Genomic DNA, 55,337 nt, shown 5'->3' with positions numbered 1-55,337 from the left:
CGACTCCGGCCATCGTCGGGCAACGACACCAGCCCGACCGGTCCCGGACCGGTGTCGCCCGGGGATTCCTGGGAGGCCGCTGAGAGGGGCCTGGGAGCAGGCTGAATTGATGGATCGTCAAGTCATCCGAAAGGAACCGGCAGTTCACTGACGAGGTCTTGTCGGGGCTTTTTCTACGCGCGTATCTTGAGGGGCGCCGCGGGGGGCGGGTGTCCGTCCCCTGCTTCCTCTATGCGAGTAGCGCGCGCTTCGAGTGCGCCTCCGCCCGGACCGCCGCGCCAGCACCCGTGCCGCACGGCGGAGCTAGGAGTCCTGCCCCGGTGACCACCGCCCCCGCCTCCCGCCCGCACCGAAGCCTGCTGCGCGCCGCCCTGATCCCGGTCTCGCTGGCCGCCTCGCTGGTGCTCGTCCCGCTGCCGGTGGCCGGCGCCGCCGCTCCCGCGACCCCTGCCCCGACCGAGGCGGGCCCGCTGCGGATCCACGACGTCCAGGGCACCACCCGGATATCCCCGCAGGCCGGCAAGCCCGTCACCGGCGTGCCCGGCGTCGTCACCGGTGTGCGCGCGTACGGCAGTTCCAAGGGCTTCTGGATCCAGGACCCGAACCCGGACGCGGACCCGGCCACCAGCGACGGCGTCTTCGTCTACACCGGCGGCAACCCGACCGTGAAGGTCGGCGACTCGGTGCTGGTGAGCGGCAAGGTCACCGAGTACTACCCGAACTACTCCGGCGGCTCGCAGTCCGTCACCGAGATCTCCGCCCCGGGCATCACGGTCGTCTCCTCCGGCAACCCGCTGCCCGCCCCGGTGGTCGTCGACACCCGCGACATCCCCGGCACCTACAGCCCGGCGGCCGGCGCGGACGGCACCATCGACGGCGCGAAGCTCGATCCGGAGAAGTACGCCCTGGACTTCTACGAGTCCCTGGAGGGCATGCTCGTCGAGGTCAAGGACGTCCGCGTGGTCCAGGCGACCGACCAGTACGGCGAGTTGTGGGTCGCCGCCGACCGCCAGGACCAGCGCAGCAGGCGCGGCGGCGTGCTGTACGAGTCCTACGGCGAGCCCAACGTCGGCCGCCTGATGGTCCAGCAGCAGGCGCCCACCTCGCAGCGGGCCTTCCCGGTGGCCAACGTCGGCGACGAGCTGACCGGCGCGACCACCGGCCCGCTGGACTACAACCAGTTCGGCGGCTACACCCTCGTCGCCGGCACCATGGGCACGCTGAAGGACAACCACCTCCAGCGCGAGGTCACCGCCCAGGCGGGCGACCGCGAACTCACCCTCGCCACCTACAACGTGGAGAACCTGGCCCCGACCAACCCGGACGCCAAGTTCGCCCAGCTCGCCCAGGGCGTCGTCACCAACCTGCGCTCGCCCGACATCGTCGCCCTGGAGGAGATCCAGGACGACAACGGCTCCAAGAACGACGGCACGGTCGACGCGAGCCAGACGGTCGCCAAGTTCATCGCCGCGATCAAGGCGGCCGGCGGCCCGGCGTACGACTGGCGCTCGATCGACCCGCAGGACGGCAAGGACGGCGGCGAGCCCGGCGGCAACATCCGCCAGGTCTTCCTGTTCAACCCGCAGCGGGTCTCCTTCACCGACATCGCGGGCGGCAACGCCACCACCGCCGTCGGCGTGACCGGCACCGGCGCCGCCACCGCGCTGACCGCCTCGCCCGGCCGGATCGAGCCGAACGACGAGGCGTGGACCAGCAGCCGCAAGCCCCTGGTCGGCCAGTTCGTCTTCCGCGGTCAGAAGGTCTTCGTGATCGCCAACCACTTCAACAGCAAGGGAGGCGACCAGGGCATCGACAGCCGCTTCCAGCAGCCGACCCGCAGCTCCGAGGTGCAGCGGGTGAAGCAGGCCGGCATCGAGCAGGCCTTCGTCGCGCAGCTGCTGGCCGCCGACCAGGAGGCCGAGGTCGTCTCCCTCGGCGACTTCAACGACTACCAGTTCTCGCCCGCCCTGGCCGCGCTCACCAAGGGCGGCGTGCTGCGCGACCTGGTGAACGAATTGCCGGAGACCGAGCAGTACTCCTACGTCTACCAGGGCAACTCGCAGGTGCTGGACCACATCCTGGTCAGCCCCGAGGTCGGCTACGCCAAGTACGACGTGGTGCACATCAACTCCGAGTTCGCCCAGCAGGCGAGCGACCACGACCCGCAGGTGGTCCGCATCAAGCCGTGACCCGGGCCGTGACCCCAGCCGAGCCACGGCCTGCGAGGGCGCCGCCCTGGTGGCCGGCCGCGCCGAAGCCGGTGATGGCCAGGGCCGTGGTGACGGTTGCGTCCTCATGGTGCGTCGGTGTCGGAAGCCGGGCGATGCGGTCGGTCCGGGCCGACCGTCGCCGGCGCGTCGCGCTTCGCCCGGTCCTCGTGCGGTCGGGGGGAGCCGTCCATCGAGGGCAGGGGACGGCCGTGGTCCGTGTGCTCGTGCCCGTGCCGGCCGCGCATCGCGACGGCCCAGCGCTTCCGTCTGGCGCTCACCACTGCCTCCGTAGGTCGGGGCGGACGCCCGGGGCCCGCCGTCCCGCGCGGGTACCCGCATCGGGTGGGGGCGATCCGGCCGGGCTGCCCGTGTGTCCGGGAGGGGCGGGCGGCCGTGATCAGCCTTCGGAGGGGGCCGGCGTGGCGGAAGCGGGTCCCCGCCGTCCGTCGGCGGGCGAGTGGAGGAGGGTGGCGAGGAGTTCGGCGACGGTGGGGCCGGCGTCGGCGGGGTGGCGCAGCTGTTTGGTGACGATGACGCTGTAGTGGTTGGTGCGGCCGCGGCGTTCGTGGCTGAGGTAGCCGGCCTGTTCGAGGTCGGTGATGATGCGCTGGACGGCGCGTTCGGTGAGCAGGCAGCGGGTGGCGATGTCGCGTACGCGGATGCCGGGGTCGCGGGCGATCTGGACCAGGACGCGGGCGTGGTTGGTCAGGAAGGTCCAGTGCCGCTCGGTGACCGCGTCGTTGTCCATGCCTCCACCATAGGACGTGTGTTTCACGGCTGCCGAAGCACGACAGGGAATTCGTGCATTGGTTGACAGGCCGGGCAATCGGGCGAACAGTGGAGGAACAGCTGCCGTACCGCTTCGTGGCGGATCCGTGCGGCGTCTCCCGAGGAGAGGATCCGTGCTGCCCTGCCTGAAATCGGAGACCGTCCGGATCGGTGACGCGCTGGTGTGCTCCTTCGCCGGGGACATGATCCTGGACGGCGACCAGGTCGCCGCCCGGGTCCTGGACGCCGCGTTCGACGAGCGCCCGGCCCTGGTCGCCGTCGACCTCGCCGGCGTGGAGCTGTTCACCTCCACCGGCCTCAACCTGCTCCTGATCGCCCGCCGGCGCGCCGTGGCGGAGCACGTCCCCTTCGTGCTGGTCGCCCCTTCCGAGCGGACGCTGCGGGTGCTGGAACTCACCGACACCACGGGCCTGTTCTCCGTCTACGCCACCGCGGAGGACGCCCTGCGGCACCATCCGAGGCACGTGCCGCCCATGTGAGCGCGTGGTCCCGGCCTCATCGGGTAGCAGTCCGGGTTCGGGAGGAGACCACCGAAGCCACCTGGGCCCGACACGCGCAGTACAACCGCTCCCGTGCCCGTCCGCCTGGCCGGGCCGGTGGAGTCCCGGCCAGGGGCGACGCGCTCGTGGTGGTGGTGGGCGGCATCGCCGAGGACGTCGGGGACGTCGGGATCGAGTCAGGGGAGCGACAGCGGATCGGCGATCAGCGGCTCGTGGCCGGGGTCGACGCCGACCACGCGGCCGGTCAGCAGCCAGGGCCCCCGCTCCGGGTGGCGGCAGCCCCGGGTGGGTGCACCACACCCACGCCCCGACCCACGGGGTGGGTCTAGCGTGGCGGCCATGGAGAGCAACAACGAGCTCGGTGAATACCTGCGTGCTCGCCGCGCGACGATCACGCCGCGGGACGTCGGGGTGTTCGACGGCGGGGGCCGGCGGGTGCCGGGGCTGCGGCGGGACGAGGTGGCGCTGCTGGCCGGGGTGAGCACGGACTACTACATCCGCCTGGAGCAGGGGCGTGAGCGGAACCCGTCCGAGCAGGTGCTCCGGGCCATCGCTGCGGCACTGCGGCTGGACGGTGCCGCGACGGGCCACCTGTTCCGGCTCGGCCTGCCCGTCTTCGCCACGGCGGCCGCGGCACCCACCGTCGCCCCGGAACTGGTGCGGCTGATGGACGGTCTGCGCGACGTGCCGGCCTTCGTGGTCGGCGCGGCGCAGGACGTACTGGCCGCCAATGCGATGGCGTCCGAGCTGTACCGCGGGTTCGCCCGGTACGACAACCTGCTGCGAATGATCTTCCTCGATCCGTTCGCGCGGGAGTTCTACGTCGACTGGGACAAGGCGGCGCGCATCGCGGTGGGCAACTTGCGGGCGTCCTCCTCGCAGTTCCCCGACGACGAGCGGATCGAACGGATCGTCGGCGAGCTCGGCGTGCGCAGTCCCGCCTTCACCGGGCTGTGGGCACGTTACGAGGTCCGTCCCCGCACGCAGGAGGACAAGCGCTTCCGGCACTCCCGCGTGGGTGAGGTGCGGCTGCACTTCGAGTCGCTGGCCGTCACCAGCGCCCCGGGGCAGCACCTGTCCGTCTACAGCGCGGAACCCGGCAGCGCCGACGCCGATGCCCTGGTCCTGCTCCGGCGACTGGCAGAACAGGGCTCGGCTCCCGCCGTTCAGGACACCACCGCCGAAAAGGAGGGCGTCCGGTCATGACCGCCGCCCTGTCCGGTACCACCGGCACCTTCAAGATCGCCGGCAAGGAAGTCAGCCGTCTCGGCTTCGGCGCCATGCGGCTGACCGGGCTCGGTGTGTGGGGCGAGCCCGACGACCGCGACGAATGCGTCCGCGTGGTGCGCCGGGCCGTCGAACTCGGCGTGCAGCTGATCGACACCGCGGACTCCTACGGTCCCCACGTCAGCGAGGAGATCATCCGGGAGGCGATCCACCCCTACCCCGACGACGTGCTCATCGCGACGAAGGCCGGACTGACCCGCAACGGCCCGGACACGATCAGGACCGGCGACGGGCTGGTGCGCGTGGGCCCCGCGGCGTGGCCACCGGTCGGCCGCCCCGAGTACCTGCGCCAGCAGGCCCTGATGAGCCTTCGTCGGCTCGGCCTGGACCACATCGACCTGTTCCAGCTGCACCGCGTCGATCCCCGTGTCCCGCTGGAGGACCAGGTCGGCGAGCTGAAGAGGCTCCAGGACGAGGGCAAGATCGTCGCGATCGGCCTGTCCCAGGTCACCGTCGACCAGATCGAGCACGCGCGCACGATCGCGGAGATCGCCACCGTCCAGAACCGCTACAACCTGACCGACCGCAGCTCTGCCGACGTCCTGGACCACTGCACCCGCCACAGCATCGGCTTCATCCCCTGGGCGCCGGTGGCCGCAGGTGAGCTCGCCCGCCCCGGCGGCCCCCTCGACCGGATCGCGACCGCCCACGGCGCCCGCCCGTCCCAGGTGGCACTGGCCTGGCTGCTCGCCCGCTCCGAGGTCGTGCTGCCCATCCCCGGCACCTCGAAGGTCGCGCACCTGGAGGAGAACCTGGCCGCGGCAGCGCTGCGCCTGGGCGGCACGGAACTCGACGAACTCACCGACACCGCGTGACCCGCACCCCCGCGGGACCGACCGCTGCTCCTCACGCGGGCCGGCCCCGCCCCATCCACTCACCGAAGAAGGCACCTCAACCCATGCTGCTCCCGTTCACCGAGGCAGGCCGGGGACGGCCCGTCGTCCTGCTGCACGCCCGGCCCACCGACCGCACCATGTGGGGCGCCCACCTCCCGCTGCTCGCCGAGGCGGGCGTGCGGGCCATCGCCCCCGACCTGCCCGGCCACGGCGACGCGACCGTGCCCGACCGCCGCGAGGTGGCCCCCTGGTCGGACGTGCTCGACACGCTCGACCACCTCGGCGTCGACCGCTTCGTGCTCGCCGGGAACTCACTGGGCGCCCTGGTGGCACTCCAGGCCGCCGTGACGGCACCCGCGCGGGTGGCGGGCCTGGTACTGGTCGGGTACCGGCCCCACGACCAGCCCGCCTCCTCACGTCTGGACGCCGCCTGGGAGGCCGAACGGACGGCACTGGCTGCCGGAGACCTGGACGCCGCAGTGAAGGCCGGCGTCGAGGCATGGACCTCGGCCGGGGCCACCGAGGAGGTACGCACCCACGCCGCCCGCATGCTCCACCGCCGGCTGACCGAACAACTCGCCCACGGCGAACCGCCGCAGGCGGCAGATCCCCTCGGCACGGGCCGGGCGGCGCTGCGCCCGCTCAGGGGTGTGCCCGCTCTGGTCGGCGTTGGCGAGCACGACATGCCCGACTTCCACGAGGGCGGCGAGGGCCTGGCCCGCGACCTCTGTGCGGGTCGGACCGTCGTCATCCCCGGTGCCGGACATCTCGCGCCGCTGGAACAGCCCGCGGCGTTCTGCGCCCTGCTGCTGGACTTCGTCCGCGGTCTCCCGCAGCAGGCGTCGCCCGCGGGCAGGTAGGACCCGGCGCCGGCCGTCGATGTCACCTGCCGGCTCCGACCGGATGCCCGCATCGGCGCCGCGACCGCAGCAGCCCCTCGTCAGTCGGCCACACCTGATCGACCGGGTGTTCCCGGCGGTGAGAGGTCGGTTTCGGGCCGACAGTTCCGGGCAGCCGCTCGCTACTGCGCCGCCATCCGGTGGGCGGGAAGCCGCTAGAGGAGGACTGTGATGGGACACGGAGGAAACGTCATCGCGGAGCTGATGACCGATCACCGGGAAGTCGAGGAGATGTTCGACAAGATCCAGGCGCTCCCGCCGGGGGACGAGCGGCGCCGGGCGGTCGTGGACGAGTTCACCATCGAGCTCGTGCGGCACTCGGTGGCCGAGGAGGAGTACCTGTACCCGGCGGTGCGCGAACACGTGCCCGGCGGCGACGCCCTGGCGGACAAGGAGCTCGCCGACCACGCCGCCGTCGAGCGGATGCTGAAGGAACTGGAGGGCATGGAGCCCACGGATCCCCGGTTCGACGCCCTGGTCGACCGGGTCGTCTCCGAGGTGAAGCAGCACGTGGCCGACGAGGAGCGGAACCTCTTCCCCGCGCTCGGCGACGTCTGCTCGCCGGACGAGCTCGACGCCCTCGGCGACCGGATCCGGCGGGCGAAGAAACTCGCCCCGACCCGGCCGCACCCCTCCGCCCCGGACACCCCGCCCGGCAACAAGCTGCTCGCACCCGGCGCCGGCCTCGTCGACCGCGCCCGGGACCTCGTCAGCGGCCGCGGCCGGTCCTGAACCACCCCGGCGGGCCCGCGCGCCGCGGGCCCGCCGACCCGGCCGACCGGAGCGGGCGGAGGACGACCTCGGGTCGGCCCCCGGTCGCGGTCGTCGACGTGCCGGTACGCCTCGGGCCCCTGTCGAGGGGCAGTTGGCGGGGGAGAGGATGGGGGCGCGAGCCCTTCAGCCCGTGGAGGCGTGCAGCAGGACGCCGGCGGCGTAGGTGATCGCCATGGCCAGCGCGCCGCCGGCGACGTTGCGCACGACGGCCGGGCGGACGGGCGCGTTTCCCAGCCGGGCGGAGCCCCAGCCGCACGCCGCGAGCGCGGTCAGCACGGCGACGACCGTCACGAGGACCCGCAGGTCGGCCGGCGGAAGCACGATGGCCAGCAGCGGCAGCACCGCGCCGACCGTGAAGGCCGTGAAGCTGGCCCAGGCGGCGTGCCAGGGGTTGGTGAGCTCCTCCGGGTCGATGCCCAGTTCGGCTTCGGCGTGTGCGGCCAGCGGGTCGTGCGCCGTGAGCTCCACGGCGACCTGGCGTGCCAGCCGCGGCGTCAGTCCCTTGGCGACGTACAGGTCCGTCAGCTCGTCGAGCTCCGCCTCGGGCGTCGCGGCCAGCTCGCGGCGCTCCACCGCGAGCGCCGCCCGCTCGGAATCGCGCTGCGTGCTGACGGACACGTACTCCCCGGTGGCCATCGACAGGGACCCGGCGAGCAGACCGGCCAGTCCGGCGGTGAGCAGCTCCGTGGAGGTGGCGTTCGCACCCGCCACCCCCACGACGAGACCGGCGGTCGACACCACCCCGTCGTTGGCTCCCAGGACACCGGCGCGGAGCCAGTTCAGCCTGCTGCCCAGGCCACCCGCCGCGTGCGGCTCGTCGGGATGACCTCCGGAGCCCTGACGGTCCTGCCGAGCGTCGCCGGCACTGCTCATGCCCACCTGCCTTCCCAGCCGGTTCCGCGCGGATCAGCGGCCGAGCGCGTTGGCCAGCTCCTTCTTGTTCATGGTCGAACGGCCGTGGATGTTGCGCTTCTTGGCCTCGTTGTACAGCTGCTCCTTGGTCGGACCCTGGGAGCCTGAGTGCGATCGCTGGCCGCCGCGCCGGGAGGAGGACATGTCGTGGGTGGAGGAGCGGCTGGCCGTCTTCGACTCGCCGTGCCGGGCCCGTTCCTTGTTCACGGTCCGCGCGGCGATCTCCTTGGCCCGCTTCTCGCTCTCGCCCCGGTCCAGGGCGCTGTCCTTGATGTGCTCGTACTGGCGTTCACGCTTCTTGCTCGAACCGGCGGGCATGACGTTCCTCCTTCATGGTGGGGACGTATGGGCGTCTACCCCGAACTTAGGGCTCAATCCGCGGGGGTGCCCGGGCGGACTGAGCCGCTCGGAGGGTCCGGCTCCACGCCGGCCCTGGCGCGCGTGGCTGCGGCCCGGATGATGACCGGTGGGCCGACTTCGGCGCCTCGGCCCGCCCCCGCCCTGCGCGGGCCCTGCCGGCGGGGCTCAGCGGTCGTCGTCAGCCAGGTAGGTGCGGTAGGCGGCCGCCCACCTTCTCCAGGTACCGCAGCGCCCCGGCGCGTTCCTGTGCGTCCGGGGCCTGGGCCGCGTGGTGCAGCAGACCGAGCAGGGGTGCCAGTTCGGCCATCACGTGGTCGAAGCCGCCGGGCGTGACGTCGAGGACCTGCCGGCGGCCGTCGCGGGGGCCGGGGTGGCAAGTGGCGGCCGGGGCCCGCCTGGTGGCGGGCCCCGGCCTGGTGACGCCGGGCGTGGGTCAGGAGGCGGGCATCAGGACGGTATCGACGATGTAGACGGTGGCGTTGGCGGTCCGGACATTGCCGCACAGCACCTTGGCGGTGCCGTCGACGGTGAAGCCGGGGGTGGCGCCCGTGACTGTGAGGTTGCCGGTCTCCAGGGTCTTGTGGGCGCCGGTGAGGGCGGTGGGGGTCAGCCGCTGGGGGACGACGTGGTACGTGAGGATCTTGGTGAGCTTGTCCTTGTCGGCGAGGACGGCGTCCAGGGTGGACTTGGGGATCTTGCTGAAGGCGTCGTCGGTGGGCGCGAACACGGTGATGTTCCGAGCCGAGTTGAGGGTGTCGACGAGGCCGGCCCGCTTGACGGCGGTGACGAGGGTGGACAGCAGCGGGTTGTTGGAGGCGGCGGTGGCGACCGGGTCCTTGGCCATGCCCGCGAAGGAGCCGGCGCCGTCCTCGGGCACGGCCGCGCAGGCGGTGCCGAACGGCTGGTCGTCCCCGGCAGGGCCGGACGCGGCACTGCCGGCGGTCGTGCTGCCGGGAGCCGTGGACGGCACCGCGGCGGGGGCCTTGGAGGCGGCCGAGGAGCCGGATCCGCCGCTGCTGCAGGCACCGAGACTCACGGCGAGTGCGGTGGCGGTCAGGACGGCGGCGACGGTGTTGCGGCGGCGGGTGGCGGCGGACATGGGTCGGATCTCCTTGTGAGGTGGTGACGGCCGGGCCGGCGGCCCGGTCGCGGTGGGTGCGGAATGGCTTTTCAGGTGACCGTGACGACGGTGCTGTGCCAGCCGGTGGCGCCGGCGGGGTAGGGGGCAGCACGGTTCTCGGTCTGGACGGTGCCGGCGGCGTCGGTGGCCCGGACCTCGATCCGGTGAGTGCCGGGGGTGGCGCTGGTCCAGGTGTGGGTCCACTGCCGCCACAGGTCGGGCCCGGGGTCGGCGGTGAGCAGGGCTTCCTGCCAGGGGCCGCCGTCGACGCGGACCTCGACGGCGGCGATGCCGCGGTGGGTCGCCCATGCGGTGCCGGCCACGGTCACCTCCCCGGCGGGGACCCGGGCGAACGGAGCCGGGACCTCGATGCGCGAGGCGGTGCGGACCGTGCCGGTGCGGTCCCAGCCGCGGCGCACCCAGTACGGGTCGAACGCGGCGAACGTGGTGACGTCCAGGTCGACGAGCCACTTGGTGGCGGAGGTGTAGCCGTAGAAGCCGGGGACGACGCTGCGGCAGGGGAAGCCGTGGGCGACGGGCAGGGCCTCGCCGTTCATGGCGACGGCCAGCAGCGCGCGGCGTCCGTCGAGCACGGCTTCCAGTGGGGTGCCGAGGGTCATGCCGTCCTGCGACCGGCCGACGAGTTGGTCCGCCCCGGGGCGCACGCCCGCCCGGCGCAGCAGGGCGGGGAGGGAGGCGCCGAGCCAGCGGGTGGTGCCGACGTAGGGGCCGCCGACCTCGTCGGAGACGCAGGACAGGGTGTGGTCGAGCTCCTCCAGCGGTTCGCGCAGCAGATCGTCGAACGTGATGAGGAGGGGGTGGTCGACCATGCCGCGGATGCGCAGGCTCCAGCGCCGCGGGTCGATGCGGGGCAGGGAGAGGGCGGTGTCCACGCGGTAGAAGTCGGCGGCTGGGGTGACGAACGGGGACAGGCCCGGGACGTCGGGGTGCAGGGCGGCGGCCAGGGGCGGCAGTGGCCGGGCGGCCGGGGGAAGGCGGACGGCGTCGCGGGCGGCGCCGACGTCGTAGAGGCGGTCCGACAACGTGCGGCCGCTGATGCCGGCGAGCGCACCGACGGCGATCGTCCCGCCGGTGGCGGCGAGGACGGCCCGGCGGGAGGGACCGCCGTCGCGTCCGGCGGGGTGCTCGCCTGGCTCGTCCCCGCTCACCGGGTGTTCCGGCGTCACATCGGGGGACGCGATCGTGGGGGAAGCCGCCGGTGTGGCGGCGCGCAGGACCCGGGCGAGGACGAGGACGGTCGCCGTGGCGGCCAGGCCGGAGGCCAGCGCGGGTGCGGCGTCCGCGGCAGCGGCTCCGGGCCGGGACAGCGCGGCCCAGGCGGCGAGCAGCCCGAAGGCCGCGAAGACGCCCGCACCGAGCATGGGGCGGCGCGCGGCCAGCACTCCGGCGAACGCGGCGAGCAGCGCCGTCGTCAGGTAGATGCCGCCGAGCAGCGCCGGCTTGTCTTCGGTGCCGAACGTGCGGACGGCGTACTCCTTCAACGGTGTGGGCGTCAGGTCGATCGCCGCCGCGCCGACCACGACGACCGGCGTGGTGCCGGGGCCGGTGAAGGCGGCGACCAGTTCACCGGTTCCGAGCGCGGCCGCCGCTGCGGCCCACCCGATCACCGCCGCCGCGCCCGCCCGAAGGAGCCGTCCGTTGCGTTGCCCGGTACGGGGTGGGGGAGGGATCGCGTCGTTGCTCACGTCCCGGATTCGGCGCATCCGGTGGGCCGGATGGGTGCGAGTTCTTCTTTCGCCCTCCGGACCGTGTCCGGTGCGGTCACTGGTCACAGGCCCCTCTCAGCAGAGGTGACGGAGCGTTCGAGCGGAGCAGGCCGCTCGGTGGTCCCCCGGCGGACCGGTACCGGAGTGGTCGTACCGTGCCCGGTCGTGGTCCGCGTCGCGGAGCCGGAACTCCGCTGGTCGGTTCGGGCGCGGTCCCGGGGTGGGCGGACAAGGCGGGGGCCCCGCAGAATCGTCTGCGGGGCCCCGGGGACGGGTGACCAGGGGTCAGCCGAGGTTGAGCGGGACGGAGAGCGCACTGTGGGCCGTCCATGGGGCGGCGTGCAGCATGGCGTCCTCGTACCGGCCGAAGTCGGCGAGGCGGTGGGCGACGACGTGGGCGAGCGCCCGTTCGGCCTCGGGGCGGGTTGCGGCGAAGCGCCGCGGGCCGCCCCGGCCGACGAAGGCTGCGTCCCCGTCGCATTCCCAGCGCGGTGCCGCAGCGTCCGAGCGCCGACCGCCGGCACGCCGGCGTGCGGGCCCCGGTGAAAACGCTGCACGAACGGTTCGACTGAGCTTCCGGCGCGCCTCGCCCCACCATGGAGACATGGCTCCCCGGAGCCCGGCTCCGGTCCGTGCCCAGGAACTTCCCAACCGCGGGAGGACATCATGACCATCGACCAGCGGATCCCCGCCCACGAGCGCCCCGTGCCCACGAGCCCCCCAACCGAGACACCCGAGTGCGAGGCGTCGACGTGCTCGGGCATCTCGACCCCTGAGTCGGTCGAACTGCACACGGCCTGGCCCGGTTGGATCCCCCTGCTGGTGATCGCCGTCATGGTGGTGTGCTGCGTGGGGTTCGCCGTCGGGCGGATCGCCGGGTGGTGACCGCCTGGGACGGCTCCGCCACCGGGCCCGAGGACGCCCCTGGCCGGCAGCTCACTGGCGTTCACCGAGGGCCGGACGGGCGTCGACCAGATCCTCGCGCGGCGCCCCGGCGGCCCGGCACCCGCCGCGGATCCGGGCCGGCCGCCCATGGGGCGGTGAAGGATCACGGGCGAACGGCGTAAAAGCCGGGATGCCCGACATGGCCGGGGCGGTGCGGGGCAGGAGCCGGGTGAACGCGAGGCCTGTTCCGCTGATCCGGAGGCGTGGATGACCGTGTCGATGGTGCTGATGCTGGTTCCGCTCGTGCTCGCGGTGGTGCTGAGCGCGAGGACGCCGTCCGCCCGCCGCGGCCGCCGCGCGCGGGCGACCGGGGCGCGCGCCGAGGGTGTGCAACGGCGGCGCCACGCCCGGGTCTGACCCCGGGCGCGGACAGCGCGCATGGGACGTCGCCCGTCGGGCAGGCGGGACGAACACGTGGTGCGATCGCACCGCCACGACGGGCGGAGGAAGAGATGGCCCACCTGTCGCACTAGGCGCAGGAGTTCGCGGGCAAGGCGAAGGAGAAGACCGGCGACCTGACCGGCGATCAGGAACGCAAGGGCGAAGGTCGGGCCGACCAGGCCGAGTCCAAGGTCAAGCAGGCCGAGGGCGACGTCCAGGACGCGGTCCACGGCGCCGCCGACCGCCTGAAGGGCGCGCTGAAGCGCGACGACTGAGCACGGCGGCGCCTGAGGACCGTCGTCCGCGGCGACCTCGGGCGCCGGGGCCGCTCGGGCGGGCTCAGGTGAGCTCGACGACGAGCGAGCCGTAGGAGGGGATCATCACCTTCCGGGCGTAGCTGCGCGAGACGATCCGGTACGGGCGCCCCGTCGCGCGGACCGCCTCGACCATGCGGGCGATCTCGGCGCGGGCGACGGGCGCGCCCAGGCACAGGTGGCGGCCGGCGCCGAACCAGAGCTGGCGCGAGCGCGGGTCGTAGGGGCGGGCCAGGTCGAAGCCGCCGGCCAGGTTGTCGGCCGCGTAGGTGACGAGGAGGATCCGCTCGTCCTTGCGCAGCCGGCGGCCGGCCACGGTGACGTCCGCGCTGACGTGTCGTCCGATCACCGGCGCGGGCGTGGTCACCCGGAGCCCCTCGCGGACCGCGTCGGGGACCAGCCCGGCGTCGGCGAGCAGTGCTTCCTGCTGCCCGGTGTCGTGGATCAGTGCGAGGGTGCGGGCCATCGCGCTGGCGGCGGTCTCGGTGCCCGCGACGAGCAGCAGTGAGGCGAGCCCGCCGGCTTCCTCCAGCGTGATCCCGGCCTCGCGGCAGCGGCCGAGCAGGGTGTCGGGGTCGGCACTCGCGTACGCCTCCGGGACGCCACTGGTCAGGGACGTGACGATCTCCTTGGCCGCTGCGATCCGCTCCGGCGCCAGCTCGGTCGAGGCGGCCGTGTCGAGCGCCAGGGAGGCCAGCCGCTCGCCGGCGGCGAAGGTGTCCAGGTACGTCGAGTCGGGGCTGTCCGGCGGGAGTCGCAGACCGAGCAGGTCGGCCATCAGCCGGCCGACGACGAGCCGGGCGGCTGCCGCCACGTCGACCCGCTCCCCGGCGGCGAGGCGCGCCGTGACGTCGGCGTAGACCGGTCCGGCGGCCCGTTCGACCAGGGCGGCGGAGTTGTCCTCGGTGAACAGGTCCCGGGCGCGGCGGCGCAGGTCCGCGTGGCCGGCGCCGTCGAAGAGCCGGGTGACGTACGGTCCGAGGATCTGCTCCCACAGGTGGCCCACGCCGCCCTCGCCGAGCAGGGTGAAGTGTTCGTGGTCGTTGAGCACGGCCCGGATCAGGGTGGGTTCGCTCGCCACCCAGCCCAGCCGGGGCAGCCGTCGGATCGGTCCGAAGGGCCGGGCCATGGTGATCCGGGTCAGCGTCCACAGGGCGGGCCGGCTGGCCCACAGCAGTCTGCTCTCGTGCCGTTCCGCCGTCGTCGCGCCCATCGTCGCCCCGCCCCCTGCTGCCTCGATCGTCCGTGCGGGGAACCGTACCGCGACGGGCGGCGTCGGGGTTCATCGTATGATCGGGCGGCTCGGGGGAGGCTTGAGCACCGTGTCGGAGGGCAGAGGGCAGTTGGTCGGGCAAGGCGGCGGGGCGCGCGCGGTGATCGCCGCGGTGGCGGTGCACCTGCCGGAGGAATCGCTCACCTCGCGCGAGGTGGAGCGGAAGATCGCCGACAGTGGCCCCTACCGGCCGCGTCCCGGGCTGATCGAGGCGGTCACCGGAATCGCCGCGCGGCACGTCGCCCCCGAGGACTGGCAGGCCTCCGACCTGGCCGCGGCGGCCGCCCGGAAGCTGCTGGCCAACGCCGGCCTCGCCGCGTGCGACGTCGACCTGCTGATCTTCGCCAGCGCCTCGCAGGACATGGTCGAGCCCGCCACCGCGCACATCCTGGCGGCGAAGATCGGGGCGCGCTGCCCGGTGTTCGACGTGAAGAACGCCTGCAACAGCGTGCTCAACGGGATCCAGGTCGCCGAGGCGCTGATCGCCGCCGGGCAGTACCGCAGGATCCTGGTCTGCACCGGCGAGCTGCCGTCGCGCGCGATCCGCTGGTCGGTGCGGGACCGGACCCAGTTCGCCGAGTCGTTCCCCGGCTACACCCTGTCCGACAGCGGCGCGGCCGTGCTGCTGGAGGCGGGGCAGGCGCCGGCCGGGATCTTCCACCGGGCCTTCACCGCGGACTCCACGGCCTGGGAGGTCGGCACCCTGCCCGGCGGCGGCACCGCGCACCCGCGGGACCCGGACGCCGGCTACTTCCGGATGGACGGCGCACGGCTGCACGCGGCCTTCGAGGCGCTCGGCCCCGAGCTCATCCACCGCGCGCTGGCCGAACACGGCCTGACCTGGGCGGACTTCGCGATGGTGGCGGTGCACCAGGTGACCGTGCCGCTGCTGGACGCGTTCCTGCGCCGCACCGGCCTGACCGCCGGGGCGCTGGTGCCGGTGCTGCCCGGGCACGGCAACCTCGCCTCGGCCTCGCTGCCGTTCCAGCTCGCCCGGGCGCTGGAGCAGGGCCGCTGCGGGCCCGGCGACCGGGTGGCGCTGATCGGACTGGCCGGCGGGGTCTCGCTCGGCGTCGTCCTCGCGCAGCTGTGAGCCCGGTGGTGGCGGTCAACGGCTCGATCGTGGGCTCGGTCGCGGGCTCGATTGTGAGGGAACACCAGTGACCGACCTGTGGGTGGTCGTCCCGGCCTACAACGAGGAGGTCTCGCTGCCGGCCACGCTGCGCGCGCTGGCGCAGCAGACCGACGCGGACTTCGAGTGCGTGGTGGTGGACAACGCCTCGACCGACCGGACCGCCGACGTGGTCCGGGAGTTCGCGGCCACCGCGGGCTTCCCCCTGCACCTGATCACCGAGGCGCGCAAGGGCACCGGCGCCGCGGCCGACACCGGCATGCGGTTCGCGATCGACGCCGGCGCCCGGTACCTGGCCCGCACCGACGCCGACTGCCTCCCGGTGCCCGGCTGGACGGCCGCCGCGCGCCGCGGCCTGACCGGCGGGCTGGAACTGGTCACCGGTCAACTGCTGCCCCGCACCGACGAGTTCCGGCTCAAGCTGTGGGAGAGCCGGCTGCTGCCGGCGGTGGTCGCGCTGGCGGCCTGGTTCGGCAGGTTCCGGCCCGGCAACCGCGACCCGCAGTACCTCGGCCCGTACCTGATGTGCCCCGGCTGCAACCTGGCCATCACCGCCGACCTCTACCGGCGCAGCGGGGGCTTCCCGCGCACCGCGATCGAGGAGCTGCACGAGGACCGCGCCCTGGTGAACCAGGTGCGCAGGCTCACCGCCGCCTACGGGCAGGTCCCGGGGATGCGGGTGCACGGCTCGGTCCGGCGGCTGCGCGCGTTCGGGCTGCGCAACACGCTCGCCTGGTACGCGGACCACCGGTACCGGCCCGAGGTGGTCGACATCCGTTGAAGCGCCGGGAACACGTCTGGGAGCGACGGGTGCAGCTGGCCGCCCACCCGTTCGCGTACCCGTTCATCGCGGCCGTGGCCAGGCGCGGACCCGCCGTGCGGGTGCCCGGGGTCGGGATCGTGGTCGGCGATCCGGAGCTGGCCCGGCAGGTGCTCCTCGACCACGAGGGGTTCCGCAAGGACGGCCCCGGGTCCTCGGGCGCGCTGTGGACGCCGGTGCTGGGGCCGTCCGTGCTGCTGAACATGGAGGGCGAGGAGCACCGGAGCCTGCGGACCGCGCTGACCGGCCTCTTCACCCGGGCCCAGGCCACGGAGCTGTGCACCCGCGTGCTCGGACCGGTGCTGGACGAGGCCACCGACCGGCTGGACGCGGGCGAGGCCGTCGACCTGGTCGCTCTGACCAGGACCGCGGCCGGCACGGTCATCGGCGAGCTGCTGGGGGTGACCGACGCCGCGGGCGCGGAGGTGTTCGAGCGGGGCGAGCGGATCGTGCGGATGGTCGGACTGCGGACCAGGGAACTGACCCCGCGGCAGGTCGCCAGGGCGAAGGCGGTGCTGGCCGGCCTGGTGACGGCGGCGGGCGAGGCGTACGACCGCGCGGAGCCGGGCTCGATGATGGCCCGGCTGCGCGGCCACGGGCTCGACCGCGAGCAGGCGCTCGGGCTGGCGGCGGCGTTCCTGCTCACCGGGACGGAGACGGTCGCGACGACCGTGCCGCGGATCTTCGCGATCTGGCACGACGCCGGGCTGCTGCCCACGCTGCGGGCGGACCTGGAGGAGGACGGCGCGGCCTTCGACGCGGCGATCGACGAGGCGATGCGGGTGATCACCCCGAGCCCGGCGATGCTGCGCCGGGCGGCGCGGCCGGGCCGGCTCGGCGCGACGCGGGTGCGGGAGGGGGACCGCGTGGTCATCGCCACCGCGCGGTGCGACGCGGCCGCGGGGCCGTTCGACCCGGGGGCGGCCTCGGGCCGGTGCCCGGCGCACGATCCCAAGCGCCTGTGGTTCGGGGCCGGGCCGCACTACTGCATCGGTGCGCCGCTCGCGCTGGCCGAGATCAGGGTTCTCCTGCAGGCGCTGCTGACGGCAGGGGCGGATCGCGTCGTGCGGCGACGGGTCAAACGGCGGGTGCTGATCCCGACGTACGCGCGCCTGGAGGTGGCGGCTCACCGGGAGCCTTCGAACCACGCAACGCTGGAGGTGGCCGCCTCATGAGCGGCACGTCGAACCCCGCAGGCGCCGGACTGGCCGGACGGATCGCGGACCACGCCCGCCGGACGCCCGACGCCGTCGCCCTGCTCGACACGCACGGCGCGCTCACCTACGCCGAGCTCGCCCGGCGCATCGCCGCCACCGCGAGCGGGCTGCGGGCCGTCGGCATGTCCGCCGGTGACACGGTGCTCTTCGCCGTCCGCCCCGGCCGGGACGCCCTGGTGCTCGGCCTGGCCGTCATGACGGTGGGCGCCGCCGTGGTGGTGGCCGACCCGGGTGCGGGCGCCGAACTCGACGCCGCGCGCGGACGCCTCGTCACCGAGCGCCTCGCCGCACCGCGCTGGCTGGCCGCCGAATCCTGGCTCTGCGCGCTCTCCGCCCGCCCAGCGGGCCGCGCACTGCTGCGTCGCGTCGGGCTGAACCTGCCGGCGCTCTTCGACCCGACCCTGCGGCTGCTCCACACCGGCCCGCGCCTGCCGGGCCTGCCCCAGGACGCGCTCCGCGCCGCCACCCTCGCGCGCACCGCGTCGGAGCCGACGGGTTCGGAGCCGACGGGTTCGGTGCCGACGGGTCAGGCCGGCCCGGACCGCCCGGCCCTCGTCGTGTTCACCTCCGGCACCACCGCCCGCCCCCGCGCGGTGGTGCACAGCCAGGCCACGCTGCTCGCCGGCGCCGACCTGCTCGGCGAGAGCCTGGGCCTGCTCACCGCCCCCGGTCCGGTCGTCGTGCACTCCGAGCAGCTGATGATCGCCTTCGCCTTCCTCGCCGCCGGTGCCACCTGGTCGGCGGCACCACTCCCCGTCCGTCCGAAGCGCTTCCTGCGCGACCTGCGCCGCCGCCGGGCCACCCACACCTTCGGCACCCCGGCCTCCCTGGCCCGCCTGCTCGCGGCCGGCCGACTGCCCGACACCCTCGGCACCGTGCTGCTCGGAGCCGCGCCGGTACCACCCCCGATCCTGCGCCGCCTGCGGACCGCGCTCCCCCTGGCCCGGATCGCCGTGATCTACGGCGCGACCGAGATGCTGCCGATCGCCGTGACCGAGGCCGAGGCGAAGCTCGACCACGCACCCCACGGCGACCTGGCCGGCCACCCCCTGCCCGGCGTCACGGCACGCCTCAACGACGAGGGCGAACTCCTGGTGCGCAGCCCCCACCTGGCGATCGGCTACCTCGGTGACGGACCGATCGGCGAGCTCAACACCGGCGACCGGGCCCGGATCGACGCCGAGGGCCGGATCGTCCTGCTCGGCCGGACCAAGGACATGCTGATCCGTGGCTCCTTCAACCTCTACCCGGGCCTGTACGAACCGGCGATCGCCGCCCTCCCCGGCATCGCCGAGGCCGTCATCGTCGGCGTCCCCGACCCGCTGACCGCCGACGAGAGGGTGGTGCTGGCCGTGTGCCCGGACGGCTCGCTCCCGGAACCGGAGCTGCTCCGCTCGCTGCACCGCGCGCTGCCCCGCACGATCGACCACGCGGCACTGCCGGACCGGATCCACTGCCTCCCGGCGATCCCCCGCCGGGGACGGACCGAGAAGCCCGACCGGGACCGACTCCGCGCGCTGGTCGCGAAGGAGGCGCCGTGATCATCGTCGTCACCGGCGCCAGCGGCTTCGTCGGCAGCGCCGTGTGCCGCGCGGCGCGGGCCGCCGGGCACCAGGTGCTGGCCCTGGGCCGGCGCCGAACCGTCCCCGCCGACCTGATCGCCGGCGCGCCCTACCTCTCCTGGGACCTGGCGGACCCCGAGGCCCGGCCGGCGCTTCCCGCGCCGTTCACGCACCCCGACGCGGTGATCCACTGCGCGGGCCTGGCCACCGACTGGGCCCGTCCCGAGGCGTTCCACCGCGGCAACGTCCTGGCCACCAGGGGCGCGCTGGCCGCGTTCCCCGAGACGGCGCGCTTCGTGCACCTGTCGACCGCGAGCGTCTACGACCCGCGCCGCCCGACCGTCATGGCCCGGGAGGACGAGGCCGACGCGGTCCGCCACACCGACGCCTACGGGCGCTCCAAGGCACTGGCGGAGGCGTCGGTGCGCCAGGCCCGCCCCGACGCGGTGATCCTGCGACCGCACGCCGTCTACGGCCCCGGGGACACCACGCTCCTGCCGCGCGTCCTCCAGGCGGTGCGCCGAACCCCTTGCGGGCCAAGGCTGTTCGCGATCGGCGACGGCAGGCAGCGGCTGAGCCTGACCAGCGTGGCGAACCTGGTCGACGCCTGCCTGCTCGCCGCCGGCGGCCGCGCCTGCGGCACCTTCAACATCACCGACCGGGAACCGGTCGTCCTGGACGACGTGCTCCGCCAGGTCATGGCCGCCCACGGCCTCCCGCCCACACCCGTCTACCTGCCGCTCGCCGTCGCCCTCCCCGCGGCCCGCACCGCCGAACTCCTGGCCCGGACCACCCTCCCCCCGCCTCCGGCCGGGGGGACCTCCATCACCCGCCGTCCCCGCCTGACCGTCTACGCCGTCCGCCACCTGGCCCACGAACGCACCCTGGACCTCACGGCCGCCCGCACCCACCTGGCCTACCAGCCGCAGCCGACGGACCTGGAGCCCGCCCTGAGGCGGAACTGACGGCGCGATGCGCGGGGCCCCGGGACTCGGCGCCGGAGCACCTGCGCCGCGCCAAAGCCACGGTTGCGGAACGACCGCCCGCAGCCGAACGGGCCGACCGCCCGGACGTCCGGGCGATGCTCCCGTCGCGTGAAGCTGTCGTCGCGTCGGTCCTTGGCTGTGGGGTGGGCTGACGGTGCGTCTCCACAATGGGCCCTTCGGGCCGGACCTCGGCGTCCACGGCACAACGGAGACCAGGGCGGATGACATGACGCGACTCAGTTCACCGAAACACCGGCGGGGCGGGAGAGAGGGGAGGCGGAGGGCGCTGCTCCGGCTGAAGCCGGGGGCGGCGGCCGCGGCGGGGTTGTTGCTGCTCGGCTTCGCGACGCCGGCGCAGGCCGTCGAGTCCACGGTGTCGGCCAACAACAAGCGCACCGGGTGGGACGCGAACGAGCCCAACCTGTCGCCCGCCAAGGTGTCGGCGTCCACCTTCGGGCAGCGCTGGTCCGCCGCGGTGAGCGGTGCGGTGCTGGCACAGCCGCTGGTCACCGGTACGAACGTGATCGCCGCGACCGAGAACAACTACGTCTACGGCCTCGACCCCGCCACCGGGAAGGCCAACTGGACCCGCCAGCTCGGCGCGGCCTGGCCCACCTCGACCGTCAGCTGCAACGACCCGGCGGCGCACACCGGGATCACGGCCACGCCGGTGTACGACTCGACGTCCAACACCGTCTACCTCACCAGCAAGGTCAACGACGGCCCGGACGCCCAGCACCCGCACTGGTACGTCCACGCGCTGAACGCCTCCACCGGCGCCGAGCGCGCGGGCTGGCCGGTGACCATCCAGGGCTCGCCGACCAACAGCCCCGGCCACCCCTTCAACCCCATGACCGCGGCGCAGCGCCCAGGCCTGCTGCTGATGAACGGCTACGTGTACGCGGCCTTCGCGTCGTACTGCGACAACGGCCCCTACGTCGGCCAGGTGGTCGGCGTCAACGTCGCCAGCCGGGCGCTCACCATGTGGTCCACCGAGGCCGGCTCCGACACCATGGAGGGCGGCATCTGGCAGAGCGGCGGCGGACTGGTCTCGGACGGCGCGGGCCGGATCTTCCTCACCACCGGCAACGGCAGCGGCAACGGCTCGCCGCGACCCGGCCCCGGCAACCGGCCGCCCGGCACGCTCGGCGAGTCGGTGGTCCGGCTCGGGGTGAACACCAACGGCAGCCTCAGTGCCAAGGACTTCTTCAGCCCGGCCAACAACCAGACGCTGGACAAGAACGACACCGACCTCGGCTCGGGCGGGCCGATGGCCATGCCGGACGCCTTCGGCACCCCCGCGCACCCGCGCCTGCTGGTCCAGGTCGGCAAGGACGGCCGGGTCTTCCTGCTGGACCGGGACAACCTCGGCGGCATGGGCCAGGGCCCGAACGGCACCGACAACCCGGTCAGCATGGCCGGCCCGTTCGAGGGCGTCTGGGGCCACCCCGCCGCCTTCGGCGGTGCCGGCGGCTACGTCTACACGGTGGCCACCGACACCGGCAACGGGAAGTCCCCGCTGCGCGCGCTCAAGTACGGTGTGAACAGCGCCGGTGTGCCGGTCCTGACCAGCGCGGGCACCAGCAACGAGGGCTTCGGCTACGGCTCAGGCTCGCCGGTGGTCACCTCCAACGCGGCGAGCCCCTCGTCCGCGCTGGTGTGGGCGGTGTGGTCCGGCTCCGGCGCGGGCGGCGTCGGCGGCGAGCTGCGGGTCTACGACGCGGTGCCCGTCAACGGCGTCATGCACCTGCGCCGCTCCTTCCCGATCGGCACGGCGGCCAAGTTCGTCGTGCCCGCGACCGACGGCGGACGGGTCTTCGTCGGGACCAGGGACGGCCACATCGTGGCCTTCGGCAGCCAGTAGAGCAGTCCCGGTGGTGTGCCCGGCCGCCGAGCGGCCGGGCACACCCGTGTGTCGTCGCCTCAGAGTTCGTGGAGCGTGCCGTCCTCGGCGATCGCGGCGCCGGCCGCCGCGAGGTCCGCCGTTCCGGGCGGGCTGTGCCCGGCGAGCGGGTTGGTGTTGTTGAGGTGGGTGTAGAGGTAGCGGGGGCCGGGGCGGCGGGCGAGGTGGGGAAGTGAGTCGCGCACGGCGAGGTGGCCCATGCCGGGGGAGCGGCGGGCGCCGCCGGTTCTCTTGGCGAGTTCGTCGGCCGTGGCGAAGGTGCCGTCCAGCAGGACCAGGTCGGCCCCGGCCACGGCGCGGTCCACGGCCGGCGTCCAGTCGGCCAGGCCCGGGGCGTACACCGCGCGGGCGCAGCCGCCGTCCTCGGTGAAACGGTAGCCGGTCACCCAGTCGGCATGGTCCGGCAGGCCGGCCGCGTAGCGGGGGCGTTTGCCACCGAGCGCGAAGGGCTCGGCGCGTAGCCCGCCCGCGAGCTCCACGGGCTCACCCGGGGTGACGGTGTGCCAGTCGGCCCGGGTGTAGGCGGCGAGCAGGGGGCCCACCGGAAAGGCCTCGTGGAGCGCGCGGCGCACCGGCGCGGTGGCGTGCACGGTCAGGCCGGCGGCCTCGCGCAGGGTCAACAGGCCCAGGGTGTGGTCGAGTTCGCCGCTGGTCAGCAGGACGCCGCGCAGCGGGGTGTCCCGGGTGCCCGGGACGGGGGCGAGTTCGGGAGCGGCGAGGAGCTGGGTCCGCAGGTCGGGCGAGGCGTTGACCAGGTACCAGGCGCGGCCGTCGCCGCTGACGGCCAGGCAGTCCTGGCTGCGGGCGTGGCCGGTGCGCCGGGCGGCGGCGCACTCGGCGCAGCCGCAGTTCCACTGCGGCAGGCCCCCGCCCGCGGCCGTCCCGAGGACCCTGATCCTCACCTCGTCCTCCTGCCCGTGGACGTCAGCGCAAGCGCCGGGGCTCCGGGGCCGCCGTCCCGGCCGGGACCGGGGCGGTGACCAGGTGGTGGTGCGGGGACAGCCGGCACGCCGGGTCAGTCGCCGCAGGGTCGCCGGTGAGCTGGTGGGCCTGGCAGCGGCAGCCGCCGTGGTCGAGCTCGCGCAGGGCGCAGCTGCGGCACGGCTCCGGCATCCAGTCGGTGCCCCGGAACCGGTTGAACGCGGGAGAGTCGTGCCAGCTCGCCGCCAGGCCGTCGGTGACCGCGTTGGGCGCCGTCAGGCCGGGCAGCTGTGCGGCGGCGAGGCAGGGCAGGACGTCGCCGTTGGGGGCGACCGCCAGCTGTTCGCGGCCCCAGCCGTTCATGCACGGCTTGACGGTGCCGCCGTGCAGGTCGGCGGAGACGTACACGATCTCGATCCGTCCGGCGTGGCGCTCCCGGGCGGCGGCGACGTCCCGTTCGGCCTGCCGGACCTGCTCCTCGGTGGGGGCGAGGTGGGCGCGGTTGCGCCAGGCCCAGCCGTAGTACTGGACATGGGCGAGCTCGACCCTGTCGGCGCCGAGCGCGACGGCCCGGTCGGCGAGGGCGCCGAGCCGGGCCAGGTTGCCGCGGTGCAGCACGGCGTTGACGGTCAGCGGCAGACCGGCGGCGGTGAAGTGCCGGGCGGCGGCGAGCTTGCGGTCGTGGGCGGCGGTCCCGGTGACGGCGTCGGCACGGCGCGGGTCGGTGTCCTGGACCGAGAGCTGGACGTGGTCGAGGCCCGCCCCGGCGAGTTCGTCGGCGCGGCCGTCGGCCAGCGGGACGCCGCTCGTGATCAGGTTGGTGTAGAGGCCCAGCGTGCGTGCGTGGGCGATGAGTCGTGTCAGATCGCGGCGCAGCAGGGGTTCGCCGCCGGTGAGGTGGAGCTGGAGCACGCCGAGTTCGCGGGCCTGGTCGAGGACGCGCAGCCACTGGCCGGTGTCCAGCTCGGCGCGGTAGCGGGAGAGCTCGACGGGGTTGGCGCAGTAGGTGCACTGGAGCGGGCAGCGGTAGGTGAGTTCGGCGATGAGGCCGAGCGGGGCGGGGGCGCGGACGGTGCCGTCGGGTGGTGCGGCGGCCGACGCGACGTGGACGGGGGCACCGGTCCCGTCGAGGGCGAGCAGGCGCCGTTCGGCGAGGTCGGCGAGCAGGGCGTCCACCTGGGCGCCGTCCACGCCGTCGTACTCCTCGGTGAGCGCGGCGGTGACCGCTCGCTCGTCGCGGCGCCCGTCGCAGTGCCGCAGGACGGCGGCGGCGGTGTCGTTGAGGAGCAGCACGCCCTCGGGGTGGAGCAGCGCGGACCGGCCGCGCGCCGGGTCGTGCACCAGCCGGACACCGGCGCGCAGGCCGGGGACGGCGTGGAGCGGGCGCGTGTTCATCGGCCGGGTCCGTAGTCGACGGCGTCCAGCATGGCCCGAAGCACCTCGCACTTGAAGGCCAGCGCGGACACGGCGGCCTGCTGCTGGGCCTCGGTGACGCAGTGGTCCAGGACGAGGTCCAGGGTGCGGGCGCTGTCCGCGCGGGCGACCGGGATGCGGTGCTCGAAGTAGGCGTACCCGGCGGGGTCGATCCACCGGTAGTGCTCGCGCCAGGCGACGACCCGGGCGGCCATGTGGTCGGGCGAGAACATCTCGGTGAGCGCCGCCGCGACGCCCTCGATCCACGGCCGGGTCTGGCAGAAGTGCAGGTAGCCGTCGACGGCGAAGCGCACCCCGCGGGCGACGTGCCGCTCGTCGAGGACCTCGGCGCGGTCCAGGCCGACCGCGTCGGCGAGCACCAGCCAGTCGGCGAGGCCGCCCTCGGCGCCGGCGGGCCCGTCGCGGCCGGGACCGTCCGGGCCGGTGCCGTCGTGGTGGAGGCCGTCCTGCTGGGCGAGGCGGCCGGCCCAGGACCGGCGGACCTCCGGGAGCGGGCAGTTGGCGATGATCGCGGCGTTCTTGCGGGTGAGGCAGAGCTGGTAGTACCAGCGGTTGGCGACCCAGCGCCGCAACTCCGGTGGTGTGCAGCCACCGGAGTGCAGGCGCAGGTGGAACGGGTGGGTGTCCCAGTACCGTCCGCGCAGCTCGTGCAGCCTGGCCGCGAACTGCTCGCGGGTCAGCGGTCGCGCCACTGGGCGTCCCGTCCGGCGTACGCGGTGACCTCGGCGCCGGTGGGGTGGCACTCCACCGCGGGCGCGGACCAGGCGGGCCTGGCGTCCACGGGCGGGGCCGCGGGCGCGGTGGCGGCTCCCGGTGGGGGCGGCGGGGTACGGGTGGCATTCATGGCTGCCTCCTCGGTTCGGGGATCCGGCTCCGGCCTCCGGTGCGGGGGTCGCATCGGGGCCGCGGAGGGCGCGCGGGCCCTCTGCCGGGACGCTACGAGCCCGCGCGGCCGGGCGCCGGTCGAGAAAGCGGCGGAGGCGATGCCGGACGGCCCTGGACGGGCCTCCGGCGGCCTGCCGGTCCGCCCGGGGCGGTACTGCGCAGGGACCGGCAGGCACTCACCCGCTCGGGTGAAGCCGGGGGCGGGTCAGCCGCGGCCGGCCGCCGGACCACCTTCGTGCCGGCCGCGCCGTCGGCCCGGTTCGCGGGCGGTGAGGTGCGGAGGACCAGCGAAGGCACGTTGCCGCCGCCGGGGGTGCAGAGCCGCGCGGGGTCGAACTGGTCCCGGTGGTCCAGGCCGCCGGATCGATCCGCTGGTCGCTCCGTTCGCCGGGCATCCGGCCGCCGAAGTGTCCACCCTGAGCGGCGAGGCCTGGTACGTCCCGCCCCGCCACCGGGCCGGCGCCCTCCACGGCGACCACGCGCGGCACGTCGTCCTCGTCGTCACGGATCCCGGGAAAGCCCAAGCGGCGTAGAGGAGTTGTGAATGTCCCGGTTCTCCCGGCTGCCCGGCGGCCGGCCGGGTAGGCGCCTTGACATGTGCGCCGACCCGTCCGGGGGGCGGCGCGTCGCGATCGGAGGAGGCCGATCCCGATGCGGATGACCACGGTCCGCCCGGTGCCCGTCACGTTCCCCGGGAGCGCGTGGCCCGACGCCCCGGTCGACGCGGAGCTCCGCTTCGACGCCTGGCTCCCGTACGCGGCCTGCCTGGCCTTCCCCCTGACGCCGTGCTCGTGCACGGGCAGCGGCGCCCAGGTGTGTTGGTACTTCAGTCGCGAGCTGCTGGACGAGGGCCGCCGCGGCCCGGCCGGCGCCGGTGACGTGAAGATCCGTCCGGGGGCGGCGGGCGAGGTCCTGTTCACCCTGCGCGGCCCCACGGGCGAGGCCGTGGTCAGCGCACCCGAGGAGGCCGTCACCGGCTTCCTGGCGGACACCTTCACACTGGTCCCCGCCGGTTCGGAGCCGGACCACCTCGACCTCGACGCCGCCGTGGCCCGCCTGCTGTCCACCGGCTGACGGGACGTCTTACCCGTCCCCACCTGCGGGCTTCCGTATAATTCGCGGGCGTCCATCCGGCCGCACCCGCCCGCCCGCAGGAGGCAGCCTTGACGTCCGACCCGCGGCCCGGCGTGCTCGCCCGCCTGGACGGCCTGCTCGACCAGGCCCCCGCCGACCGCAGCGGCGCCCTGTGGCGGCTCGCGGAGGAGGGCCGCCAGCTGGACGCGAACGTCATCCGCCTGCTCCCGCACGCCGGGGTCGCCGCCCACGTCGAGCCGGACCTCGACGTCCTCGTCCAGGTCCTGGAGGGCAGCGGCCGCCTGGAGACGGCCGACGGCCGGCAGGAGCTGGCGCCCGGCTGCACGGCCTGGCTGCCCCACGGCGCCCGCCGCGCCGTCTCGGCGGGCGCGGACGGCCTGGTCTACCTCACCGTCCACCGCCGCCGCCCCGGCCTCTCCGTCCGCCCGGCGCCGGCGGACGGCCGGTGAGCGGCGTCCGGTGAGCGGCTGGCGGGCCCGTGCGCGATCGGGCGGACGGATTCCGGCCCGAGGCGCAGGAAACGCCCTGAACCGGGCAGACGCCCCGATGGCCCCGAAGGCCGTCAGGAGCGCCCGTCATGATCAGCACGGTCGTCGTCCCTCCGGGCCCGACCCGGACCCTCGCCCGGCCCTGCCCGGCTTGTGGCCACCCCGTCGCCGGGTTCTCGTGGAGACGGACGTCCGAGCCGGCCGCCGCAACCGCGTCCGGCGGGCCGAGCCGTGTCCCGACCGGCACTGCCGCGGGCAGCGGCCGCCCGGTGTCCCCCGCCGCCCCGTGGAGCGGCGGGAGCCCACTCGCCGGTCCGACGCCGGACCGGCGGCCTGAGCCCGGGAGGGTCCCGTCATGGCCGCACGAGTCGCCTACCGGCGGATCTACGAGGAGTCCTCGCCCCAGGACGGCCGGCGGGTGCTCGTCGACCGGGTCTGGCCGCGCGGGGTGAAGAAGGAGGACGCCCACCTCGACGAGTGGCTGCGCGACGTCGCCCCGTCGACCGAGCTGCGCCGCTGGTACGGGCACGAGCCGAGCCGCTTCACCGAGTTCCGCCGCCGCTACCTGGCCGAGCTGCGCGACGCGGAGCACCGGGAGGCGGCCGGGCACCTGCGGGACCTCGCCGCCGGGGGCGGTCTCACGCTCCTGACCGCCACCAAGGACGTCGACCACAGCCAGGCCGCCGTCCTCGCGGAGTGGCTCGGCGACTCGAAGCGGTGAACGAGGTGATGGCCGTCAAGCGCGCGTCCTCGCCTCCACTCGTGCGGATGAAACGACGGGCCGTTCGGGGCGTTGAACCGAGCCGCGGCCGCGCCCGTACCGAAGGGCAGGGGAAAGCGGTCCGGCATCCGGCCGGGTCGCCGGACCGAGACGGGACATGATGGCCGACGAGCGCATCGACACCCGACTGCTGGAAGAACTCACCGAGCAGTCACAGGACTTGAACAGCGACGCCATGCGGATCACCCACGGCGCGCTGACCGGCTTCGCGGAGGCCGCCGGGCCGGCGCGCGCCGGGTGGCGCCGGGGCGGCCTGCTCACCGCCCTGGTGGGCGGGGCCGGCCTGCTGGGCGCGGCCCGGGCGGCGGCGGACTCGCCCTCGCCCTCGCCCTCGCTCTCGGTCTCGCCCTCGCCCTCGGCGTCCGCCTCCGGCGCCGTGACGGCGGACGACATCCGCGCGCTCCAGACCGCCGCGTCGCTGGAGAACCTGGCGGTGAGCGTCTACCGGACGGCCGCCGGGCTGCCGTTCATCAAGGACGGCAACACGACGGTGGCCGCGTTCATCGCCAAGACCACCGAGCAGCACCAGGCGCACGCCCAGGCCTTCAACGCCGCCGCGACCGCCGGCGGCGGTATGGCGCAGACCGGCCCGGACCCGACGTACAAGGCGGTCGTCGACCAGACGCTGCCCACCATCAAGACGCCGGCCGACGTGGTGAAGCTCGCCATCAGCCTGGAGGACGTCGCCGCCCAGACGTACACCAGGAACGTCGGCCAGGTCTCCAGCGCCGACCTGCGCAAGCTGTTCGCCTCCGTCGCCCCGGTGGAGGCGCAGCACCGGGCCGTGCTGCTCGCCGTGCAGGCGCTGCTCGCGGGCAACGCCGCCGACCTGATCACGATCCCGGTGGACCCGGCGAAGCTGCCCGCCGCGGCCGGCAGCGTGGGCTTCCCCGACGCCTTCTACAAGACCGACAACGCCTCCCCGATCACCGAAGGGGCCGTCCAGTGACCACCGACCGCACCTGGGAGCCCGCCCTCGGCGAGGCCGAACTCGCCCGTCTGACCCGGGAGATGGACGAGGCCCACCGGGCCACGCTGCCGCTGATGCGGGCCGCCGCGCGCGACCTCGGGGAAGAGCTCCGCGCGTCGGGCGGGGCAGACCCGGGCCGGCGCCGGTTCCTGCTCGGGGCGGGCGGCGTGGCCGCGGCCCTCACGCTGGCGGCGTGCTCCGGGAGCAAGGACGTCAAGGACCCCGCGCCGACCAGCCCCGCCGGTTCGGCCGGTTCGATGCCCGGTTCGCCCTCCGCGTCCGGCGGCTACACGGGGGACCTGCGGGTCGTCGCGCTGGCCGCCGCGCTGGAGAACCAGGCGGTCGGCGTCTACAAGGGCGCGCTGGACGCCGCGAACACGGGCAAACTCGGCACGGTGCCGCCGGCGGTCGCGACCTTCGTGACCACCGCGATGGCCCAGCACGCCGACCACGCCAAGGCCTGGAACTCCGCCCTCACCGCAGCGGGGCTGCCCGCGGTCACCGACGTGCCGCTGTCCGACCAGGCGGACACGATGGCGGCCCTCGGCAAGGCGGCCTCCGTCGGGGACGTGGCGAAGCTCGCGCTCGGACTGGAGGACCAGGCCGCCCAGACCTATCTCGTCGCGACGTACAACGTGACGGGGCAGGCGGGCATCGCGACGGCCGCGAGCATCGCCCCCGTCGAGGCCATGCACGCGGCGATCCTGAACTACGTGCTCGGCCAGTACCCCGTGCCCGACGACTTCCTGCCCACCGACAAGGCCGCCAGCCCGGACCTGCTGACGGTCTGACGACACCCCGAGCCGGCGCGCGCCCGTCCGACACCCAGGGCGCGCGCCCCACACCCCGACCCGAACGGAGTCCGTACGTGACCAGAACCCGGCCCCTCCCGGCTGCCGCCGCCGCCCTGCTGCTCGCCGCCGTCCTCGCGGCCTGCTCCAGCTCCGCCAAGCCCGCCAACACCACCACCAGTGCGGCGAGTTCTCCGGCGGCCAGTGCTAGTGCCAGTGCCAGTGCCAGCGCTAGCGCCAGCGCCAGTGCGAGCGCCCCCAGCAGCACCGGCGCGCTCCAGGTCACGATCAAGAACTTCGCCTTCGAGCCCGCCTCCCTCACGGTGAAGCCCGGCCAGACCGTCACGGTCGTCAACCAGGACTCCACCACCCACACGGTCACCGCCTCCGACAAGTCCTTCGACACCGGGAACATCGCCCCGGGGGCCTCCGCGACCTTCACCGCGCCGCAGCAGACGGGTGACCACCCGTACATCTGCACCATTCACCCGTTCATGCACGGCACCCTCACCGTTAGCTGATGCACCATGGCCATCCCCGCACCCGGCCGCCGCCGCGGCCGCAGCCCCACCCACCTCGTCCTGCGACTCGCAGCGGCGGCCGGACTCGCGATCGACGCGGCCGTCCACGCCCGGCTGGCCGAGCAGTACGACGCCGTCGGCGACACGATCAGCCAGGGCACCCTGTTCCGCCTGGAGGCCGGCGCGGCGAGCCTCGCCGTGCTGCTCGTGCTCCTGTGGCGGCACCGCGCGGGCGACCTCTTCGCGTGGGCCGTCGCCGCCTCCGGGCTCGGCGCGCTGCTGCTCTACCGCTACGTTGACGTCGGCGCCATCGGTCCGCTGCCGAACATGTACGAGCCCGTGTGGTTCTCCGACAAGATGCTTGCGGCCTGGGCGGAGGGGGTCGCCACGGCGGCCCTCACGGTCCTGCTGCTGGGCGACCGGCGACGCTTGCTCCGACCTTCCCGGTTGTGAGGGCCGCACCTCACGCCGCCGCACGCTTCGTGGGCGCCCCACCGCGCCTCAGTGCGCCGTGCCCGCCTCCGCACGCCGTTGTGGGCCGTGCCGACCGCGATGAGGCTTCTTGTCCGTACGTGCTGTCTGTACATGTTCATGAAATCCGATCGCGGAGGTGCACGTGATCAGTTCCCGGTCGATCCGAGCCCGGCGCCCGGTCCGCACGCGTCACTAGCCCGGAACCGCCGACCAGTGGCCCGCCCCACCTCCCCGGGGGCGGGCCCTTCCACGTCCGCTGGGCGGCACCGGGGGCGGCGACGGCGGCGGTTCGGGTGAACGGGCGGCGCGGCGGCGGGCGACCGGCCGGGGGTCGCCGGGGGCGGGGCGATGATCGCCGGGTTCCCGGACGCCCACCCCACCGGAGGCGGAGATGCGGATCCTGCTCCTTGCCAGCGCGTTCAACAGCCTCAGTCAGCGGCTCCACGCCGAGCTGCGCGACCGCCGCCACACCGTGGACGTCCACCTCGCCGGGGACGACGACGACCTGCGCGCCGCCGTGCGCCGTCTGCGGCCGGACCTGGTCCTCGCGCCCATGCTGCGCACCGCCGTCCCGCCGGACGTCTGGTCGGGGACCACCTGCCTGATCGTGCACCCCGGCCCGCCGGGCGACCGCGGCCCGTCCTCGCTCGACCGGGCGGTCCAGGAGGGCGCCGCCGAGTGGGGCGTCACGGTGCTCCAGGCCGAGGCCGAGATGGACGCCGGGCCGGTCTGGGCCTGGGTCCCGTGCCGCCTGCCCGCGCGCGGCAAGAGCGACCTGTACCGCAACGAGGTCGCCGACGCGGCCGTGGCCGCCGCACTGCTCGCCGTCGAGCGCGTCGCCACGGGCACGTTCGCGCCCCAGCCGCAGCACGGGCCCGGCTGGCGCGCGACCGTCCGCACCCGGCCCCTCCTGCGCCAAGAGGAGCGCCGCATCGACTGGGCGGGCGACTCCACCGAGGAGGTACTGCGCAGGCTCCGCGCGGCGGACTCCCAGCCCGGCGTGCTCGACGGGCTGTGCGGCGGCGAGTGGTACCTGCACGGCGGGCACCCCGAGCCGGAGCTGCGCGGCCGGCCCGGCGACCTGCTCGCCACCCGGGCCGGGGCGGTGTGCCGGGCTACCCCGGACGGCGCAGTGTGGATCCCCGAACTCCGCCGGCGGCGCACGCCCGGCGGGCCCGCGACCTTCAAGCTCCCGGCGGTGACGGCCCTCGGCGCCCTGCTGCCCCCGCTGCCCGAGGTGCCTGCGCCGCTGATGCCCGGCGAGGGCGACGGCGAGCCCGCCTGGTCGGACATCGGCTACCGCGAGGACGGCCCGGTGGGCTTCCTGCGCTTCTCCTTCCCAGGCGGCGCGATGTCCACCGACCACTGCCGCCGCCTGCGGGAGGCCTACCGCTTCGCCCTCGGACGGCCGACGTCCGTGTTGGTGCTGGGCGGCGGCCGGGACTTCTTCTCCAACGGCATCCACCTCAACGTCATCGAGGCCGCCCCGGACCCGGCCGCCGAGTCCTGGGCGAACATCACCGCGATGGACGACCTCGTCGCCGAGGTCCTCACCACCACCGACCGCCTGGTGGTCGCCGCCGTCGCCGGCAACGCGGCGGCCGGAGGCCTGATGCTGGCCCTCGCGGCGGACGAGGTGTGGTGCCGCGGCGGCTCCGTCCTCAACCCGCACTACCGGCTGATGGGCCTGTACGGGTCGGAGTACTGGACGTACACCCTGCCCCGGCGGGTGGGCGCACCCGAGGCCGAGCGGCTGACCCGCCAGGCGCTCCCGCTGTCCGCGGCGATGGCCGAACGGGTCGGCCTGGTCGACCGCGTGCTCGCCTGCGGTCCGCAGGAGTTCGGACCGACCGCCGCCCACCTGGCCGGGCTGCTCGCCGCCTCACCGGGCACGCAGCGCCGGATCGCCGAGAAGAAGGCCGCGCGCGAGGCCGACGAGCGGACGAAGCCGCTGGCCGCCTACCGGGAGGAGGAGCTCGCGGTGATGCACCGGCAGTTCTTCACACCCGAATCGCCGTACCACGCGCTGCGCTCCGCGTTCGTCCGCAAGCGCCCGGCACCTGCGGGCCTCCTCGCCCGGACGTGACTCGAACGGCTCAGCCGGCTTGCGTCCACCGGGCGACCCGCGCGGGCTTCCGGACCGGCATCCCATCCGAAGCGCTGATATGACTGCCTTTGAGCCATTTCGTCCGGCTCCCATCCCCGAGGAGGCATCCTCATGGGTGCTGCAACAACTGCACCGACCGACACCGACGTGGTGCACATTCTCTGGATCAACGCGGGACTCAGCTGCGACGGCGACTCCGTCTCGCTGACCGCCGCGATGCAGCCGAGCATCGAGGAGATCGTCACCGGCGCGCTGCCCGGCCTGCCCAAGGTCGCGGTGCACTGGCCGCTGATCGACTTCGAGTGCGGCCCGGTCCAGGGCGCGGACAACTTCGTCGAGTGGTTCTTCAAGGCCGAGCGCGGCGAGATCGAGCCGTTCGTGCTGGTCGTCGAGGGGTCCATCCCGAACGAGAAGATCAAGAAGGAGGGCTACTGGTGCGGGTTCGGCGACGACCCCGCGACCGGCCAGCCCATCACCACCAGTGAGTGGCTGGACCGGCTCGCCCCCAAGGCGACCGCGGTGGTGGCGATCGGCACGTGCGCCACGTACGGCGGCATCCACGCGATGGCCGGCAACCCGACCGGCGCCATGGGCGTGCCGGACTACCTCGGCTGGGACTGGAAGTCCAAGGCCGGGCTGCCGATCGTCTGCGTGCCGGGCTGCCCGATCCAGCCCGACAACTTCGCCGAGACCCTCACCTACCTGCTGTACCAGCTGGCCGGCTCCGCGCCGATGATCCCGCTCGACGACAAGCTGCGGCCCGCCTGGCTGTTCGGCGCCACCGTGCACGAGGGCTGCGACCGCGGCGGCTACTACGAACAGGGCCAGTTCGCCACCGACTACGGCACGCCCGAGTGCCTGGTGCGGCTCGGCTGCTGGGGCCCGGTCGTCAAGTGCAACGTCGCCAAGCGCGGCTGGATCAACGGCGTCGGCGGCTGTCCGAACGTCGGCGGCATCTGCATCGCCTGCACGATGCCGGGCTTCCCGGACAAGTTCATGCCCTTCATGGACCCGCCGCCCGGCTCCCGCGTCTCCAGCGGCGTCAGCAACGCCTACGGGTCGCTGATCCGCCGGCTGCGCTCGATCACGCTCAACACCGTCGACAAGGAACCGAAGTGGCGCCACGCGGGGCGCCACCTGACCACCGGCTACCGCCCGCCCTGGTGACGCCGGAGGGCCGCGCACCCCACCCGGGGTGCGCGGCCCGTCGCCGTCCCGCCCACCTCCCACCCGAGCAGTCCACGACAGAAGGGCACGACACACACGATGGCAACACCGACGACCAGGGCCTCCGGCGACGGCAGCGGCCTGACCGAGATGTCCTGGGACCCGATCACCCGGATCGTGGGCAGCCTGGGCATCCACACGAAGATCGACTTCAAGCAGAAGAAGGTCGCGGAGTGCTACAGCACCTCCTCCGTCTTCCGCGGCTACAGCGTCTTCATGCGCGGCAAGGACCCGCGCGACGCGCACTTCATCACCAGCCGGATCTGCGGGATCTGCGGCGACAACCACGCCACCTGTTCGGTCTACGCGCAGAACATGGCCTACGGGGTGAAGCCGCCGCACCTGGGCGAGTGGATCATCAACCTCGGCGAGGCCGCCGAGTACATGTTCGACCACAACATCTTCCAGGAGAACCTGGTCGGGGTCGACTACTGCGAGAAGATGGTCAAGGAGACCAACCCGGGCGTCCTGGAACTGGCCGAGCGCACCGAGGCCCCGCACGCCGGTGACCACGGCTACAAGACGATCGCCGACATCATGCGGTCGCTCAACCCGATCGAGGGCGAGTTCTACCGCGAGGCGCTGCAGGTCAGCCGCTACACCCGGGAGATGTTCTGCCTCATGGAGGGCCGCCACGTGCACCCCTCCACGCTCTACCCGGGCGGCGTCGGCACCGTCGCGACGGTGCAGTTGTTCACCGACTACCTGACCCGGCTGATGCGCTACGTCGAGTTCATGAAGAAGGTCGTGCCGCTGCACGACGACCTCTTCGACTTCTTCTACCAGGCGCTGCCCGGCTACGAGGAGGTCGGCCGGCGCCGCGTCCTGCTCGGCTGCTGGGGCAGCCTCAACGACCCGGACCACTGCGACTTCACGTACCGCAACATGACGGACTGGGGCCGCAGGATGTTCGTCACCCCCGGCGTCGTCGTGGACGGCAAGCTCGTCACCAACGACCTCACCCAGATCAACCTCGGCATCCGCATCCTGCTCGGCAGCTCCTACTACGAGGACTGGCAGGGCAAGGAGCTGTTCGTCACCCACGACCCCCTCGGCAACCCCGTCGACCCGCGCCACCCCTGGAACCAGCACACCATCCCGCAGCCGCAGAAGCGCAACTTCGACGACAAGTACAGCTGGGTGATGTCCCCGCGCTGGTTCGACGGCAAGGACCACCTCGCCCTCGACACCGGCGGCGGCCCGATCGCCCGCCTGTGGTCCACCGCGCTGTCCGGCCTCGTCGACATCGGCTACATCAAGGCCACCGGACACAGCGTCAAGATCAACCTGCCCCGCTCGATGACCAAGCCCGAGGTCACCTTCGAGTGGAAGATCCCGCAGTGGAGCAACGCCATCGAGCGCAACCGCGCCCGCACCTACTTCCAGGCGTACGCGGCCGCCGCCGCCCTGCACTTCGCCGAGAAGGCGCTCGCCGAGGTCCGCGCCGGGCGCAGCCAGACCTGGGAGCGCTTCGAGGTGCCGGACGAGTCGATCGGCTGCGGCTTCACCGAGGCCGTGCGCGGCGTGCTCTCGCACCACATGGTCATTCGCGACGGCAAGATCGCCAACTACCACCCGTACCCGCCGACCCCGTGGAACGCGAGCGTGCGCGACAGCTACGGCACGCCCGGCCCGTACGAGGACGCGGTGCAGAACACGCCGATCTTCGAGGAGAACTCCCCGGAGAACTTCAAGGGCATCGACATCATGCGCGCCGTGCGCAGCTTCGACCCCTGCCTGCCCTGCGGCGTGCACATGTACGTCGGCGGCGGGCGCACCGTCCAGACCATGCACGTGCCCACCGGCCTGAGCGGGCTCACCGCATGACGGCCGAGCAGACCGGCCTGCGGATCCAGGAGGCCCTGGACGCCCTGGCCGGCAGCGGAGTCGAGCAGGCGGGCGAGCAACTCGTGCGCGACCTCATGGAGTTCTACGGCGAGGGCCTGGCCAGGCTCGTCCCGGCGCTCTCCCCGCCCGCCCTGGAGCGGATGCTGGACGACCCCGCAGTCGCGGGGCTGCTTCTCCTGCACGACCTCCACCCCGAGAACGTGACCGCCCGGATCGACCGGGCGCTCGCGGCCCTGCCCGAGCGGGTCGAGGTGCTCGGCTTCGACCCGGGCACCGGTACCCTGCGGCTGCGCCGGACGGCCTCCGGCTGCGGCTGCCAGGAGCAGGACGTCGAGGCCGTCCTCGCCTGTCACGCCCCCGAGGTGACGGCCGTCGAGCTGGAGCGCGCCCCGCAGCTCCTCCAGATCGGCGCCCGCCCGCAGCAGCCCGCGGAGGCCAGATGAACACCCGAAGGGTCTCCCGGGACGGGACCGCCCTGCTGCGCCGGCTGCGCGAGCCCGCGCCGCCGCGCCCCGAGCAGTGCGGCTTCTGCGGCCGCGACCTGCCGCCCGGCCACCGCCACCTCGTGGACGTCGAGGAACGCGCCCTGGCCTGCACCTGCACCGCGTGCGGCCTGCTGTTCCAGCGGCCCGGCGCGGCCGGCGGCCGCTTCCGCACCGTGCCCGACCGCTACCTCGCCGACCCGGACGGCGCCGTCGACGAGCGGCTGTGGTCGGTGCTCGGCATCCCCGTCGGCACCGCGTTCCTGTTCCGAAACGCCGTCCTCGACCAGTTCCTCGCCTTCTACCCCGGCCCGGCCGGCGCCACCGAGAGCGAAGTGGACGAGGAGGCCTGGGAGCGCGCCCTCGGCGGCAACCGACTGGCCGCCGCCCTCGAACCGGACGTCGAGGCGCTGCTGATGCGCCGCACCGACGGCCGCGTCGAGTGCTACCTGGTGCCGATCGACGTCTGCTACGAGCTGGTCGGGCGGCTGCGGCGGTGCTGGCACGGCTTCGACGGCGGCGCCGAGGCGAGGGCCGAACTCGACGCGTTCTTCGGCCGGCTGGCCGACCGGGCCCGTCCGCTGCCCGCGGAGGTGACGGCATGACGACCCTCGGCTTCACCTGCACGGGCGTGCGCTCCGACCCGTACGCGGCCGCGCCGACGCTGGTCTTCCGGCTGCGCATCACCGCGCCGGCCGACACCCGGGTGCACGCCCTCGCCCTCCAGTGCCAGCTGCGGATCGAACCGGGCCGCCGGTCGTACGCCGAGGCCGAGGGCGGGCGGCTGGGCGACCTGTTCGGCGAGCGGGAACGCTGGGCGACCACGCTCAACCCGATCCAGCTCGCCACCGTGCCGCTGCTCGTGCCCGGCTTCACCGGCGAGACCGAGACCGACCTCGCCGTGCCGTGCAGCTACGACCTGGAAGTGGCCTCCGCGCGCTACTTCCGGGCGCTGGACGGCGGCGAGGTGCCGCTCCTGCTCCTCTTCTCCGGCACCGCCTTCGCCGGCCCCGGCGGCTTCCAGGTCACCCCCGTGCCCTGGGACAAGGAGGCCCGGGTGCGGATGCCGGTCCGGGTCTGGCGCGAGGCGATCTCCCAGCACTTCCCCGGCTGCGCCTGGCTGCGCCTGCCCGACGACGTGATGGACCAACTGCTCGCCTACCGCTCCCGGCGGGCCCTGCCCTCGTGGGAGGCGACGGTGCGCGAGCTGCTCGCGGCAGCGGCGGTCGAGGAGGCGGTCCGGTGATCGAGCGAAGCGAGATCGTTTCGCAGGGTGGGCGGATGACCGAGTTCCCGGAGGGGATCGAGAGCGGTTTCGCCGCCGCCCGGCAGATCGCCGACGCCGTGCTCCTGGAGGGCTACGTCCTCTACCCGTACCGCGCATCGGCGGCCAAGAACCGGCTGCGCTGGCAGTTCGGCGTCCTGGTGCCGCCCGAGTACACCGCGCAGGGCGGCGAGCACTCCCACCAGCGCACCGAGTGCGTCATGGAGGCGCGGCAGGACGACCGGCTCGCGGTCGAGCTGCGCTTCCTGCGCGTCCAGCGGCGGACCGTCGAACGGGCCACCGCCACCGGCGGGTTCGAGCCGGTGGAGCGGCTGGAGCTGGCCGACCGGGTGCTCGTCGAGTGGGACGAGGCCGTCGAGGAGCGGATCGAAATCCTCGTGCCCGTCGAGGAGTTGATGGGCGAAGGGGTGCAGCAGGGGTTCCGCCTGCCGGGCGTCGGCGAGACGGAGCTGCTGCGTGAGGACGGCACCGCCGTCGGACGGCTCGTGCGGCGGCGCGAACAGGTCGACGGCGTCGTCCGGTTGAAGGCCGAGGAGCTGCCGGGCCCGTACCGCGCGCAGCGCCTCACGGCCGTCGTGGAGAACGCGTCCACCTGGATTCCGCGCCGACGCACGCCGCGCGAGGAGGCGCTGCCGCGCGCCCTGGTCTCCGCCCACCTGCTGCTCGGGCTGGAGCACGGCCGGTTCCTGTCGGTCACCGATCCGCCCGAGTGGGCGCGCCCGGCCGTCGAGCGGTGCCGCAACGAGCAGACGTGGCCCGTCCTCGCCGGCCCGGACGACGGCTGCAAGGTGATCCTCTCGTCGCCGATCATCCTGGAGGACCACCCGAAGGTGGCGCCCGAGAGCCTCGGCACGCTGTACGACGCGACCGAGATCGACGAGATCCTCGCGCTGCGGACGGCGGCGCTGACGGACGAGGAGAAGCGGGAGGCCCGCGGCACCGACGCGCGGGCCGGCGCCGTGATCGACCTCGCCGAGTCGATGCCGCCCGAGGTGCTGGAGCGCCTGCACGGCGCGATCCGCGGGCTGCGCGAGATCTCGGCCGGCACCCCGGACGGCGAGCAGCCCTGGTGGGATCCGGGCAACGATCCGGCGGTCGACCCCGAGCGGGACGAGGTGCTGGTCGACGGCCACGCCGTCGCCGCCGGCAGCCGGGTGCTGCTGCGGCCGGGGCGGCGGCGCACCGACGCCCAGGACCTCTTCCTGGCCGGGCGGACGGGCGTCGTCGAGGCCGTGCTGCACGACGTGGACGGCTCGGTGCACCTGGCCGTCACGGTCGAGGACGACCCGGGCGCCGACCTGTGGCGGGCGCAGGGACGCTTCCGCTACTTCCAGCCCGACGAAGTCACCCCGCTGGAGGAGTCGTGAGCGGGCCGGAGGTGCTGGTGGCCGGGGTCGGCAACATCTTCCTCGGCGACGACGGCTTCGGGGTCGAGACCGTCCGGCGGCTCGCCGCCCACCCGGTGCCGGACGGCGTGGAGGTGGTCGACGTCGGCGTGCGCGGCGTGGACCTCGCCTACCGGCTGCTCGACGGCTACCGGACCGCCGTGCTGGTGGACGCCACCTGCCGCGGTGGGGCGCCCGGCACCGTCTACCTCATCGAGGCGGCCGCCGAGCCGCTGGAGGCGCCCGTGCTGGACGGGCACCGGATGGGGCCCGATGCCGTGCTCGGCCTGCTCGCCACGCTCGCGGCGGGCACCGGCGGCCAGCCGCCCGCACGGGTGCTGGTGGTCGGCTGCGAGCCGGCGTCGCTGGAAGAGGGCATCGGGCTGAGCGCCCCGGTCGCCGCCGCCGTGGAAGAGGCGGTCCAAGTGGTCCTGCGGGTCGTGGACGAGGCCACGCAGCCGGAGAAGGAGACGACACCATGCTGAGGAAACTGTTCTGCGCCGCCCTGCTGGCGGGGTTCGGCGCGCTGGTCTGGCAGAGCCTGCCCGACCTCAAGCGGTACGTGAGGATCTCGCGCATGTGACGCGCCCGCGAGGGGCGCACGGGGCGCGGATTGCTGCGAACGGTGCAGCCCCGGACGCGGTGGCGGCGCGGCTACGGGTCGGCGCCGCCACCGCGTCCTGTAATGGGGCGCGTTGCCGCCGGGCGTGGGAAGGGACCGATGCACGAGATGTCGATCGCCGTCGCCGTCGTCGAGCAGGTGGACGCGGCCGCGCGCGAACACGGCGCCCCCGGGGTGGCCCGGGTGCGGCTGCAGGTGGGCGAACTGGCCGGCGTGGTGCCCGAGGCGCTCGACTTCTGCTTCGAACTCGCCTGCGCCGGAACGCTGGTGGCGGGCGCGGTGCTGGACACCGAGGCCGTCGCGGCGCGGGCCCGCTGCGCGCCCTGCGACGTCGAGTGGGCCGTCGGCATGCCGCCGGACCTCGGCTGCCCGAGCTGCTCCGGCGGCGGTGTCGAGCTGCTGTGCGGGCGCGAGCTCCAGATCCTCGGCGTCGAGTGGGCCGAGCGCCCCGGCGTCCGGGCCGAACAGAAAGGCTGACGCCGATGTGCCAGACGGTCGACCTCCGCCGGGCGGTCCTCGCCCGCAACGACGACAGCGCCCGCGAACTGCGCGCCGCCCTGGGTGCGCGCGGCACGGTCGTGGTGAACATGCTCTCCAGCCCCGGCAGCGGCAAGACCGCCCTGCTGGAGGCCGAGTTGGGGCTCGCGCGGCGCCGCGGGGTCGCCGTCGCCGCGCTCACCGCCGACCTCGCCACGGAGAACGACGCGCTGCGGCTGGCCCGTTCGGGCGCGCCCGTCAAGCAGGTGCTCACCGACGGGCTCTGCCACCTGGAGGCGCGGATGCTCGCCGGGCACCTGGACGGCTGGCTGCCGCGGGACTGCCGGCTGCTGTTCGTCGAGAACGTCGGCAACCTCGTCTGCCCGGCCTCCTACGACCTCGGCGAGTCGCTGCGGGTGGTGCTCGCCTCGGTCACCGAGGGCGAGGACAAGCCGCTCAAGTACCCGACGGCGTTCGGCCTCGCCAACCTCGTGCTGGTGACCAAAGCGGACCTCGCGGCGGCGGCGGAGTTCGACGAGGCGGCGTTCGTGGCGAACGTCCGGCGCGTCAACCCCGGCGTGGAGGTCGTGCACACCTCGGCCCGTACCGGGGAGGGCGTCGGGGCGCTGCTGGACCGGGCGCTGGGCGTGCTGGACGGGGCGGCGGTGCACCGGCCGGTGATGGCCTCGGGGGATGCGCACGGCGGGCCCGTGCTCGGAGGGCACGCGCACGGCGGGCACGCGCACGACGAGCACGCGCACGCGGTGCGGGAGACCCCGTGACCGCCCTCGACCGCGAGCGGCGGCGGGTCGCCGTCCGGGGGCTCGTGCAGGGCGTCGGCTTCAGGCCGTTCGTCTTCACGCTCGCCGGCGAGCTCGGACTGGCCGGCAGCGTCACCAACACCGGCGAGGGCGTGCTGGCCGAGGTCGAGGGCAGCCGCGAGGCCGTCGACGCCTTCTGCCGGCGGATCGCCGCCGACGCCCCGCCGCTCGCCCAGGTGGTCTCCGTCGAGCACGCCCTGCTCGCCCCCATCGGCGCCACCGGCTTCACCATCACCCCGTCCCGCGCCGACGGCCCCCGGGCCACCCTGATCCCGCCCGACGTCGCCGTCTGCGCCGACTGCCTGGCCGAACTCGCCGACCCCGCCGACCGCCGCCACCGGCACCCGTTCATCAGCTGCACCAACTGCGGCCCCCGGCACACCATCGTGACCGGCCTGCCGTACGACCGCGTCAACACCACCATGGCCGGCTTCCCCCTCTGTCCCGACTGCGCCCGCGAGTACGCCGACCCGGCCGACCGCCGCTTCCACGCGCAGCCCATCGCCTGCCACGCCTGCGGGCCGCGGCTCGCGCTCGCGGTGCCCGGACGGGCCGGGCGGACGGGCGAGGACGCGTTGACGGAGGCCCGGCTGCTGCTGGCGGGCGGCGCGATCCTCGCCGTCAAGGGCATCGGCGGCTACCACCTCGCCTGCGACGCGCGGAACGCCGACACCGTCGCACTGCTGCGCCGGCGCAAGCGGCGCGGCGACAAGCCGTTCGCGCTGATGGCCCGCGACCTCGCCACCGTCGAGGGCCTGCTGCCCCTCGGGGCCGTCGAACGGGAACTGCTCACCGGGCCGGTGCGGCCGATCGTCCTGCTGCGCGGCGCCTCGACGGAAGGACTCGACGCGGTCGCCCCGGGCAGCCCCGACCTCGGCGTGATGCTCCCGTACACGCCGCTGCACCACCTGCTGCTCGCCGCCCCCGGGCCCGACCTCCTGGTGATGACCAGCGCCAACCTCTCCGGCGAACCCATCGTCACCGACGACCGGCACGCGCTCGCCGCGCTCGCCCCGCTCGTCGACGGCTGGCTCACCCACGACCGGCCGATCCACGTGCCCTGCGAGGACTCCGTCGTGCGCGTCGTGGACGGCGAGCAACTGCCGCTGCGCCGCTCGCGCGGCTACGCCCCGCTGCCGCTCCCGCTGCCCGTGCCCGTCCGACCGGCCCTGGCCGTCGGCGGCGACCTCAAGAACACCTTCGCGCTCGCCCGCGACGGCTACGCCTGGCTGTCCGGCCACATCGGCGACATGGACGACCTCGCCACGCTGCGCGCCTTCGACCGCGCGGTGGAGCACCTCGGCGTCGTCAGCGGCGTGCGGCCCGACCTGCTCGTCGCCGACCGGCACCCCGGCTACCGCTCGGTCCACCACGCCGAGCGCACCGCCGGCGGCCGGCCCGTGCGGCGGGTGCAGCACCATCACGCGCACGTGGCCGCGGTGATGGCCGAACACGGCCTGGACGGCGGCCGGCCGGTGCTCGGCGTCGCCTTCGACGGGACGGGGTACGGCGACGACGGCGCGATCTGGGGCGGCGAGGTGCTGCTCGCCGACTACGACGGCTACCGCCGCCTCGCCCACCTCGCGTACGTGCCGTTGCCGGGCGGGGACGCGGCCGTCGAGCGCCCGTACCGGACGGCGCTCGCGCACCTGCGGGCCGCCGGGCTGCCCTGGGCGGTGGGACTGCCGCCGGTAGAGGCCTGCCCTCCGGAGGAACTGCGGCCGTTGGAGCGGCAGTTGGAGCGCGAGCTGAACTGCGTGCCGACCTCCAGCATGGGCCGGCTCTTCGACGCGGTGTCGTCGCTCGCCGGCGTCTGCCACCGGGCCGGGTACGAGGCCCAGGCGGCGATCGAACTGGAGGCCGCGGCGGTCGGGTTCGTGCCCGTCGAGTTCGGGGCGGTCGAGTCCGGGACCGTCGGGGGCTACGCCTTCGGGCTGTCGGAGCAGGCGGGCGGCTGGACCGCCGAACCCGGTCCGGTGCTGGCCTCCGTGCTGGCGGACCTGGCCGCGGGCGTGCCGGCGGGGCTGATCGCGGCGCGCTTCCACGCCGGGGTGGCCTCGCTGGTCCGGCGGATCTGCGCGGCCGCCAGGGAGACGTGCGGGATTTCGACGGTGGCGCTCAGCGGTGGCGTCTTCGCCAACGCGCTGCTCTCCTCGGCCTGCGCGAGCGGGCTCGGGGAGGACGGCTTCACCGTGCTGCGGCACCGCCGGGTGCCGCCCAACGACGGAGGGCTGGCGCTGGGCCAGCTGATGGTGGCCGCCCGGTCGGCGACCACCCGGGAGGAGTGAGAGCGGATGTGCCTGGCGGTGCCCGGCAGGGTGACGGAGATCGAGGAGCGCGACGGGACGCGGATGGCGGTCATGGACTTCGGCGGGGTGGTCAAGGACGTGTGCCTTGAGTACCTGCCCGACCTGGGGGTGGGGGAGTACGCGATCGTCCACGTGGGCTTCGCGCTCCAGCGCCTGGACGAGGAGTCGGCCCGGCGGACCCTCGCGTTGTTCGAGGAACTGGGGCTGTTGCAGGAGGAGTTCGGGGACCCCTGGGAAGCGGCGGCGGCCGCGGGGACGGAGCACGGGGCTGAGGAGGCCGGACGGTGAAGTACCTGGAGGAGTTCCGCAACCCCGAGCTCGCGGAGGGCCTGCTCGCCGACATCAGGGCGACGGTCACCCGGCCGTGGGCGCTGATGGAGGTGTGCGGCGGACAGACGCACAGCATCATCCGGCATGCCATCGACCAACTCCTTCCGGAAGAGGTCGAGTTGATCCACGGTCCGGGCTGCCCGGTGTGCGTCACCCCGCTGGAGGTGATCGACCGGGCGCTCGCGATCGCCGCCCGGCCCGAGGTGATCTTCTGCTCCTTCGGGGACATGCTGCGGGTGCCCGGCACGGACCGCGACCTGTTCCGCGTCCGCGGGGAAGGCGGTGACGTCCGGGTGGTGTACTCACCGCTCGACGCGCTGAGGATCGCCCGGGAGAACCCGGACCGCGAGGTCGTCTTCTTCGGCATCGGCTTCGAGACCACCGCCCCGCCCAACGCCATGGCCGTCCACCTGGCCAGGAAGCAGGGCCTGCGCAACTTCAGCATGCTCGTCTCCCACGTCCGGGTGCCCCCGGCCATCGACGCGATCATGGACTCGCCGGACTGCCGCGTCCAGGGCTTCCTCGCCGCCGGGCACGTGTGCAGCGTCATGGGCACCGCCGAGTACCCGGCACTCGCGGAACGCCACCGCGTGCCGATCGTCGTCACCGGCTTCGAGCCCCTGGACATCCTCGAGGGCATCCGGCGCACCGTCCGCCAGCTGGAGCTCGGCGAGCACGCGGTGGACAACGCCTACCCGCGGGCCGTGCGGCCCGAGGGCAATCCGGCCGCCCGTGCCATGCTGGAGGACGTCTTCGAGGTCGCCGACCGCGCCTGGCGGGGCATCGGCGTCATCCCGCTGAGCGGCTGGCGGCTCTCGCCGCGCTACCGCGACCACGACGCCGAGCACCGCTTCGACGTCGCCGGGATCACGACCCGCGAGCCCGCCGCCTGCCGCAGCGGCGAGGTGTTGCAGGGGCTGCTGAAGCCCCACCAGTGCGAGGCCTTCGGTACCGTCTGCACCCCGCGCACCCCGCTCGGCGCGACCATGGTCTCCAGCGAGGGCGCCTGCGCCGCCTATTACCTGTACCGGCGGCTGAGCGTGCCGGTCGTGCCCCTTGCCGCTCAGGAGGCGAGCCGCGTTGGCTGACACCGAACTGCTCACGGACGACGGCGTGTTGGACTTCTCCGGCTGGAGCTGCCCGCTGCCGCTGCGCGACCACCCGAGGGTCGTCATGGGACACGGGGGCGGCGGGGCGATGTCCGCCGAACTCGTGGAGAACATCTTCGCGCCCGCGTTCGGCGGCCCGGCGCTGGAGGGCCTCGGCGACTCCGCCGTCCTCCACCTCGGCGGCGCCCGGCTCGCCTTCTCGACGGACTCCTACGTCGTGCGGCCGCTGTTCTTCCCCGGCGGCAGCATCGGCGACCTCGCCGTCAACGGGACCGTCAACGACCTCGCCATGAGCGGGGCCCGCGCCGCCTACCTCTCCTGCGGCTTCATCCTGGAGGAGGGGGTGGAGATGGCCGTCGTCGACCGCGTGGCCCGCGCCCTCGGCGCCGCCGCCCGCGCGGCCGGGGTCGAGGTCGCCACCGGGGACACCAAGGTGGTCGAGGCGGGGCACGGCGACGGCATCTACCTGAACACCGCCGGCATCGGCCTCGTCCCCGCCGGCGTCGACATCCGGCCGCAGCGGGCCGAACCGGGCGACGTCGTCATCGTCAGCGGGCCGATCGGACTGCACGGCGTGGCGATCATGAGCGTGCGGGAGGGCCTGGAGTTCGGCGTCGAGGTGCGCAGCGACAGTGCGGCGCTCGGCGGGCTCGTCGAGACCATGCTCAGGGTGACGCGCGACATCCACGTCCTGCGCGACCCCACCCGGGGCGGCCTGGCGGCCTCGCTCAACGAGATCGCGACGGCGGCCGGGGTCGGCGTGGCGATCACCGAGCGGGCCGTCCCCGTCCCGGACGCGGTGGCCAACGCGTGCGCCGTCCTGGGCCTGGACCCGTGGTACATCGCCAACGAGGGCAAGCTCGTCGCCTTCGTGCCGCGCGACGAGGCCGACGCGGTCCTCGCCGCCATGCGGGCCCACCCGCTCGGCGCGGAGTCCGTGGTGATCGGCGAGTGCGTCGCGGACCACCCCGGGATGGTCGTCGCCCGCACCGGCTTCGGCGGGACGCGGGTCGTCGACCTGCCGATGGGGGAGCAGCTGCCGCGGATCTGCTGATTCCGCTTTCGGTGGTCTTCGGGGCGTGTCTTCTGTCGACGAGCCCGTTCACGTCGTGGCGTACGACCCGGCCTGGGTGGAGCTGGGGAGCGCGCCGACGGTGCCCGGCCTGGACGCCGAACCGGTGATCGACGTCCAGGCCGGGTGCGCGGTGGCGGACTGCGGCGCCGCGGTGGCGCGGGTGCGGGAGCTCGGGTTCGAGCACCTGGGCGAGGCCGGTGTCCCGGGCCGGCCGTACCTGCGGCGGGCGATCTGCTGGCCTACTCGGCACTCAAGGCGGCGACGGTTGCCGACATCATGCGCGCGGTGCGGTAGGCCTCACCCGAGGTCGGCGAGCAACGCGGGCAGGTCGGCCACCGAGTCGATGGTGTGCTCCGGCTCGCCGTCGCCGCGCCTCGGCGCGCCCGGGGCCGCCTTCCCGGTGCGGACCAGCACGCCGGTGATGCCGTGGCGTTGGGCGGCGAGGACGTCGGACTCGACGTCGTCGCCGACCATCAGCGCGTGGGGTGGATCGGCGCCGACATGGGCGAGGGCGGCGGCGAAGAAGGCCTCCGCCGGTTTGCCCAGCACCTCGGCCTCCGTGCGGGCGGCGAACTCCAGACCGGTGACGAACGCGCCGCTGTCGAGCTGTAGCCCGTCCGCGGTGCGCCAGTAGGCGTTGCGGTGCATCGCGACCAGCCGGGCTCCGCGCCGGAGCGCGGCGAAGGCCCGGTTGAGGCCGTCGTAGTCGAACTCGGGCCCGGCGCCGCCGATGAGCACGACCTCGGCCTCGGCCGGGTCGTCGACGAGCACGAGCGCTGTGAGATCCTCCCGGACGTCTCCGCTGTTGAGGAGCAGGCATCGCGTGCCCGCGAGCCTCTCGGCGGTGGCGGCGGGCGCGGTGAGGACGTCCTCGACCCCGACCGGGAAGCCGGCGTCGGCGAGCGTCGTTGCAATCGAACGCCGGGTGCGCGAGGTGGTGTTGGTCACCAGCACGAACGGCACGCCGTCGGCCCGGAGCCGGCGGACGGCCTCGACGGCACCGGGGATGGGCCGCCAGTCGATCGTGAGCACGCCGTCGATGTCGAGGAGCACCGCTTCGTACCGTCCCATGGCCCCACCATAGCCCCTGGCCGGGGGCGGCCGTCGATGACCATGGACTAACTGATCGCTCCGGAATGGGGAACGCCGTCGTCCGGCCCTCATGGTCCCGGCCGTGGCCACACCGGGGGTCTCGGGGGCTGACGTTGGCTCAAGCCCACTCCGTCTGCAGCCCGAACCTCACCAAGACCCGCATCCGCGCGGACTGCGCCTGACCGCCACCGACAGCCCCTTCACCACCGGCGAGGGGCCACGCGTGTCCGGCACGACCCTGGGCCTGATCATGGCGATGGCCGGTCGCGCGTCCTACCTCGATTCGCTCGATGGAGACGGCGTCGCCGTCCTTCGCGAGCGCCAGGCACAACCCCGGGCATGACTCGAACTGCCCAGGCGCATCATCTGCCTCCGACGACTCCGGACCGCATTCTGAAACGATCAGTAAATGGCCTGGTGGTGGGTCCGGCGCTCGTGCTGGTGGTGCACCAGGGCGCCGATCGTCGCGGTGACGATCGCTATGGCGACGAGGGCCGTGTCGAAGAAGGCGGCCATGACCAGGTCGAAGCGGCCGCCTGAGGCCTGGTCGGAGAATTCGGGGGAGACCAGGCCGCCCGGGTCCTCGGTGACGGCGACGTGTTCGCCGGCGGTGTCGGCGGCGCCGCAGGAGACGGTGTGGGTGCGGGCCGGGGCGTCGTCGTAGCGGACGTCGCAGTCGTAGGTCGTGGTCTTGCCGTGGATGACGCGGACGTCGGCGACCGTGCCCGGGTGTTCGGTGCCGCGGATCGTCAGGACGGTGGCCTGCGCGGTGTTCATGCTGAGCAGTGGCACTGCGATCAGCGGGGCGAGGAGCAGGCCCATGGAGATCTTCCGCAGGGCCTTGGACGGGCACAGGCCCCAGAGCGCCACCATCAGGCCGACCGCTCCGGTGAGGACCAGTGCCAGCGAGGGGACCAGCATCCACAGACCGAAGGCACCGAGGGCTCCGCCGAGGGGCAGGAGGACGGCGGCGGCCGGGATCCACAGCGCCGTCAGCAGGGGGCGCTCGGGCCAGGGGACGTCGTTCCCTCGCAGTCCCCTGCCGCGGCTCCGCTGCCCGGTGGTGGGCCGGGGACTCTCGCTGGGTGTCACGGTCGCACATCCTGCCAGGTCACTCGGGGCGTGTGGCCGGTGGGGGCTGGGCGCTGACGCGTTGTTGATCGAATGTCTACGCACGATTGGTGTCCTGTCTCCCGCCCCGCGCTCGCAGCCGCACGCGGGCCACCGCTGAAGCAGGAGACCCACGTGTCGCACATCGCTCTTTCCGCCGTCCGCCGCCGTTCACGTCTGGCGGCGGTGGCGCTCGCCGCCGCCGCGACATCGGCGTCCGGCCTCACCGCGCTCGCCGCGCCGGCGAGCGCCGCCACGTCGGACGTGGTCGAACAGACGGTCACGATCCAGGAGCACCAGAACGGTTACGCCCTGGCGACCGTCGACGGCGAGGGCTCGCGGATCGTCGCCCGCGACTACCGGGACGCCTCGACCTCGTTCTGGGTCTCCAACAAGCCGGGCGGGCGGGTCGACTTCGTCCGCAACGTCAACGGCACCGAGCGGGTCGTCGAGATGGACACCAGGGACAGTCGCACCACCCAGTTCATCCACTGGTGGGCGGGTGCCAACCAGCAGTGGACCCTGGAGAACGCCGCCGAGGGCGGCACCTACATCCACAACGCGTCCGACGGCCGCTGCCTGACCTTCAACGGCCTCGACCGCGAGGTGACCGTGGAGAACTGCAACGGCAGCACGGCCCAGCGCTTCGACCTCGTCGGGAGCGGCGGCGGCCAGAACAACGGCTCGTCGGTGGAGCAGCGCTTCCTGCAGCGGGTCAACGACCTGCGGGCGCAGTACGGCCGGCCGGCGCTGCGCTACGACCAGACGCTGGCCCAGGGCGCCCAGTGCAACGCGGACCAGATGAACCAGCGTCGTGTCTCGGGGCACTTCTGCGACTCGGCGAGCATCCTCAAGGGCCTCGGGTACAACTGGAGGGCCTGGGGCGAGATCGCGTTCTACGGCCCCACCGACGTCGACGCGGCCGTCGACGGGTGGATCAACTCGTCCGGGCACCGCGACATCATGCTCAAGCCCGACGTCACCGAGGTCGGCCTGGCCCGGACGGGCAACGCCTCCTGGAACGCGGACTTCGGCGCCCGCTGAGCCGAAGCCCGGTCGCGCCCGCGCGTGGGCGGGGGCGCGACCGGGCTCCGTCGGGTCCGGGGTGGTGCTCCGGGCTCAGGACTCCTTGACGACGAGGGTCTTCGCGGCCTTGTCGTGGAAGCACTGCTGGAGCGGCTTGTCCCAGAGCTGGGAGAGCACGTTCACCAGGTAGAACAGCGAGCCGATGCAGTAGACCGCCTGGGGCAGGCCGTAGACGGCGCTGCGGATCCACAGGTCGTTGTCGACCGGGCGGCCGCCGTGCTCGACGGACACGACCCGCAGCTTCATGACCTTCTTGCCGACGGTCTGCTGGTTCTGGGTCAGCATCATCAGGGCCTCGTAGCCGAAGACGACGATGCCGCTGATGATGCTGGACATGACCGCGCCGATCGCCGCCGCGACGGCGAACTGGACGATGAGCAGCGGGATCAGCAGGACGATGCCGTCGATCAGGCGGGCCAGGAAACGGTCGCCGGGGTTGGCCAGGACACGGGTGCCGGGCGGCGTCGGGCCGTACGGGTTGGGCGCGCCGAGCCACGGCGGCAGCTGGGGGCCGCTCGTCGGGTAGCCGCCGCCCTGGGGGTAGCCCGCCTGGGGCGGCGGCGGGTAGCCGTAGCCGGGCGGCGGGGTGCCGGGGCCGCCGGGCTGGGGGTCGTACGGGCCCTGCGGGACGCCGTAACCGGGCTGCTGCGGGGGCTGCTGGCCGTAGGGGTTCTGGGGGTTCGGCTCTGAGGGGTAGCCGTATCCAGGGGTGTCGTTGGTCATCGTCCCGCTCGTCTCGTTGTGGCCTGGGACTGAAGGTGTAGCGGCTCGACCGAACCTTTAGGAAGAGTTTGGGATCAACTGTTACGTGAACAAAGATGAATCGCGACTGTTCGGCGGGTCGGTCCGTACGGGGTTGTCGTGCCGGTCTCGGGGTATTCGTGTAGAGGACGTGGCGGCCGGTGCGGTGGGCGGTGAGGAGCCCGGTGTCGACGATCCCACCGGGGCGCGTCACTGTTTCGGGCAGGCGGTGGCGCGCTGCTGCTCCTCGTCGGTCAGGTCGAGCACGAGCGCCCTCGGGGTGAGGACCCTCCGGCACAGCTGCGCCCAGGCGTCGAGCTCCTGCACGGTGGTGGTGGCGTCGAACAGGCTGTTGACCGAGATCGTCCTGGTCACGTGCGACTGCTGGTCCGCAGGCAGGTACCTGAGCTCGATCTCCCTGTACTCGCTGTGGACGGAGGAGAGGCTGAGGCCGGCCAGGCTCTGGTTGATGCCCTGGTAGACGGCGACGTGCCCGTCCTCCGCGCCGACGTAGTACTGGTCCTGGGTCCACTGGTAGCCGATGTACCCGCCGCCGAGCACACCGAGGACGGCTACGGCCGCCACGACGGCCTTCCATCTCGCGAAGCCCGGTTCGGCGGATCGTTTCGGGGGCTTCGCAGGCTGTTTCGGGATCACCGGAGGTGGGGGTGGCGCCGGGACGGCGTAGGCCGTCCGCACCTCGCGGAGGCGGTGGAGCACCTCCCCGGCCGACTGCGGCCGCCGCACCGGGTCACGGGCCAGGAGCGCGGCCACCAGTTTCGTGAGCGGGCCCGCGAGGTCCGGCCGGAGCGAGTCGAGCCGTGGCGCGGCCTCGTCGATCTTGTGCCGGACGACCGCCAGGGCGTTGTGCCCGGTGAAAGGCGGCCGGCCGGTGAGCACGGCGAAGAGCACCCCGCCGAGGGCGTACAGGTCCGACCGCTCGTCGCCGCGCTCGGTCAGGAACTGCTCCGGGGCGCCGTACTCGGGGGTGCCGGCCGGGGTCAGTTCGGACGATCGGGCCACGGTGAACGTCGTGCGGGAGAGGCCCGCGATCCCGAAGTCGACGACCTTCACCCGGCCGTCCCGGGTGAGCATCACGTTCTGCGGCTTGATGTCGTAGTGCACGACCCGGGCGCGGTGGGCGGCCATCAGCGCGACGCAGATCCCCTCGGCGATCTCCAGTCCCCGGTGGACGTCCAACCTCCCCTGCCTGTCGAGGAGTTCGGCGAGCGACTCGCCGTCCACCTTCTCCATGACGAGGAAGAGCACGTCCTCGTGCACCCCGCGGTCGTAGACGGCGACCACGTTCGGGTGGTTGATCTGCGCGACCGCCACCGCTTCGCGCTCGAACCGCAGGGGCAGTTCGGTGAGCGTGGCCGGGTCGAGGACGAGCGCCTTGAGCGCGATGTCGCGGCGCAGGGAGCGGTCCCGGCCGGCCCACACCTCGCCCATCCCGCCGTGCCCGAGCCGGCTGATCAACTCGTAGCGCCCTGCGATCAGTTCCCCGCGTCTCATCAGACCCGTCCCCACTGGTGTCGCGGCTTGCAGGGAACCAGGATACGGACGCGGGGGTGCGGGCGAGGGCGCTCGGGCAGGGCCGGTGAGGATTCGGCCCGTGCTGAATCGGTGGCCCGGCTGATGGTGGTGTGGGTGCCGATCCGCCGCTCCCCGCTGCGCACGGCCCGCGATCTGCCGGGGGCGTGAGGCGCGGGCACGTGCGCGGGCGGGGTGGCGTCGGTCAGCAGGGGCCGGTGCCCGGGCCGCCGAGGTGGAAGGACGTCGGGGTGACGCGGCCCGCGTCGTAGAGGGCGGGGCTGGTGGACGTGACCGTCAGGTGGGGGTCGTCGTCGGAGTCGAGGAGCCGGAAATCGCGGATCCAGCCGGAGCCCGGTGCGTTGCCGAAGCGGCCGTCGCCCATGGACTCGCACGTGCTGCCGGTGCCGTGGGCGACCTCGCCGAACGCGCTGATGACCTGGGTGCGGGTGTAGGTGCCGTTCCAGAGGGAGCCGGGGAAGTAGCCGACGGCGTGCTGGTCGTAGAAGATCCACCAGTCGCCGCCGATGTTCCGGATCCCGTAGCGGGCCGCTTCGCCCGGCTTGAGGGCCATGCCGGCGGTGTAGATCGGGGAGACCTGGACGAAGCCGCACCCGTTGTAGCAACTCTCCTTGCCGTCCACCCAGTGGTAGACGAACAGGTGCGGCAGGAGATCGCCGTTGAGGCCGAAGTCCACTGTCCAGCCGACCTCGACGGTGGATTTGCGGTCGGTGGACTGGACGGCGAGCTCCTGAAGCGAATGTGCGTCGGTGTCGCCGGACTTGAGGGTCGGCGAGGACTGCAGCATCAGGATGCTCGCGCCCGCGGCGTCGGTCTGCTGGCGGCCCGACACGTAGTCGTAGCAGGCGCCGAACCAGCAGATGGGGCCGGTGCCGCCGGCGACGGGAGCGGCGGACGGCACGACGGGCGCTAACCCGGTGCTCGCGGCGGTGGCGGTGGTCGCAGCGGTGGCGGGGACGGCGGTGAGGATGCCGAGGGCTGCCGCGAGGGCGGCGGCGGTGCGCCGGATACGCATGTGGGGGTCCAATCGGCGAGAACGGCGGCCGTGGGTGAAGTGCGGCCGGGGGAACGGAAGTTAAATACCGACTTAAGCTCGCTTACGTGTGGGGTTAAGCTAGCGGCGGCCGCAGCGGCACGCAATAGCCTGTGCGCGGCGACGAGGTGCCGACGGGAAGGCGGGGGAGTACCGTGACGGATGACGACCGGCTGCTGATCGGGCGGCGGATCCAGCAGCTGCGCGCCGAACGCGGCCTCACCCAACGCGCGTTGGCCGAGCCCTCCTACACGGCGGCGTACGTGTCGACGCTGGAGTCCGGAAAGGCCCGGCCCTCCGACGCCGCGCTGCGCTACCTCGCCGGACGCCTCGGAGTCAGTGCCGAGCAGCTCGCCACCGGGCGGCCCGCCCACCTCGCCACCGACCTGCGGTCCCGGCTCGCCGACGCCCGGCAGGCCCTGTGCACCGGCGAACCGGCGGATGCGGCAGCGCAGTTCACCGAGCTGGCCGCCGAAGCCGACCGCTACGGTCTGGTGGACGAACACGCCGACGCCCTGGTGGGATCGGGCGACTGCGCGCTGGAGGCGGGTGAACTCGACCAGGCGATAGGCTATTTCAGAGCCGCCGAGGAGCTGCTCCGCGACGCCCCGCTCCCGCACCGCATACCGGCCCTGCGCGGCCGGGCCGTCGCCCACCTCCTCGCCGGTGACCTGCGCTACTCCTGCTACCTCCTGGAGAGCGCGATCGACCGGCTCAACGCCGCCGGCCTGCCCGACCCGCAGGCCCTGCTGCTCCTCTACTCCGCCATCACCGCCCCCTACCTGGACCTCGGGGCGCACCGCCTCGCCGCCCAGGCCGCCGAACTCGCCCTCGCCCTGGCCCCGCGGGTCGACGACCCGGCCGCCGTGGCCCGCCTGCACCGCTCGGTGGCCCGCACCCTCCTCGCCGAGGGCCGCGCCGCCGAGGCCGACGCCTCCCTGGCCCGCGCCCAGGAGCTCTACCAGCAGCTCCGCATCCGCAGCGAGATCGCGCACTGCCACTGGATGCGCGGCTACCTGCGTGCGCAGGACGGTGATCTCCACGCCGCCGAGCGCGAACTCCGGACCGCCCGCGGGATACTGGCCGAGCGCCGCGCGGTGTTGTACGTCCAGCAGATCGACGTCGAACTGGCGGACGTCCTGCGGCGGTCGGGGCGCGGCGCGCAGGCGGTCGCGCTGCTCGCCGACCTGCTCGGGTCCCTGCACCCGAGCCGCGGCGCCGTCCACGCGGGGGCGGCCCACCGGCTGTTGGGCCTGATCGCCGAGGAGCGCGGCGAGGACGCCGGTGCCGAGGAGCACTACCGGAGCGCCCTCGGCCTCCTCGAACGCGCCGGCGCCACGGCCGACTCGGCGGACCTCTGCCGCCTCCTCGGCGACCTCCTGCGCCGCACCGGCCGCCCGGAGGAGGCGCTGGACACCTATCGTGCCGGTCTCGCCCACCGGGCCACCCCGGGCACGACGACCCTCGGCCCGGCGCCCGCGCTGCCGCCGCTTCCCCCGCTGTAGGGCGGGTCAGGACGGCGTCGCGGCCCGGTCGGAGTCGAAGGACAGGACCGGGCCCTCGGCGAGCATCACCTGGACCTCGGGATCGCCCGGCGTGTCGTCCGGATGCAGCGGCCGGCCGGTCACCGCGCTCCAGGAGCCGGCCGACCCGTAGGCGTCCGTGCAGTCGATCGCGACGTTCCGCGGTGCCGAGATCACGATCCCGAGCCTTCCCGGCGGCCTGCCTCTCAGTGGATGTGATCCTGCCAGTCGGCGGGGACGCGATCCTCCGGGCCGGGCACGGTCTGCGTGCGCGGGTGGTGGTGTGGTGCGGCGAGTTCCGGGCCCTGCTCGAAGTAGTCGCCGGTGCGGTAGTCCCAGAACCAGTCCTCATCCGGTTCGAAGGTCTGGACGAACGGGTGCCCGGTCTCGGCGAAGTGCCGCGTGGCGTGCTGCGCCGGGGAGGTGTCGCAGCAGCCGATGTGCCCGCACTGGGCGCAGCGCCGCAGGTGCACCCACCAGCCCTGTGCCGCCTCGCACTCGACGCATCCGGTCCCGCTGGGCGGCACCGCCGGGTCGACACCCTCGATGGCCTGCGACATGAGCGTCCTTCCGTAGCGCGGTTCGGCCGCCCGCATCCTGCCACGCGCGGGGCCGGCGTGCGGGGCGGCGCGCCAGGCGGCACGGCCCGGTCCTGCGCGGGCCTTGACCCCGAGTGAGTTAAGGAACTTCACGGCGCGCGGAAGTTCTGGAAGCCGCGATCCGCGACACCGTGGACGCTCCGCCGAGGCCCCGCCGCCGCCGGACGGGCGTCGTCGGGGGCGGCGAACAGGGCGCCGCGCAGCGGGCCCTCGAAGAGCCGACGGTGGGTGCGGCCGAGGATGGGCTTCCCGCCGCGCTCGGCCCACTGCCGACCGGGGTGGGGCTGGAGATGGAGCGGCCCGAACTCGTCCAGGCAGAAGACGACTTCGGGCTCACGGGACAGGCGTCGCCCCTCGTCGTCATCGATCTCGCGGACGCGTACTCGTTGTGCCGTCCGGACAGCGTGACGACATCGCGCCGTGCGGACCAGCATCCGAACGGCGCGTCACATCATGACGGGGCAAGGGTTCTCCGGGTCTGGCCGGCGCTATACGCCGGTGGCACCGTCGATGCGTTCCCTGACCAGGTCGGCGTGGCCGTTGTGGCGGGCGTACTCCTCGATCATGTGGACGTAGATCCAGCGGAGGCTGACGTCCTGCCCCATGAAGCGGCCCGTGTCGGCCAGAGGACGGCCGGCGCAGTGCTCGCGGGCGCGGGCGATTTCCGCGCGCCAGGTGGCGAGGGCGTCGCGCAGGGTGGCGCCCTCGGCCAGATCGAAGCCGCCGTCGGGACCATCCGGGTCAGCCTCTGGGTCGTGGATGGGCGGGGCCTGTTCTCCGGCGAACACCCGGCGGAACCAATTCCGCTCCACCTCCGCCATGTGTCGGACGAGACCAGTCAGAGTGAAGCCGGACGGTGGCACGGACGCGACGGCAGCCTGTTCGTCGTCCAGGCCCTCGCACTTCATGGCGAGTGTTGCGCGATGAAAGTCAAGCCAGCTTTCGAGCGTGGTGCGCTCGTCGGCGTTCAGGGGCGGCAGAGGGCGTTCGATAGTGGTCACCCGGTCGATTATCGCCACCGGCCGAACCTCTTGGCAGGCAGACTCATTGCAGAGCGAACGGCGCCTGATGCGGCACTAGTAGGGCTTGGTCAGGTCTGTTTTCGTGTGGGTATGTCGCGGTGGCAGGTGGGGCAGGCGCCGGCCCAGGTCGCCAGAAGGATCTGGAGCTCGCGGACGACTTGGTAGAGGCTCAGGCCGGCCCCGCGTCTTTTGG

60 protein-coding genes and 1 pseudogene are annotated in these 55,337 nt (G+C 73.9%); 40 read left to right on the top strand and 21 right to left on the bottom strand.

The window, feature by feature from the left end:
• Positions 1-320: 320 nt before the first annotated feature.
• Positions 321-2,189 (top strand): endonuclease/exonuclease/phosphatase family protein, encoded by a 1,869-nt coding sequence (locus PUR71_RS35950; protein WP_329931439.1) that lies wholly within the window; start codon positions 321-323, stop codon positions 2,187-2,189.
• A gap of 104 nt (positions 2,190-2,293) precedes the next feature.
• Here PUR71_RS35950 and PUR71_RS35945 read toward each other — a convergent pair whose 3' ends face one another.
• A complete protein-coding gene (locus tag PUR71_RS35945) occupies positions 2,294-2,488 on the bottom strand; it encodes a hypothetical protein (protein WP_329931438.1) in 195 nt (64 codons plus the stop codon).
• Between the two features lie 119 nt (positions 2,489-2,607).
• Positions 2,608-2,958, bottom strand: coding sequence for a helix-turn-helix transcriptional regulator (locus tag PUR71_RS35940; RefSeq protein ID WP_329931437.1), 351 nt, complete (start codon positions 2,956-2,958; stop codon positions 2,608-2,610).
• A gap of 154 nt (positions 2,959-3,112) precedes the next feature.
• On the opposite strand from PUR71_RS35940, the gene PUR71_RS35935 reads away from it, so the two are divergent.
• The 5 genes from PUR71_RS35935 to PUR71_RS35915 all read left to right on the top strand — a co-directional run bounded on the left by PUR71_RS35935 (position 3,113) and on the right by PUR71_RS35915 (position 7,253).
• The gene (locus tag PUR71_RS35935) at positions 3,113-3,478 is read left to right on the top strand and encodes an STAS domain-containing protein (protein ID WP_329931436.1); all 366 of its coding nucleotides are present in this window, start codon (positions 3,113-3,115) and stop codon (positions 3,476-3,478) included.
• Between the two features lie 360 nt (positions 3,479-3,838).
• On the top strand, positions 3,839-4,705 hold the full coding sequence (locus PUR71_RS35930) for a helix-turn-helix domain-containing protein (RefSeq protein WP_329931435.1): 867 nt from the start codon (positions 3,839-3,841) through the stop codon (positions 4,703-4,705).
• A complete protein-coding gene (locus PUR71_RS35925; RefSeq protein WP_329931434.1) occupies positions 4,702-5,601 on the top strand; it encodes an aldo/keto reductase in 900 nt (299 codons plus the stop codon). Before PUR71_RS35930 ends, PUR71_RS35925 begins: the two co-directional genes overlap by 4 nt.
• A gap of 83 nt (positions 5,602-5,684) precedes the next feature.
• On the top strand, positions 5,685-6,482 hold the full coding sequence (locus PUR71_RS35920; protein WP_329931433.1) for an alpha/beta fold hydrolase: 798 nt from the start codon (positions 5,685-5,687) through the stop codon (positions 6,480-6,482).
• A gap of 210 nt (positions 6,483-6,692) precedes the next feature.
• Positions 6,693-7,253: a hemerythrin domain-containing protein gene (locus PUR71_RS35915; protein WP_329931432.1), complete on the top strand. Its 561-nt coding sequence runs from the start codon at positions 6,693-6,695 to the stop codon at positions 7,251-7,253.
• A 165-nt stretch (positions 7,254-7,418) separates the two neighbouring features.
• Here PUR71_RS35915 and PUR71_RS35910 read toward each other — a convergent pair whose 3' ends face one another.
• The 5 genes from PUR71_RS35910 to PUR71_RS35890 form a co-directional block, all read right to left on the bottom strand.
• Positions 7,419-8,168: a VIT1/CCC1 transporter family protein gene (locus tag PUR71_RS35910; protein ID WP_329931431.1), complete on the bottom strand. Its 750-nt coding sequence runs from the start codon at positions 8,166-8,168 to the stop codon at positions 7,419-7,421.
• 33 nt (positions 8,169-8,201) lie between these two features.
• Positions 8,202-8,525, bottom strand: a complete 324-nt coding sequence (locus PUR71_RS35905) for a plasmid stabilization protein (RefSeq protein WP_329931430.1) — start codon at positions 8,523-8,525, stop codon at positions 8,202-8,204.
• 220 nt (positions 8,526-8,745) lie between these two features.
• On the bottom strand, positions 8,746-8,874 hold the full coding sequence (locus PUR71_RS35900; RefSeq protein WP_329931429.1) for a hypothetical protein: 129 nt from the start codon (positions 8,872-8,874) through the stop codon (positions 8,746-8,748).
• 126 nt (positions 8,875-9,000) lie between these two features.
• Positions 9,001-9,666 (bottom strand): fasciclin domain-containing protein, encoded by a 666-nt coding sequence (locus tag PUR71_RS35895; RefSeq protein ID WP_329931428.1) that lies wholly within the window; start codon positions 9,664-9,666, stop codon positions 9,001-9,003.
• Positions 9,667-9,737: 71 nt separating this feature from the next.
• Positions 9,738-11,393 carry a molybdopterin-dependent oxidoreductase gene (locus tag PUR71_RS35890; RefSeq protein ID WP_329931427.1) on the bottom strand — a complete coding sequence of 552 codons (1,656 nt, stop codon included), beginning with the start codon at positions 11,391-11,393 and terminating at the stop codon, positions 9,738-9,740.
• 687 nt (positions 11,394-12,080) lie between these two features.
• On the opposite strand from PUR71_RS35890, the gene PUR71_RS35880 reads away from it, so the two are divergent.
• From PUR71_RS35880 to PUR71_RS35870, 3 genes and pseudogenes are all read left to right on the top strand, one after another.
• Entirely contained in the window at positions 12,081-12,299 is a 219-nt protein-coding gene (locus PUR71_RS35880) for a DUF6480 family protein (RefSeq protein ID WP_329931426.1), read from the top strand.
• Between the two features lie 267 nt (positions 12,300-12,566).
• A complete protein-coding gene (locus tag PUR71_RS35875; RefSeq protein WP_329931425.1) occupies positions 12,567-12,716 on the top strand; it encodes a hypothetical protein in 150 nt (49 codons plus the stop codon).
• A 128-nt stretch (positions 12,717-12,844) separates the two neighbouring features.
• Positions 12,845-13,015, top strand: a pseudogene (locus PUR71_RS35870) (CsbD family protein); the annotation flags it as partial.
• Between the two features lie 64 nt (positions 13,016-13,079).
• Here the strand turns inward: PUR71_RS35870 and PUR71_RS35865 are convergent.
• Entirely contained in the window at positions 13,080-14,267 is a 1,188-nt protein-coding gene (locus PUR71_RS35865) for a cytochrome P450 (protein ID WP_329931424.1), read from the bottom strand.
• 109 nt (positions 14,268-14,376) lie between these two features.
• On the opposite strand from PUR71_RS35865, the gene PUR71_RS35860 reads away from it, so the two are divergent.
• From PUR71_RS35860 to PUR71_RS35835, 6 genes are all read left to right on the top strand, one after another.
• Entirely contained in the window at positions 14,377-15,420 is a 1,044-nt protein-coding gene (locus PUR71_RS35860) for a 3-oxoacyl-ACP synthase III family protein (protein WP_329931423.1), read from the top strand.
• A gap of 67 nt (positions 15,421-15,487) precedes the next feature.
• Complete coding sequence (locus PUR71_RS35855) at positions 15,488-16,240, top strand: glycosyltransferase family 2 protein (RefSeq protein ID WP_329931422.1); 753 nt, start codon at positions 15,488-15,490, stop codon at positions 16,238-16,240.
• Positions 16,237-17,454, top strand: coding sequence for a cytochrome P450 (locus PUR71_RS35850; protein ID WP_329931421.1), 1,218 nt, complete (start codon positions 16,237-16,239; stop codon positions 17,452-17,454). Before PUR71_RS35855 ends, PUR71_RS35850 begins: the two co-directional genes overlap by 4 nt.
• The gene (locus tag PUR71_RS35845) at positions 17,451-19,037 is read left to right on the top strand and encodes a class I adenylate-forming enzyme family protein (protein WP_329931420.1); all 1,587 of its coding nucleotides are present in this window, start codon (positions 17,451-17,453) and stop codon (positions 19,035-19,037) included. Before PUR71_RS35850 ends, PUR71_RS35845 begins: the two co-directional genes overlap by 4 nt.
• Positions 19,034-20,023, top strand: coding sequence for an NAD-dependent epimerase/dehydratase family protein (locus tag PUR71_RS35840; protein WP_329931419.1), 990 nt, complete (start codon positions 19,034-19,036; stop codon positions 20,021-20,023). Before PUR71_RS35845 ends, PUR71_RS35840 begins: the two co-directional genes overlap by 4 nt.
• Positions 20,024-20,372: 349 nt before the next feature.
• Entirely contained in the window at positions 20,373-21,908 is a 1,536-nt protein-coding gene (locus PUR71_RS35835; protein ID WP_329931418.1) for an outer membrane protein assembly factor BamB family protein, read from the top strand.
• Positions 21,909-21,967: 59 nt separating this feature from the next.
• Here PUR71_RS35835 and pqqB read toward each other — a convergent pair whose 3' ends face one another.
• The 4 genes from pqqB to pqqA are packed head-to-tail and all read right to left on the bottom strand — an operon-like array spanning position 21,968 to position 25,146.
• Positions 21,968-22,849: a pyrroloquinoline quinone biosynthesis protein PqqB gene (gene pqqB, locus PUR71_RS35830; RefSeq protein ID WP_329931417.1), complete on the bottom strand. Its 882-nt coding sequence runs from the start codon at positions 22,847-22,849 to the stop codon at positions 21,968-21,970.
• Between the two features lie 22 nt (positions 22,850-22,871).
• Complete coding sequence (gene pqqE / locus PUR71_RS35825; RefSeq protein ID WP_329931416.1) at positions 22,872-24,263, bottom strand: pyrroloquinoline quinone biosynthesis protein PqqE; 1,392 nt, start codon at positions 24,261-24,263, stop codon at positions 22,872-22,874.
• On the bottom strand, positions 24,260-24,994 hold the full coding sequence (locus PUR71_RS35820; protein WP_329931415.1) for a pyrroloquinoline quinone biosynthesis protein C: 735 nt from the start codon (positions 24,992-24,994) through the stop codon (positions 24,260-24,262). Before PUR71_RS35820 ends, pqqE begins: the two co-directional genes overlap by 4 nt.
• Positions 24,979-25,146, bottom strand: a complete 168-nt coding sequence (pqqA, locus tag PUR71_RS35815; RefSeq protein WP_329931414.1) for a pyrroloquinoline quinone precursor peptide PqqA — start codon at positions 25,144-25,146, stop codon at positions 24,979-24,981. The genes PUR71_RS35820 and pqqA overlap by 16 nt, the downstream gene beginning before the upstream one ends.
• 448 nt (positions 25,147-25,594) lie before the next feature.
• On the opposite strand from pqqA, the gene PUR71_RS35810 reads away from it, so the two are divergent.
• From PUR71_RS35810 to hypE, 23 genes are all read left to right on the top strand, one after another.
• Entirely contained in the window at positions 25,595-25,720 is a 126-nt protein-coding gene (locus tag PUR71_RS35810; RefSeq protein WP_329931413.1) for a hypothetical protein, read from the top strand.
• A 118-nt stretch (positions 25,721-25,838) separates the two neighbouring features.
• Positions 25,839-26,261: an SsgA family sporulation/cell division regulator gene (locus tag PUR71_RS35805; protein ID WP_329931412.1), complete on the top strand. Its 423-nt coding sequence runs from the start codon at positions 25,839-25,841 to the stop codon at positions 26,259-26,261.
• A gap of 89 nt (positions 26,262-26,350) precedes the next feature.
• A complete protein-coding gene (locus PUR71_RS35800) occupies positions 26,351-26,731 on the top strand; it encodes a cupin domain-containing protein (RefSeq protein WP_329931411.1) in 381 nt (126 codons plus the stop codon).
• A 394-nt stretch (positions 26,732-27,125) separates the two neighbouring features.
• Entirely contained in the window at positions 27,126-27,491 is a 366-nt protein-coding gene (locus tag PUR71_RS35795) for a DUF488 domain-containing protein (RefSeq protein WP_329931410.1), read from the top strand.
• Between the two features lie 157 nt (positions 27,492-27,648).
• On the top strand, positions 27,649-28,500 hold the full coding sequence (locus PUR71_RS35790) for a ferritin-like domain-containing protein (RefSeq protein ID WP_329931409.1): 852 nt from the start codon (positions 27,649-27,651) through the stop codon (positions 28,498-28,500).
• On the top strand, positions 28,497-29,312 hold the full coding sequence (locus tag PUR71_RS35785) for a ferritin-like domain-containing protein (RefSeq protein ID WP_329931408.1): 816 nt from the start codon (positions 28,497-28,499) through the stop codon (positions 29,310-29,312). The genes PUR71_RS35790 and PUR71_RS35785 overlap by 4 nt, the downstream gene beginning before the upstream one ends.
• Positions 29,313-29,389: 77 nt before the next feature.
• Positions 29,390-29,833 (top strand): cupredoxin domain-containing protein, encoded by a 444-nt coding sequence (locus PUR71_RS35780; RefSeq protein WP_329931407.1) that lies wholly within the window; start codon positions 29,390-29,392, stop codon positions 29,831-29,833.
• 6 nt (positions 29,834-29,839) lie between these two features.
• A complete protein-coding gene (locus PUR71_RS35775) occupies positions 29,840-30,286 on the top strand; it encodes a hypothetical protein (RefSeq protein ID WP_329931406.1) in 447 nt (148 codons plus the stop codon).
• Positions 30,287-30,698: 412 nt separating this feature from the next.
• Positions 30,699-32,393: a hydrogenase maturation protein gene (locus tag PUR71_RS35770; RefSeq protein WP_329931405.1), complete on the top strand. Its 1,695-nt coding sequence runs from the start codon at positions 30,699-30,701 to the stop codon at positions 32,391-32,393.
• 132 nt (positions 32,394-32,525) lie between these two features.
• Positions 32,526-33,581 carry a hydrogenase expression protein HypE gene (locus PUR71_RS35765; RefSeq protein ID WP_329931404.1) on the top strand — a complete coding sequence of 352 codons (1,056 nt, stop codon included), beginning with the start codon at positions 32,526-32,528 and terminating at the stop codon, positions 33,579-33,581.
• 99 nt (positions 33,582-33,680) lie between these two features.
• A complete protein-coding gene (locus PUR71_RS35760) occupies positions 33,681-35,468 on the top strand; it encodes a nickel-dependent hydrogenase large subunit (protein WP_329931403.1) in 1,788 nt (595 codons plus the stop codon).
• Complete coding sequence (locus PUR71_RS35755; RefSeq protein ID WP_329931402.1) at positions 35,465-35,932, top strand: thioredoxin; 468 nt, start codon at positions 35,465-35,467, stop codon at positions 35,930-35,932. Before PUR71_RS35760 ends, PUR71_RS35755 begins: the two co-directional genes overlap by 4 nt.
• A complete protein-coding gene (locus PUR71_RS35750; protein WP_329931401.1) occupies positions 35,929-36,576 on the top strand; it encodes a DUF5947 family protein in 648 nt (215 codons plus the stop codon). Before PUR71_RS35755 ends, PUR71_RS35750 begins: the two co-directional genes overlap by 4 nt.
• Positions 36,573-37,217, top strand: a complete 645-nt coding sequence (locus PUR71_RS35745) for a DUF6084 family protein (protein ID WP_329931400.1) — start codon at positions 36,573-36,575, stop codon at positions 37,215-37,217. Before PUR71_RS35750 ends, PUR71_RS35745 begins: the two co-directional genes overlap by 4 nt.
• Before the next feature lie 35 nt (positions 37,218-37,252).
• Complete coding sequence (locus PUR71_RS35740; protein ID WP_329931399.1) at positions 37,253-38,623, top strand: hypothetical protein; 1,371 nt, start codon at positions 37,253-37,255, stop codon at positions 38,621-38,623.
• A complete protein-coding gene (locus PUR71_RS35735) occupies positions 38,620-39,126 on the top strand; it encodes a hydrogenase maturation protease (protein WP_329931398.1) in 507 nt (168 codons plus the stop codon). The genes PUR71_RS35740 and PUR71_RS35735 overlap by 4 nt, the downstream gene beginning before the upstream one ends.
• Positions 39,120-39,224 (top strand): DUF6893 family small protein, encoded by a 105-nt coding sequence (locus PUR71_RS41410; RefSeq protein ID WP_443077698.1) that lies wholly within the window; start codon positions 39,120-39,122, stop codon positions 39,222-39,224. Before PUR71_RS35735 ends, PUR71_RS41410 begins: the two co-directional genes overlap by 7 nt.
• Positions 39,225-39,362: 138 nt before the next feature.
• Complete coding sequence (locus PUR71_RS35730) at positions 39,363-39,740, top strand: hydrogenase maturation nickel metallochaperone HypA/HybF (RefSeq protein WP_329931397.1); 378 nt, start codon at positions 39,363-39,365, stop codon at positions 39,738-39,740.
• Positions 39,741-39,745: 5 nt separating this feature from the next.
• Positions 39,746-40,522: a hydrogenase nickel incorporation protein HypB gene (gene hypB, locus PUR71_RS35725; protein WP_329931396.1), complete on the top strand. Its 777-nt coding sequence runs from the start codon at positions 39,746-39,748 to the stop codon at positions 40,520-40,522.
• Positions 40,519-42,849: a carbamoyltransferase HypF gene (gene hypF / locus PUR71_RS35720; RefSeq protein ID WP_329931395.1), complete on the top strand. Its 2,331-nt coding sequence runs from the start codon at positions 40,519-40,521 to the stop codon at positions 42,847-42,849. The genes hypB and hypF overlap by 4 nt, the downstream gene beginning before the upstream one ends.
• Positions 42,850-42,855: 6 nt before the next feature.
• Positions 42,856-43,158 (top strand): HypC/HybG/HupF family hydrogenase formation chaperone, encoded by a 303-nt coding sequence (locus PUR71_RS35715; protein ID WP_329931394.1) that lies wholly within the window; start codon positions 42,856-42,858, stop codon positions 43,156-43,158.
• A complete protein-coding gene (gene hypD, locus PUR71_RS35710; RefSeq protein WP_329931393.1) occupies positions 43,155-44,288 on the top strand; it encodes a hydrogenase formation protein HypD in 1,134 nt (377 codons plus the stop codon). Before PUR71_RS35715 ends, hypD begins: the two co-directional genes overlap by 4 nt.
• Positions 44,281-45,363: a hydrogenase expression/formation protein HypE gene (gene hypE, locus PUR71_RS35705; RefSeq protein ID WP_329931392.1), complete on the top strand. Its 1,083-nt coding sequence runs from the start codon at positions 44,281-44,283 to the stop codon at positions 45,361-45,363. Before hypD ends, hypE begins: the two co-directional genes overlap by 8 nt.
• Positions 45,364-45,681: 318 nt before the next feature.
• On the opposite strand, the gene PUR71_RS35700 is transcribed toward hypE, so the two are convergent.
• Both PUR71_RS35700 and PUR71_RS35695 read right to left on the bottom strand, forming a co-directional pair.
• A complete protein-coding gene (locus PUR71_RS35700) occupies positions 45,682-46,455 on the bottom strand; it encodes an HAD-IIA family hydrolase (protein WP_329931391.1) in 774 nt (257 codons plus the stop codon).
• Positions 46,456-46,878: 423 nt separating this feature from the next.
• Positions 46,879-47,568: a hypothetical protein gene (locus PUR71_RS35695; RefSeq protein ID WP_329931390.1), complete on the bottom strand. Its 690-nt coding sequence runs from the start codon at positions 47,566-47,568 to the stop codon at positions 46,879-46,881.
• Positions 47,569-47,721: 153 nt separating this feature from the next.
• Between PUR71_RS35695 and PUR71_RS35690 the strand changes: the two genes are divergently transcribed.
• Complete coding sequence (locus tag PUR71_RS35690) at positions 47,722-48,630, top strand: CAP domain-containing protein (RefSeq protein WP_329931389.1); 909 nt, start codon at positions 47,722-47,724, stop codon at positions 48,628-48,630.
• 75 nt (positions 48,631-48,705) lie between these two features.
• Here the strand turns inward: PUR71_RS35690 and PUR71_RS35685 are convergent, their stop codons facing one another.
• From PUR71_RS35685 to PUR71_RS35675, 3 genes are all read right to left on the bottom strand, one after another.
• Positions 48,706-49,395, bottom strand: coding sequence for an RDD family protein (locus PUR71_RS35685; protein WP_329931388.1), 690 nt, complete (start codon positions 49,393-49,395; stop codon positions 48,706-48,708).
• Positions 49,396-49,623: 228 nt separating this feature from the next.
• Complete coding sequence (locus PUR71_RS35680; RefSeq protein ID WP_329931387.1) at positions 49,624-50,928, bottom strand: serine/threonine-protein kinase; 1,305 nt, start codon at positions 50,926-50,928, stop codon at positions 49,624-49,626.
• Between the two features lie 223 nt (positions 50,929-51,151).
• Entirely contained in the window at positions 51,152-51,982 is an 831-nt protein-coding gene (locus PUR71_RS35675) for a neprosin family prolyl endopeptidase (protein WP_329931386.1), read from the bottom strand.
• A 173-nt stretch (positions 51,983-52,155) separates the two neighbouring features.
• On the opposite strand from PUR71_RS35675, the gene PUR71_RS35670 reads away from it, so the two are divergent.
• Entirely contained in the window at positions 52,156-53,505 is a 1,350-nt protein-coding gene (locus PUR71_RS35670; RefSeq protein ID WP_329931385.1) for a helix-turn-helix domain-containing protein, read from the top strand.
• A gap of 6 nt (positions 53,506-53,511) precedes the next feature.
• On the opposite strand, the gene PUR71_RS35665 is transcribed toward PUR71_RS35670, so the two are convergent.
• The 4 genes from PUR71_RS35665 to PUR71_RS35650 form a co-directional block, all read right to left on the bottom strand.
• A complete protein-coding gene (locus PUR71_RS35665; RefSeq protein ID WP_443077695.1) occupies positions 53,512-53,700 on the bottom strand; it encodes a hypothetical protein in 189 nt (62 codons plus the stop codon).
• Positions 53,701-53,729: 29 nt separating this feature from the next.
• Positions 53,730-54,083: a UBP-type zinc finger domain-containing protein gene (locus PUR71_RS35660; RefSeq protein ID WP_329931384.1), complete on the bottom strand. Its 354-nt coding sequence runs from the start codon at positions 54,081-54,083 to the stop codon at positions 53,730-53,732.
• A 128-nt stretch (positions 54,084-54,211) separates the two neighbouring features.
• The gene (locus tag PUR71_RS41405; RefSeq protein WP_443077694.1) at positions 54,212-54,556 is read right to left on the bottom strand and encodes a hypothetical protein; all 345 of its coding nucleotides are present in this window, start codon (positions 54,554-54,556) and stop codon (positions 54,212-54,214) included.
• Between the two features lie 54 nt (positions 54,557-54,610).
• Positions 54,611-55,123, bottom strand: coding sequence for a DinB family protein (locus PUR71_RS35650; RefSeq protein ID WP_329931383.1), 513 nt, complete (start codon positions 55,121-55,123; stop codon positions 54,611-54,613).
• Positions 55,124-55,337: the final 214 nt, after the last annotated feature.

The sequence above is a fragment of the Streptomyces sp. SP17BM10 genome (genome assembly GCF_036322405.1).
Taxonomy (GTDB): Bacteria; Actinomycetota; Actinomycetes; order Streptomycetales; family Streptomycetaceae; genus Kitasatospora.
Note: the sequence above shows the minus strand (reverse complement) of the source record. Positions and strands in the feature narration are given on the sequence as shown.

What these genes read in the sequence shown, in the direction of transcription:
- PUR71_RS35940 (WP_329931437.1), bottom strand. Translation starts at nt 2,958, where the DNA reads ATGGACAACGACGCGGTCACCGAGCGGCACTGGACCTTCCTGACCAAC.
- PUR71_RS35930 (WP_329931435.1), top strand. Translation starts at nt 3,839, where the DNA reads ATGGAGAGCAACAACGAGCTCGGTGAATACCTGCGTGCTCGCCGCGCG.
- PUR71_RS35925 (WP_329931434.1), top strand. Translation starts at nt 4,702, where the DNA reads ATGACCGCCGCCCTGTCCGGTACCACCGGCACCTTCAAGATCGCCGGC.
- PUR71_RS35920 (WP_329931433.1), top strand. Translation starts at nt 5,685, where the DNA reads ATGCTGCTCCCGTTCACCGAGGCAGGCCGGGGACGGCCCGTCGTCCTG.
- PUR71_RS35915 (WP_329931432.1), top strand. Translation starts at nt 6,693, where the DNA reads ATGGGACACGGAGGAAACGTCATCGCGGAGCTGATGACCGATCACCGG.
- PUR71_RS35910 (WP_329931431.1), bottom strand. Translation starts at nt 8,168, where the DNA reads ATGAGCAGTGCCGGCGACGCTCGGCAGGACCGTCAGGGCTCCGGAGGT.
- PUR71_RS35905 (WP_329931430.1), bottom strand. Translation starts at nt 8,525, where the DNA reads ATGCCCGCCGGTTCGAGCAAGAAGCGTGAACGCCAGTACGAGCACATC.
- PUR71_RS35900 (WP_329931429.1), bottom strand. Translation starts at nt 8,874, where the DNA reads ATGGCCGAACTGGCACCCCTGCTCGGTCTGCTGCACCACGCGGCCCAG.
- PUR71_RS35895 (WP_329931428.1), bottom strand. Translation starts at nt 9,666, where the DNA reads ATGTCCGCCGCCACCCGCCGCCGCAACACCGTCGCCGCCGTCCTGACC.
- PUR71_RS35880 (WP_329931426.1), top strand. Translation starts at nt 12,081, where the DNA reads ATGACCATCGACCAGCGGATCCCCGCCCACGAGCGCCCCGTGCCCACG.
- PUR71_RS35875 (WP_329931425.1), top strand. Translation starts at nt 12,567, where the DNA reads ATGACCGTGTCGATGGTGCTGATGCTGGTTCCGCTCGTGCTCGCGGTG.
- PUR71_RS35865 (WP_329931424.1), bottom strand. Translation starts at nt 14,267, where the DNA reads ATGGGCGCGACGACGGCGGAACGGCACGAGAGCAGACTGCTGTGGGCC.
- PUR71_RS35845 (WP_329931420.1), top strand. Translation starts at nt 17,451, where the DNA reads ATGAGCGGCACGTCGAACCCCGCAGGCGCCGGACTGGCCGGACGGATC.
- pqqE (WP_329931416.1), bottom strand. Translation starts at nt 24,263, where the DNA reads ATGAACACGCGCCCGCTCCACGCCGTCCCCGGCCTGCGCGCCGGTGTC.
- pqqA (WP_329931414.1), bottom strand. Translation starts at nt 25,146, where the DNA reads ATGAATGCCACCCGTACCCCGCCGCCCCCACCGGGAGCCGCCACCGCG.
- PUR71_RS35805 (WP_329931412.1), top strand. Translation starts at nt 25,839, where the DNA reads ATGCGGATGACCACGGTCCGCCCGGTGCCCGTCACGTTCCCCGGGAGC.
- PUR71_RS35795 (WP_329931410.1), top strand. Translation starts at nt 27,126, where the DNA reads ATGGCCGCACGAGTCGCCTACCGGCGGATCTACGAGGAGTCCTCGCCC.
- PUR71_RS35790 (WP_329931409.1), top strand. Translation starts at nt 27,649, where the DNA reads ATGATGGCCGACGAGCGCATCGACACCCGACTGCTGGAAGAACTCACC.
- PUR71_RS35775 (WP_329931406.1), top strand. Translation starts at nt 29,840, where the DNA reads ATGGCCATCCCCGCACCCGGCCGCCGCCGCGGCCGCAGCCCCACCCAC.
- PUR71_RS35770 (WP_329931405.1), top strand. Translation starts at nt 30,699, where the DNA reads ATGCGGATCCTGCTCCTTGCCAGCGCGTTCAACAGCCTCAGTCAGCGG.
- PUR71_RS35765 (WP_329931404.1), top strand. Translation starts at nt 32,526, where the DNA reads ATGGGTGCTGCAACAACTGCACCGACCGACACCGACGTGGTGCACATT.
- PUR71_RS35760 (WP_329931403.1), top strand. Translation starts at nt 33,681, where the DNA reads ATGGCAACACCGACGACCAGGGCCTCCGGCGACGGCAGCGGCCTGACC.
- PUR71_RS35755 (WP_329931402.1), top strand. Translation starts at nt 35,465, where the DNA reads ATGACGGCCGAGCAGACCGGCCTGCGGATCCAGGAGGCCCTGGACGCC.
- PUR71_RS35750 (WP_329931401.1), top strand. Translation starts at nt 35,929, where the DNA reads ATGAACACCCGAAGGGTCTCCCGGGACGGGACCGCCCTGCTGCGCCGG.
- PUR71_RS35745 (WP_329931400.1), top strand. Translation starts at nt 36,573, where the DNA reads ATGACGACCCTCGGCTTCACCTGCACGGGCGTGCGCTCCGACCCGTAC.
- PUR71_RS35740 (WP_329931399.1), top strand. Translation starts at nt 37,253, where the DNA reads ATGACCGAGTTCCCGGAGGGGATCGAGAGCGGTTTCGCCGCCGCCCGG.
- PUR71_RS41410 (WP_443077698.1), top strand. Translation starts at nt 39,120, where the DNA reads ATGCTGAGGAAACTGTTCTGCGCCGCCCTGCTGGCGGGGTTCGGCGCG.
- PUR71_RS35730 (WP_329931397.1), top strand. Translation starts at nt 39,363, where the DNA reads ATGCACGAGATGTCGATCGCCGTCGCCGTCGTCGAGCAGGTGGACGCG.
- hypB (WP_329931396.1), top strand. Translation starts at nt 39,746, where the DNA reads ATGTGCCAGACGGTCGACCTCCGCCGGGCGGTCCTCGCCCGCAACGAC.
- PUR71_RS35715 (WP_329931394.1), top strand. Translation starts at nt 42,856, where the DNA reads ATGTGCCTGGCGGTGCCCGGCAGGGTGACGGAGATCGAGGAGCGCGAC.
- PUR71_RS35700 (WP_329931391.1), bottom strand. Translation starts at nt 46,455, where the DNA reads ATGGGACGGTACGAAGCGGTGCTCCTCGACATCGACGGCGTGCTCACG.
- PUR71_RS35685 (WP_329931388.1), bottom strand. Translation starts at nt 49,395, where the DNA reads ATGACCAACGACACCCCTGGATACGGCTACCCCTCAGAGCCGAACCCC.
- PUR71_RS35680 (WP_329931387.1), bottom strand. Translation starts at nt 50,928, where the DNA reads ATGAGACGCGGGGAACTGATCGCAGGGCGCTACGAGTTGATCAGCCGG.
- PUR71_RS35675 (WP_329931386.1), bottom strand. Translation starts at nt 51,982, where the DNA reads ATGCGTATCCGGCGCACCGCCGCCGCCCTCGCGGCAGCCCTCGGCATC.
- PUR71_RS35660 (WP_329931384.1), bottom strand. Translation starts at nt 54,083, where the DNA reads ATGTCGCAGGCCATCGAGGGTGTCGACCCGGCGGTGCCGCCCAGCGGG.
- PUR71_RS41405 (WP_443077694.1), bottom strand. Translation starts at nt 54,556, where the DNA reads ATGCTGGTCCGCACGGCGCGATGTCGTCACGCTGTCCGGACGGCACAA.